Here is a 54,701-nt window from a genome sequence, read left to right as displayed (position 1 = left end):
GCAGGTTCGCGCGCACGTCGACCACGCGCAACGCAGCCAGCGAGTACGTGATCGCGCTGTCGTGCCAGTACGTGAGCGGATCCAGCTGCCAGTCGACCAGGAAGCCAGCGGTATCACGCACGGTGCTGGGCCCCAGCAGCGGCCACACGACGTACGGACCGGCCGGCACACCCCACACGCCAAGCGTCTGGCCAAAATCTTCCTTGTGCTTGGGCAGACCGGCGTCCGAGGCGATATCGATCAGCCCGCCCAGCCCCAGCACGGTGTTGATGGCCACACGCATGGTGTCTTCCAGCGCGGCGGTGCCCTTGAGCTGCAGCAGGTTGTTGATGGCCGAATAGACGTCGCCCGCATTGGAGAAGAAATTCGACACGGCCGTGCGCGCCGGCGACGGCACCACGTCCACATAGGTTTGCGCAACCGGCTTGAGCACGCCCTTGTCGAGGTCTTCATTAATGCGGAAAACTTCGCGGTTGAATGGCTCGATCGGGTCAGCCGTATTGGCGTTCGGCCCCGTGGCGCAGCCTGCCAGCAACGTAGCGCCTGCGGCCAACGCCAGCGCAAAGCCGCGCAGCGTACGGATGGATGTTGTTGTTTTCATGGTTTATTGACTCCCACTGCCCCCGGCCGGCTTGGCGCCGCCCGACCCGCCATTGCTGCTGCCAGCGCCGGCATCTGCCGCTTTGCTGTAGAGGAACTGGCTGATCAGGTTCTCCAGTACCACCGCAGACTGCGTCATGGTGATCTTGCTGCCGCTGGCCAGCATGGCCGAGTCGCCGCCCGGCTCAATACCAATGTACTGTTCGCCCAGCAGGCCCGAGGTCAGGATTTTGGCCGAGCTGTCCTTCGGAAACTGGTAGCGCTGGTCCATGTCGAGCACGGCGATCGCCTGGTAGCTCTTGTCATCGAACAGGATCTGCGACACGCGCCCGACCACCACGCCCGCGCTCTTGACTGGCGCGCGCACTTTCAGCCCGCCGATGTTGTCGAATGACGCCTTCACCTGATAGCTCTTGGCGAAAGAGAACGCGCTCATGTTGCCGGCCTTGAGCGCCAGGAACAGCAGCGCCACGATGCCCACCAGCACGAACAGTCCGACCCAGAAATCGAGGAGGCTCTTACGCATGATCTTTTCTCTTTGAACGGCAGCCAGACGGCTTCTGTTTAGCTGAACATCAACGCGGTCAGCACGAAGTCCAGCGCCAGCACGGCCAGGGACGCGATCACCACCGTCCGCGTGGTGGCTCGCGACACGCCTTCGGGCGTCGCCTTGGCCTCGTAGCCCTGATACAGCGCGATGAAGGTCACGGCCACGCCAAACACGACACTCTTGATGACGCCGTTGACAACGTCGTCCATCACATCCACGCCGGCCTGCATCTGTGACCAGAACGCGCCGGCATCCACGCCGATCAGGCCGACGCCCACAAAGTATCCACCCAGAATACCCACCGCGCTGAAGATCGCCGCCAGCAGCGGCATGGCGATCAGGCCCGCCCAGAACCGCGGTGCCAGCACACGGGCCAGCGGGTCGACGGCCATCATTTCCATGGCGATCAGTTGTTCGCCGGCTTTCATGAGACCGATCTCGGCCGTGAGCGACGTACCGGCGCGGCCGGCAAACAGCAGCGCCGTCACCACCGGGCCCAGCTCGCGCACCAGCGACAGCGCTACCAGCAGGCCCAGCGCCTGCTCGGAACCATAGCGATTGAGCGTGTAGTAGCCCTGCAGCCCCAGCACGAAGCCGACGAACAGGCCCGAGACCGCGATGATGATGAACGAGTCGTTGCCGATGAAGCGCAGTTGCTCGACCATCAGGCGCGGACGGCGCAGCACATCACCCAAGGCGGCGAACAGGGCCAACAGCATGCGCGTCGCATAACCGAGGCGACCGATAAGCGTGCGGACGAGGAAGCCGATGGTGGAGATCATCGCCCACCTCCATTCGTCCCGTCCTTGCCCAGACCGAAGTCGTCAGCCAGCGGCACGCCCGGATAGTGGAACGGCACGGGGCCGTCCGCCTCACCGTGCACGAACTGGCGCACGAACGGGTCCGTCGAGGCGGTCAGCTCGGCCGGCGTGCCCTCGGCGGCAATGCCACCGTTGGCAATGAAGTAGACGTAGTCGGCAATGTGGAACGTCTCCTGCACATCGTGCGAGACGATGATGCTGGTCGCGCCCAGTGCGTCGTTCAGCTTGCGGATCAGCGAGGCGGTCAGGCCCAGCGAGATGGGGTCCAGCCCGGCGAACGGCTCGTCGTAGAGGATGAGCGACGGGTCCAGCGCGATCGCACGCGCGAGTGCCACGCGTCGCGCCATGCCGCCGGAAATCTCCGAAGGCATGAGGTCACGCGCACCGCGCAGCCCGACGGCGTTGAGCTTCATCAGGACGAGGTCGCGGATGAGCGGCTCCGGGAGTTCGGTGTGTTCGCGCAACGGAAATGCCACGTTGTCGAACACGGACATGTCGGTAAACAGCGCGCCGAACTGGAACAGCATGCCCATCTGGCGGCGTGCGGCGTACAGCGCACGCTTGTCCATGGCGCCGATGTCCTGGCCGTGCACGCGTACGGTGCCGGCGGCTGCGCCCACCTGCCCGCCGATCAGTCGCAGGATCGTGGTCTTGCCGCAACCCGAGCCGCCCATGACCGCCACCACGCTGCCCTTGGGCACTCGCATGCACAGGCCGGACAGGATGCGCCGCGCACCTGGCTGGTAGGCGAAGTCGACATGATCGAGTTCGACAACGGCGTTGGATGGCTGGGTGGGGGTGGACACGGCGGGTGGAGTTCGGTGCTGAGGGCTCGGCGGTTTGGTGACCGGTTGGCGGCTTTGTGCTGCCGCATCTTGTTGTCCTGACTTGCCGCGCCGGGTAAGCGCGGCCCGCCATTATAGGTGGAAACCCGCGTAGCCCGTCAGTCACGCAACCTTTACCGACAAAGAGTGTGGCTTGGGCGCCGCGCCCCACTGCGAGGGTCTTGCGGCTTGCTGAAGGGGATGCACAGTGGGACAGAGAAACGACTTATTCGCCGCTATCGAGCCGCAAGTCGGCCTCGCGGATCATGGCCTGCCAGTGAGTGGCATCGCGGCGCACTGTCTGGGCAAAAGCATCCGGAGCATCCCATTCGGGCTCGAACCCCCCAGCACGCAATGTGGCACGTACGTCGCTCGAAGAAACGGCGCGGCGCAGTTCGGCCGCCGCGCGCATCGAGAGCGGCCGCGGCGTGCGCGTGGGCATGAACGTGCCGATCCAAGCGCTGCGATCGAATCCGGCGAGGCCGCCTTCGCGCAACGTCGGCACGGTGGGCGCAAACCGCGAGCGTGCGCCACCCGTCACACCAAGCAACCGCAACTGGCCGTTGGCCACTGCGGCCGCGACACTCGGATAACAGGCGAAACATGCCGCCATGCGCCCCGCCAGCACCTGCTGCACGAGACCGGCCTCTCCGCGAACAGTCACATGCGGCGCGTGGAACGCGTACTCCCGCACGAACTGCGCGGCGACAAGATGCGACCACGTGCCGACAATGTCCGACCCGCAGTTGACGGTGACAGACTCGCCGCGCGCCTGAGCGAGCAACTCGGTAATGGAACGGATCGGCAAACGCGCATCGACAGCGAGAAACACGGGCAGCGTGGCCACCATCGCCACCGGCTGGAAGTCGCGCAGCGGATCGTAGGATGCCGACTCCAACGCTGGCTGAGCGACGAACGTGGTTTGCTGGAGCAGCCACGTGTGGCCATCGGACGGCGCCCGCGCGACGGCTTCGCCGGCGGCCATGCCGTTGGCGGCAGGACGGTCCTCGACGCCTACCGGGAGGCTGACCTGCTGTTGCAGTTGCGCTGCGAGGGCCCGAGCCAGCGCATCAAATGCGCTGCCCTCGGGCGCCGGCACGACCAGCCGCAGCGGCTGCGAGGGATACCCCAGCAACAACGCATGCGCCGGCGCGGCGAGCACTGCAGGCAGCATCCCAAGCCAGGCCATGGCCCGACGCCGTTGCCGATCGGGCACGTCGGGCACAGCTGCGGGCACGGCACGGACACTGGGTCGCATGAGGCGAGTCGGGGATCACGGGGAAGTCTCATTCTAGAAATCCACCGACCCGCCCTGCACTCATGTAAACCATGTCGATGTAAACCATGAGGCATAACTGCGGCGGCGCCAGAGCAGGCGCCAAAGAAAAAGGCCCGCCGAAGCGGGCCCTGAGTCAAACGGTCAACCGCGTGGTCAGCGCGGCAGTTCCGTATGGCCCATGAGAAACGCGTCCACCGAGCGGGCAGCCTGACGGCCTTCGCGGATGGCCCACACGACCAGCGACTGGCCGCGGCGCACATCGCCCGCAGCAAACACCTTCGGCACGTTCGTGGCGTAGGCGTTGTCACCCTCGGTGGAGGCACGCGCGTTGTTGCGCGCATCCTTGGTCACGCCGAAGGCATCCAGCACGCCGCCGACCGGGTTGGTAAAGCCCATCGCCAGCAGCACGAGGTCGGCCTTGAGCGTGAACTCGCTGCCTTCGACTTCGCTCATCTTGCCGTCCTTCCATTCCAGGCGGACCGCCTTGAGACCCGTCACGCGGCCGTTCTCGCCGATGAGTTCCTTGGTGGCAACCGACCAGTCGCGCTCGCAGCCCTCGTCATGCGACGACGACGTGCGCAGCTTGATCGGCCAGTACGGCCACACCAGCGGCTTGTTCTCTTCTTCGGGCGGACGCGGCAGCAGTTCGAACTGCGTGACCGATGCGGCGCCATGGCGGTTGGACGTACCCACGCAGTCCGAACCCGTGTCGCCACCGCCGATCACGATGACGTGCTTACCGTCGGCGCGGATCGGGTTCGGGGCGTCGCCGGCCACTTCCTTGTTCTGCGGGATCAGGAATTCGAGCGCGTAGTGCACGCCGTCCAGATCGCGGCCCGGCACCGGCAGATCGCGCGGCACTTCCGAGCCGCCCGTCAGCACGACGGCGTCGAACTGCTTGAGGACGTCGTCGGCGGAGATGACTTCGCGTGCGTCGTTGACGATGCCGGCCGGCACGGTCTTATCCCCCACCATCACACCGGTGCGGAACGTCACGCCTTCGGCTTCCATCTGCTGCATGCGACGGTCGATCTGCGCCTTTTCCAGCTTGAAGTCGGGGATGCCGTAACGCAGCAGGCCGCCGATGCGGTCGTTCTTTTCGAACAGCGTCACGTCATGGCCGGCGCGTGCCAGTTGCTGCGCAGCGGCCATGCCGGCGGGGCCGGAGCCGACCACGGCGACGGTCTTGCCAGTCTTGTGCTTCGGCACTTGCGGCGCGACCCAGCCCTCTTCCCAGGCCTTGTCGATGATGGCGTGCTCGATCGACTTGATGCCGACCGGCAGTTCATTGATGCCCAGCGTGCAAGCCGCTTCGCACGGTGCCGGGCAGATGCGGCCCGTGAACTCGGGGAAGTTGTTGGTCGAGTGCAGCACCTCGATCGCGGTCTTCCAGTCCTGGCGATACACCAGGTCGTTGAAGTCCGGGATGATGTTGTTGACCGGGCAGCCGTTGTTGCAGAACGGAATGCCGCAGTCCATGCAGCGTGCGCCCTGGATCTTGGCTTCGTTGTCCGCCAGTGCGAACACGAACTCCTTGTAATGCTTCACGCGCGCTTCGGGCGCTTCGTATGCCTCGTTCTGGCGGGGAAATTCGAGAAAACCGGTCGCCTTGCCCATGGTGTCCTTCCTGACCCGATGCGCTCGCGCATCAAGCCGTCTTATCAGTTGCGTTGTATTCGGTGGCGGCGGTTGGTTAGCCTAACCAACCGCCAAGTCGCTTGGATTGCGCTCAGGCCGCAGGATTAAGCTGCAATCTGTTCGCGGCCAGCTTCCTGCTCGCGTTCGTACATCTCGGCCAGTGCGCGCTTGTACTCGGTCGGGAAGACCTTGACGAAGCGGCGGCGCGCGTTGTTCCAATCGGCCAGCAGTTCCTTGGCGCGCTCGGAGCCGGTGTAGCGGAAGTGCTTTTCCACCAGCGCCTTGAGCAGTTGCTCGTCGAGCACGCGCTCGCCGCCCACCTTGTGCCAGGTTGCCGGCGTGTGCGCCTTCTCCTGGTCGGCGGCCGACAGCACTGACTCCAGTGCGACCTGCGCCGTATTGCAACGCTTGTCGAACAGGCCGTCCTCGTCGTAGACGTAAGCCACGCCGCCCGACATGCCTGCCGCGAAGTTGCGGCCGGTGGCGCCCAGCACGACCACAGTACCGCCGGTCATGTACTCGCAGCCGTGATCGCCGGTGCCCTCCACCACGGTGGTGGCGCCGGAGTTACGCACCGCAAAGCGCTCGCCGGCCACGCCGTTGAAGAACGCCTCACCCGCCAGCGCACCGTACAGCACGGTGTTGCCGACGATGATGTTGGACGTCGGCTCGCCACGGAACTCGTGCGGCGGACGCACGATCACGCGGCCGCCGGACAGGCCCTTGCCCACGTAGTCGTTGCCATCGCCCACCAGGTCCAGCGTCACGCCGTGCGCCAGGAACGCCGCGAACGACTGACCGGCCGTGCCCTGCATCTGCACGTGGATGGAATCATCCGGCAGACCCTCGTGGCCGTAGCGCTTGGCGACTTCGCCCGAGAGCATCGCGCCCACGGTGCGGTTGACGTTGCGTACCGGCTGGATGAACGAGACGCGCTCGCCCTTCTCCAGCGCAGCCTTGGCCTTCTCGATGAGCTGGTGATCCAGCGCGCGGTCCAGACCATGGTCTTGCACGTCGACCTGGTAGCACGACTCGCCTTCCTTCTTGGCCGGCTGGTAGAAGATGCGCGCGAAGTCCAGGCCGCGTGCCTTCCAATGTTCGATGCCGGCCTTGGTGTCGAGCAGGTCTGCGCGACCGATCAGTTCGTTGAACGAGCGGATGCCCAGCTGCGCCATGATCTCGCGCACTTCTTCGGCCACGAAGAAGAAGTAGTTCACCACGTGCTCTGGCTTACCCGAGAACTTCTTGCGCAGCACCGGATCCTGCGTCGCCACGCCCACCGGGCAGGTGTTCAGGTGGCACTTGCGCATCATGATGCAGCCCTCGACCACCAGCGGTGCGGTGGCGAAGCCAAACTCATCGGCACCCAGCAGTGCGCCGATCACGACGTCGCGGCCGGTCTTCATCTGACCGTCAGCTTGCACGCGGATGCGGTTGCGCAGGCCGTTGAGCATCAGCGTCTGCTGCGTCTCGGCCAGACCCAGTTCCCACGGCGTACCGGCATGCTTGATCGACGACCACGGCGAAGCACCGGTACCGCCATCATGACCAGCGATCACCACGTGATCCGCCTTGGCCTTGGCGACACCCGCAGCCACCGTGCCCACGCCCACTTCCGACACCAGCTTGACCGACACGTCCGATGCCGGGTTCACGTTCTTCAGGTCGTGGATCAGCTGCGCCAGATCTTCAATCGAGTAGATGTCGTGGTGCGGCGGCGGCGAGATCAGGCCCACGCCCGGCACGGCGTAACGCAGCTTGCCGATGTAGTCCGTGACCTTGTGGCCGGGCAGCTGACCGCCTTCGCCAGGCTTGGCGCCCTGGGCCATCTTGATCTGGATCTGATCAGCGGAGGCCAGGTACTCGGCCGTCACGCCAAAACGGCCCGACGCCACCTGCTTGATCTTCGAGCGCAGCGAATCGCCTTCCTGCAGCTCCAGATCGCGCTCGACCACTTCGCGGCCGATCACGTCCGACAGCTTGGTGCCCTGCTTGATGGGGATGCCGCGCAGTTCATTGCGATAACGACGCTCATCTTCACCGCCCTCACCCGTGTTCGACTTGCCGCCGATGCGGTTCATCGCCACGGCCAGCGTGGTGTGGGCTTCGGTCGAAATCGAACCGAGCGACATCGCGCCCGTAGCAAAGCGCTTGACGATTTCCTTGGCCGATTCCACTTCTTCCAGCGGAATGGCGCGCGCCGGCTCCACCTTGAACTCGAACAGGCCGCGCAGCGTCATGTGGCGCTTGCTCTGGTCGTTGATCAGGTTGGCGTATTCCTTGTACGTCTGGTACGAATTCGCGCGCGTGGCGTGCTGCAGCTTGGCGATCGAATCCGGGGTCCACATGTGCTCTTCGCCGCGGACGCGGTAGGCGTATTCGCCGCCGGCATCGAGCATGTTGGCCAGCACCGGCGCATCGCCAAAGGCGTCGCGGTGCAGGCGCAGGGCTTCTTCCGCCACTTCGAAGATGCCGATGCCGCCCACGTTCGATGCGGTGCCGTGGAAGTACTTGTCCACCAGCTCGCGCGACAGGCCGATCGCTTCGAAGATCTGCGCGCCGGTGTACGACATGTACGTCGAGATGCCCATCTTGGACATCACCTTGTGCAGGCCCTTGCCGATCGCCTTGGTGAAGTTGTAGACCGCCTTCTCGGGCGTCACGCCCAGGCCCGGCGCCAGTTCGGCCAGCGTTTCCATCGCCAGGTACGGGTGCACGGCTTCGGCGCCGTAGCCGGCCAGCAGCGCGAAGTGGTGCACTTCGCGGGCCGAACCCGTTTCGACAACCAGACCGGTGCTCGTGCGCAGACCCGCATCCACCAGGTGATGGTGGATGGCCGACGTGGCCAGCAGCGCCGGAATGGCAGCCTGCTTCTCGTCGACCGCGCGGTCCGACACGATCAGGATGTTGTAGCCCGACTTGACGGCGTCCACCGCCTCGGCGCACAGCGAGGCCAGGCGCGCTTCGATGCCTTCCTTACCCCACGCCACCGGGTAGCAGATGTTCAGCTCGTAAGCCATGAACTTGCCGCCGGTGTAGTGCTCGATGTTGCGGATCTTCGCCATGTCCTTGAAGTCCAGCACGGGCTGGCTCACTTCAAGGCGCATCGGCGGGTTGATGTTGTTCAGCTCGAGCAGGTTCGGCTTCGGCCCGATGAACGAGACGAGCGACATCACCACGTTTTCGCGGATCGGGTCGATCGGCGGGTTCGTGACCTGCGCGAAGAGCTGCTTGAAGTAGTTGTACAGCGGCTTGTTCTTGCTCGACAGCACGGCCAGCGGGCTGTCGTTACCCATGGAGCCGGCGGCTTCTTCGCCGTTGGCGGCCATCGGCGTCATCAGAAACTTGACGTCTTCCTGCGTGTAGCCGAACGACTGCTGGCGGTCCAGCAGCTTGGCGGCCGGCTTGGTCTCGGCGGCCACGTCTTCCGGCTTGGCTTCGAGCTCGTCGAGCTTGATGCGCACGGCGTCGATCCAGCTCTTGTACGGCTTGGCGTTGGCCAGGTTGTCCTTGAGCTCCTTGTCGTCGATGATGCGGCCTTGCTCCATGTCGATCAGGAACATCTTGCCCGGCTGCAGGCGCCACTTCTTGACGATGCGCGATTCGGGAATCGGCAGCACACCCGCTTCGGACGCCATCACGACCATGTCGTCGTCGGTCACGTAGTAGCGTGCGGGACGCAGGCCGTTACGGTCGAGCGTTGCGCCGATCTGGCGGCCATCGGTAAAGCAGATGGCGGCGGGGCCGTCCCACGGCTCCATCATCGCGGCGTGGTACTCGTAGAAGGCGCGGCGGTTGTCGTCCATCAGCGTGTGCTGTTCCCACGCTTCCGGAATCATCATCATCATCGCCTGGGCCAGCGGGTAGCCGGCCATCGTCAGCAGTTCGAGGCAGTTGTCGAACGATGCCGTATCCGATTGGCCCGGGTAGATCAGCGGCCACAGCTTGTGCAGGTCGTCGCCCAGCACCGGCGACGAGATGCCGCCCGTGCGTGCGTTGATCCAGTTGACGTTGCCCTTGACCGTGTTGATTTCACCGTTGTGCGCGACCATGCGGTACGGGTGCGCCAGTTCCCAGGCCGGGAACGTGTTGGTCGAGAAACGCTGGTGCACCAGCGCCAGGGCCGACACCGTACGCGGGTCAGCCAAGTCTTGGTAGTAGCGACCGACCTGTTCGCACAGCAGCAGGCCCTTGTAGACGATCGTGCGCGCCGACATCGACGGCACGAAGTATTCCTTGCCATGCTTGAGCTTGAGTGCCTGGATGGCGTGGCTGGCGGTCTTGCGGATCACGTACAGCTTCCGCTCCAGCGCGTCGGTGGTCATGATGTCGCGGCCGCGACCGATGAAGATCTGGCGGATCACCGGCTCGGTCTTCTGCACCGTGGGCGACATCGGCATGGTCTTGTCGACCGGCACATCGCGCCAGCCCAGCACGACCTGGCCTTCCAGGCGCACGGTGCGCTCGAGCTCCTGCTCGCAAGCCAGGCGCGAGGCGTGTTCCTTCGGCAGGAAGATCATGCCGACGCCGTATTCACCGGCCGGAGGCAGGTTCACGCCCTGCTTGGCCATTTCTTCACGGAAGAACTGGTCGGGAATCTGCAGCAGGATGCCCGCGCCGTCGCCCATCAGCGGGTCGGCACCGACAGCGCCGCGATGATCGAGGTTGTGCAGGATGCGCAGACCCTGCTGGACGATCTCGTGGCTCTTCTTGCCCTTGATATGAGCGACGAAGCCAACGCCACAAGCGTCGTGTTCATTGGTCGGGTCGTACAGACCCTGGGCCGACGGGGTCGACGAGGTCGACGGCGCGATGGGGAAGGATTGTTGTTCCACGGCGATCTTCCGATGTTATCGGTACGACACGCCGTAGAAAGCCCTCGCGGTGGTGCGGATGCAGGCAAAAACAACCAATGGCGCGCCGCACCATGAATGCGGGGTGGAACGAATATAAAAGAGCGTTCCGTAACACGCAAAAGGTTTTAAATGGGGTCGGAGTAAATTAAGAAATGCACGCTTGCGGTGCGGGTATTTATTTGGGGACAGATTAAATTGACCCGCAGTGCACCGCCTTCGCGCGCCCGGCGCACCTATCTTGCTACTCGACGGGGAGTTGCCCCTCCGCCACCGTTTCTGCGGCTTGGCGAGGAGGCCGTCCTTTCGGCAGAGGCGCGACGCGGCGCCCGCCGGCGCGCGCCAGCGTGGTGAGGAAAGCGTCGTTCCCCAAGGGCCAACCGCTGTGCACATGCTGGCGGATCTGGGCGAGCTGGTCCGAACCCAACCCTTCGTGCCAAAGCGTTCGATAGCGCGATTGACGCTCGAATGGCGTGTTGCCCAGCCGCCAATAACAGTAGTGGTCACTCACCCACGGAATGGATTGAATACCGACGTGGTGACGGTATGTGCTCCAGCGGTCCTCTTCCGGCGTGGCCACAACCCCAGCCCGCACAGCGTTGGATTCCACATACAGCAGCATCGGAAGCACCCATTCAACCGGGTCCAGCACCGTCGAGCGAAAACGCCCTTCCCAGAGCGTGCCGCTACGGTCCGCTGCGGCGTTGAAGTACCGCGTATAGCGCCGCCCCACCGCCTGCAGCGTACGGGAGAGGCTATCGGCCACTTTGGGCGTCCCAACCAGGTGCACATGATTCGGCATCAACGCAAAGGCGTGGATGGCGAAATCGTGCTCGCGGGCGGCCATGCGCAGGGTATCTAGGTAGAACGCGTAGTCGTCGTCGCCGCGAAACACGGCTTGCCGGTTGTTGCCGCGCTGCAACACGTGCACGGGAACATCGACGGGACTAAGGCGAGGCAGGCGAGCCATGTGGAAAACCGGGTGCAAAGCACCTATCGTAGCCTGCGCAGGCGGAATCTGTCCCCAATTTTTGCCAAGCAAACGGTTGCTGGGCGGTTGCCCCGACGCAACGCAGAGTTTGCGCGGCGTCAAATCGGTGGCCACGTGCGTCATCGGCGACGGGGTGAACTTGATCCGGAGCAAATCGGCAGGATGGCTTCCCCGCGAGACTGGCTCCCATCACATCAAAAGACGACACAAGAGGGAGCAAATTCATGGCAATTCTCCGCCTAGCCGCCGTAGCGGCAGCCACCGGAATCCTTACCGCAGGTTTGAGCCAGACCGCCTTTGCGCAGAGTGCGGATCTGGCGCCGGCCACGGGCAATTGGATGGTGCGTCTGCGCGCCGTCAACCTGACCGCGGCCAACAAGTCCGACCCGGTGCCCGCGCTGGCCATTCCGGCCGATGCCATCCAGATCAACAACAAGGTCCTGCCCGAGCTGGACATCTCGTACTTCTTCACGCCGAACATCGCGGCCGAGCTGATCCTGACTTACCCGCAACAGCAGGACGTGACGGTCATGCAAAGCGCGCTGGGTGGCCCGACCAAGATCGGTAGTTTCCGCCACCTGCCGCCGATCCTGACGCTGCAGTACCACTTCACGCCCCCGTCGCAGCTACCGCGCTTCAAGCCGTACGTGGGCGCAGGTATCAACTACACGCACATCTCGAACGTGGACTTGCAGGTGCCGGGCGTCGGCCAGCTCGATCTGAGCAGGAACAGCTTCGGCCCCGCGCTGCAGGCCGGCTTCGATTACCGCCTGACCGAGCACCTCTATTTCAACGTCGACCTGAAGAAAACGTGGATCAGCGCCGACGTAAAGATGGGCGGCCAGACCATCAGCAAGGTCAAGGTCGACCCGTGGCTCCTGGGCGTGGGCCTGGGCTATCGCTTTTAAGGGAGGCGATCAGCGAACTGACACTGTCCTGATCGACTTTACCGACGTGCCGCAGGGGCCGTCGACGGCGGGGGCGCTCGTCGGCGGTGGTTGGCGCGTTCGGCCCGGCATGCGTTGGGGCGGCCGGGCATTTTTTTTTGGGCGCTTACTTTTTGAGCGCGACCGGATCGAACTGCGTGACGACGCGGCCATCGAGCGGCTGAGGCTGGCGGAAGTTGTCGGCGTAGAAACTGCGCAGCGCATCGAGCTGATCGGGCGACGCCGTGATCGGCTGCTTGAGCACGTACCACTCAACGTTTTCGGTGAGCGGCGGCGTGGTCAGCGAACCGAGGTAATGGTAGTAGACGTCGCTTCGGGGCAGCAGCTTGCCGGGGATGATCACGTCGGGCACCGCATGCGCCTCGCCCTTGCGTGCGACCTTGAGCACGGCATCCAGTACGGGATTAGCCTCACCCGGCACGAGCATCACGCCAATCACCGCCATGCGGCCGTCTTTTGCCGTGTGGACCAGATGCACTTCGGCCGGATACCAGCGCCCGTCGATGGTGTGTTCGCTGTGCGCGTGGAAATGGAACTGGCGCAGCATGAAGTGGCGGCCGCGGATCTTCACGTCGCCGCCGGGCACGTTCACCTGCAGTGCGTGGCCCGTGTCGACCACCGTGGCCTTGACCTCGCCGTAATGCGAGCGAATGACGTCGGGCTCGTCGTCGTCCGCCGCAACCGTATCGGCCGTGCGGATGTCGATGGGCGACTGGAAAGCATCATGCACCGCGTGCCATTCGGCCTGGTGCTGATAGTCAAAATGATCCGCCGGGCTGGCGGCATGTGCGTTGACCGCCGAGGCGATCAACAACGGCAGGAGAAGACGGCGCATGAGATGAGCGGAATGACAGATTGGCTGTCATCGTAGGGGCCGCCCCATGCCCGGTCACTCAGAACAGTCCGATATCCAGCTCAAACCGCATCGACGGCAAAGATGCGGCGATGCTCCTTGATGGCGTACCGGTCTGTCATGCCGGCGATGTAGTGCGCGATCCAGCGCGGCTGCTCATCAGGGTTGGCCGTGGCCTGGTACTGCGGCGGCAGCAGGCGTGGATCGTCCAGGAACGCGCCAAAGAGGTCGTCAATAATGCGGCGCGCCTTCGCGGCCATACGCATCACGAGGTAATGGCGGTAGAGATTGTCGAACAGGAAGCGCTTGAGCACGCGCGCCTCTTCGCGCATCGGCTCGGAGAACGCTACCAGCGGCGGCGCAGCACGCACGTCGTCGATGCTCTGCGGTGCAGCCTCGGCAATCCCGGCACGCGTGGTGCCGATCAGGTCGACGATCAGCGCGTTGATGATGCGGCGGATGGTTTCGTTGATCAGGCGTCGGCCGCCCGCATTCGGAAATGCCGATTCGGCTTCACGGCGCTGGATGGCCCACAGCGGCACGTCTTCCAGTTGCTCCAGCGTGATCAGGCCGGAGCGCAGGCCATCGTCGATATCGTGGTTGTTGTAGGCCACCTCATCGGCGAGATTGGCCAACTGCGCCTCCATGGACGGCTGCTGCCCTTCGAGAAAGCGCCGCCCCAGGTCGCCCAGCGTGGCCGCGTTGTTGCGCGAGCAATGCTTGAGGATGCCCTCGCGCGTCTCGAACGTCAGGTTCAGGCCGTCGAACCCGCCGTAGCGCTCTTCCAGCCGATCGACCACCAGCAGGCTCTGCAGGTTGTGCTCAAAGCCACCGTACGGCTTCATGCAGTCGTTGAGCGCATCCTGCCCCGCGTGCCCGAACGGCGTGTGGCCCAGATCGTGCGCCAGCGAGATCGCCTCGACCAAGTCTTCGTTCAGGCGCAGACTGCGCGCGATCGAGCGGGCGATCTGCGCGACTTCCAGGCTGTGCGTGAGGCGCGTGCGGAACAGGTCGCCCTCGTGGTTCACGAAGACCTGCGTCTTGTATTCGAGCCGGCGGAACGCGGTGCTGTGGACGATGCGGTCGCGGTCGCGCTGGAACTCGGTGCGGGAGGTGGATGGCGGCTCGGCATGCACGCGGCCGCGCGTCTGCGCCGCATGCGCGGCGTAGGGAGCGAGATGGCCCTCGAGGTCGAACGGCGCAGGGGTCACATCAAGGCGATCGTTCATCGGGCCATCTCTTCTGGCGTCAGGCGACGGGCGCCTCGGTGGGTGGTCGCAGCACGGCGTGCTGCAGGGTGGCACGCAGATCGGCGTCGGGCACGGTGGTCACAAACGCCTGGCCCAGCTTGCGCAGCAGCACAAACTTCATCTCGCCGGCCTCGGCCTTCTTGTCCACGCGCATCAACTCGATGAAGCGCTCGACACCCAGGTCGGGCGCCACGGTCGGCAGGTTGGCCGCGCGCGTGAGGGCGGTGATGCGGTTGCGCGTGTCGATGTCGATGAAGCCCAGGCGATGCGACAGATCGGCCGCCATCACCATGCCACAGCCGACGGCTTCACCATGCAGCCATTCGCCGTAGCCCAGGCCGGCCTCGATGGCATGGCCGAAGGTGTGTCCGAAGTTGAGGGTGGCGCGCAGGCCGGTTTCACGCTCATCCTGCGCCACCACTGCAGCTTTGATGCGCACCGAGCCCCGCACAGCTTCAGCCATCAGATCGGTATCGCAGTTGTTCAGGCCAGCGATGTTCTGCTCGATCCAGGCGAAGTAATCGGCATCCGCAATCGCACCGTGCTTGATGACCTCGGCCATGCCGGCGGCGAGCTCACGCGCAGGCAAGGTGCGCAGCGTGTCGATATCGGCCAGCACCGCCTGCGGCTGGTGAAACGCACCGATCATGTTCTTGCCCAGCGGGTGGTTGATGCCCGTCTTGCCGCCCACCGACGAATCGACCTGCGACAGCAGCGTCGTCGGCACCTGGATGAACGGCACGCCGCGCATGTAGCAGGCGGCGGCAAAGCCGGTCATGTCGCCGATCACGCCGCCGCCCAGGGCGACGAGCGTGGTCTTGCGGTCGGCGCCCGCGGTCAGCAGCGCGTCGAAGATGCGGTTGAGCGTTTCCCACTTCTTGAACGATTCGCCATCGGGCAGCACGACCGTGTCGACGGCCTTGCCGAGCGAACGGATGGCCCCCTCGACCTTGGCCGCATACAGCGGTGCAACGGTCTCGTTGGTGACGATGACGGCACGCGCGCCGCGAATATGGGGAGCAAACAACTCAGCCTTGGACAGCAGCCCCGACCCGATATGGATCGGATAGGCGCGGTCGCCAAGGTCGACATCAACGGTAATCATGACTGGCGGGAGACTTGCGAGGGGGTGGGAGAACCCGCGGGCGGCGCCACAATGCCGGCCACCTCGAGTTGCATCAGCACCATATTAACAAGCTGGGCGACGGTGGGCTTGCCGGTTTCGATGACAAAGTGCGCCACGTCGCGGTACAGCGGATCGCGGATCGCATGGAGCTCTTCAAGCCTGGCACGCGGGTTTTCGGTCTGCAGAAGCGGCCGGTTCTTATCGTGGCGTGTACGTAGATACAAATCATGCGGATTGGCGCGCAGGTAGATGACGGTGCCGCGCTCGCGCAGGAACGCCCGGTTCTCGGGGCGCAGCACCGCGCCGCCGCCGGTCGCCACGACCACGCCATTACGCGCGGTAAGCTCGTCGACCACGTGGGTTTCCCGATCACGGAAACCCTTTTCGCCCTCGTGCTCGAAGATGACGGGTATGCGAACGCCGCAGCGCGCTTCGATCTCGTGGTCGGAATCAAAGAACGGCAGGTCAAGCCGACGCGCCACCGCCCGGCCGACGGTGGTCTTGCCCGCGCCCATCAGGCCGACGAAAAAAACGTTGGAAACAGACAAAATCGCGTGAAATCAGGAAGTTGTGCCTGATTGTAGTGGCATTTGCCCATCATCCTGCACAAACCCGGCCGCAGGACACAAAAAAGCCCGGCACTCCACAAAGGAGCGCCGGGCTTTCGGATCGAGACTCCCGCTGCGAGTTACTTCAGCGACAGTTGATCGGACAGCACACGTGGAGTCAGGAAAATCAGCAACTCCGTGCGATTGTTGCTCTTCGACGTGGATTTGAACAAGTTGCCTACTACCGGGATATCGCCCAGCAGGGGCACCTTGCTCACGCTGGTGGACTCGTCTTGCGTATAGATACCGCCGATCACCACTGTACCGCCGTTATCAATCAGCACCTGTGTCTGCACGTGTTTGGTGTCGATGGGAATGCCGCCCGGTGTCTGTTGGCTGTAGTTCGGGCTGTCCTTGGTGACATCCACATCCATAAAGATGTTGCCGTCCGGCGTGATCTTGGGCGTGACCTCCAACTTCAGGTTGGCCTTCTTGAAGGTCACCGACGTTGCCCCCGATGAGGTCGCGGCCTGGTAGGGGATTTCCGTGCCTTGCTCGATGAGGGCCTTGATGTTGTCGGCCGTCACCACGCGAGGGCTGGAGATGATCTTGCCGAGCCCGTCCGCCTCTAGCGCCGACAGCTCCAGCGCAAGAAAGCGGCCAGCCGTCGCATTGAACAAACTCACGGCGACGCTGCCTGGGTTGATGCTATTGATGGGGTTCGCCGGGAAGCTGATGGCCGGGCTGTTGTCCCATTGGCCATTCTGTGTGATCGGCTGTACCACGTTGGTGTAGGTATTGCCATAGCCGGCGCCGTTGGTCTTCGCGGCAAATCCGAGCTTGGCGCCCAAATTGCGGCTGAACGTGTCCTTGGCCTCGACGATACGCGCCTCGATCATCACCTGCCGGACCGGAATGTCGATCTTCTGAAGGAACGCTTGCACCTCCTCCAGCTTGCCCGGGATATCCGACACAAAGAGCTGGTTGGTACGCACATCCGCCGTAAGCGAACCGCGCTTGGACAAAATGCGCGAGGGGGTTGCGGCCCCGGCCGCAGCACCACCCGCGGCAGCTCCTGCCGCGCCCCCTGCGGCCACTGGGGCGATACCCAGCAGCATATTGCGCACATCGTTCGCGTTCTGGTAATTCAGGCGAAACACCTGGCTACGCAACGGCTCCAGCTCCGTCACCTGCTGCTGGGACTCAAGCTCAGCCTTTTCCTTCGTGGCCAGCTCGCCGCGCGGCGCGACCCAGAGCACGTTGCCGTTGCGGCGCGAAGCCAAGCCCTTCGAGTCCAGCACGATCTGTAGCGCCTGATCCCAGGGCACGTCCTTCAGACGCAGCGACAGGGTGCCCGTCACACTGTCGCTCGTGACGATGTTCAGGTTGGTGAAGTCGGCAAAGACCTGCAGGAGCGAACGCACATCGATGTTCTGGAAGTTCAACGACAGGCGCTCACCGCGGTAGCCCGGCCCGGAAATCAGCTTGTTCGGGTCGTCCTTGGTCGGGCGCACCTCCACCACGAACTGCGTGTCGGTCTGATACGAGCTGTACTGCCAGTTGCCGCGCGGCTCGATGATCAGGCGGGCACCGCTACCGTTGTCGGTGGCGCGCATGGCTTGTACGGGCGTGCCGAAATCGCTCACGTCATAACGGCGGCGCAGCGACTGCGGCAATGTGGCGCCAACAAAATCGACCACCAGATTCTGCCCCTGCTGGGCAATGTTGATCGCCGAGTTGGCCGTCGATAGATCGACCACCACGCGACCGGCCTGGTCCTCGCCACGGCGGAAATCGACGTTACGCACAGCCGGACGCTCCGCGCCGGGCACGGGCGTCGGTGCGGAGAACGTCGGCGCAGGCGTGGCGGCTGCAACGGGCGCCGCTTCCAGCGTCAGCACGTACTGGTTGCCGCGCACCTCCGACTTGTATTGCGTCTGGCGCGTCAGATCGAGCACCAGGCGGGTGCGGTCACCGATCTGCACGACATTGGCCGAACGCAGCAACTTGCCACCGTATTGGTAGTTGGCACGACCTTGCGCAAAGCCCGCGCCGAAGAAGTCGATGGCAATCCGCGCGGGCTGCTGCGTACTGAACTCCACGGGCTTCTGTGCCGGCGCGCTCTTGAGCGTGACCGTCACCACGGTGGATTCGCCGGCCGTCGCCTGCTCCACCTTCTCGATCGTATTGCCGGAGACAGCCGCCGCAGGCACCGCCTGTTGGGCTGCGGCCTGACCGGCCACCAGAACCAGGCACAACGAAAGCCATGCCACCACGCCCCCCCGGGCGATTCGGACCAAGCGGTCTGCCTGCGACAGGCTGCCCTTCACAAGACGCATCGTCATTGCGCGCTCTCCTGAACTTTCAGGGTCGTCATTTTTTCTTTCCATTCGGTCGTGCCTTCGCGCACCAGCTCACGCAGGGTGAGTTCCTGGTCTCCGATGCGGACGATGCGACCATAGTTTTGTCCGATGTACTGCCCCACATGCACGTGCTGCGTCTTGCCCCCGACAGACAAGACGGCTTCCGTCTCGCCGTTGCGCTTCATCGTCCCGAGCAGCGAGAAATTCTCCAGTGGATAGTCTTCCAGCGGCTCGCGGCGGCGATTCGGTTCCGGCGATTCGTTCTGCGCGCGCGACAATTCGGCCACTTTCTGCACACTGAACGGGTCAATCTGCTTGGTGGTCGTGTATTCGCGCGGCGCGTAAGGCTTGGGCTCGGGCAGCGGCGGAACGGTCGTGCTGACATGCTGGCGCGTTTGCTGCATCCATTGCTGCAGCTCGTCATCTTCGCTGGCACCGCAGGCGGTCAGGACAAGCGCCAGACACAGCGGCGACAGGCGTACGAGACGCGGCATGCTGCGCCTGCCACGGCGGCTCACGGTACGGCCCCTCATTTGGCGCCTCCCTTGCTGGCTGCCGCAGCCTTGCGCTGTGCCGCCTGCTCATCCGCATCGAGCGCGCGGTAGGCTTCGGCGCGAGCTTCCATCACCATGCCGCCGTCCTTGGTGCCCGTCAGCGAAATGTTCTGCAGCGTGACGATCCGCGACAGCGCCGCCACGTCAGCGGCAAACAGCGCCATGTCGTGATAGCGGCCGTTGACCTTCACGGCGACGGGGATCTCGGCGTAATACGGCTTGAGCACGGCAGCGGCCGGCCGGAACAGATCGAACGTCAGGCCGCGCGCGATGCCGGCGTGGTTGACGTCGGCCAGCAGCGCATCCATCTCAGTCTTGTTGGGCAGTTGCAGTTCAAGCTTGGCGACGCGCTGCTCCACCTCGGCCTTCTGCTTGCGCAGCGCTTCCAGGTTCACCACCTGCGCAAGCTTGCTCTGATAGGCAGTCTTCAGGCTTTCCTGCTCGGCCCGCTTGGCATCGCGCTCGTCAAACTTGCCGCCCCAATACAGTTGCCACCCCAGCCCGATCACGAGCACGGCCGCGAGAATCATGAAGAGGATGCGCGGCGCGGCCGGCCACGTTTCCGGCTCGTTCAGGTTCAGGCCACGGAACTGGCCGACCAGGTCTTCCAGCGAAATATCGGTCGTAAGCGCCATGGTTATTTCCCCGCCCCCGGAGCGGTCCGCGCGGCAGCACCCGGCTTGGCCGGTGTTGCCGGCTCGGCCTTCCACTGGAAGCGGATCGTGAAGTTGAACAGGCGGCGCTGTTCCTTCAGGTTGTTCGTCATGGTGGTGGCCACCGACTCGCCAAGCTCGGCGTGGTCAAGCCACGGCACCGCGCCCAGGTTGCGCAGCAGATCAGACACGCGCTCGTTGGATTGCGCGATGCCCGACACCGTGTAGCGCTCGCCCTCCTGCTTGAGCGAGGTCAGGTAGATGCCGTCCGGCACCTGGCGCACCAACTCCTCCAGCAGCTGCACCGGCCGATTGCGCTCGTTCTGCAGGCTTTCCACAGCCTGCTGGCGTTGCAGCAGATCGTCGATGTCCTTCTTGAGCGAGTTGACCTCGGCGATCTGCCGGTCCATCTCTGCGTTCTTCTGCTTGAGGACGTCGTTGATACGCTGCGCCTCTTCGGTCTGGTGATCGATCACCATGCCGCCCAGGAACACCACCATCGCGCCCGCGGCAGCCGCAGCGCCCAGGCTCATGAAGACTTGCTTGCGCTTACCCGCACGCCGTTCTGCGTGATACGGCAGCAGGTTGACGCTCGGGAGCGCGTTCACGGCGCTCGCGCTTTCGTTGGCCATCGCCCCTCCTTATTGCAGCCCGCGCAGGGCCAGGCCCGCGCTGACGATATAGGCCGGCAGATCGCGCTGCAGGTAGCGCGCATTAACGTTCTTGGCCGCGCCCATGTTGGCGAACGGATTGGCCAGCGTCGTATTGATCTGCGTCTGCTGCTGGATGGCAGTCTGCACCCCGAGCAACGATGCGTGGCCGCCCGAGAGCACGATCTCGTCAACGCGGCCGACGCTCGAGGTCGACAGGAAATTCTGGATCGCCTGACCGACTTCCATTGCCAGCGTCTCGAGCGAGGGCTTGAGCAATTGGCCGCGATATTCGTCGGGCAGCGTGTTCTTGCGCTTCTTCACCTCGGCCTTGAGCAGGTCGAGCGAGAACAGCCGGGAGATGCTTTGCGTGAGCTGGTCGCCCGAGCCGGACATCGGCTGCTCGTACAGCTCCTTCCACCCCTGATAGAACAGGGCATGCGAGCGCGCGCCGCCGAGGTGGAACATCGCCACCACGGGCATGTCGCGCATCTCGGTTTCGGTCGCATCCGACCTGACGGCCAGCATGTGTGTCATGGCGCGCTGGATGGCGTTCTCTTCCACGTCCATGACGACGGCTTTGAGGCCAGCCATCTCGGCGGCGGTCACGCGCTCGGTCACGCGCTCGGAGACGGTGGCGGTCACGCGCACGCCGATCCCGCCTTCGGTTTCGGACGGGCCGATCACGACATAGTCAAAATTGACGTTCTGCGAGGGCGGAAACAGCCGATTGGCTTCGCTCTCGACCTGCACGAAGAGCTCGTCTTCGGTCAGGTTGTCGGGCAGGCTGACGGTTTGCGATTCCGTCAGGCTGGCAGGAATGGCGAGCACGGCTTCCTTACCGCGGATGCCGGCCTTGGCGATGGCGCGCTTGAGCGCGTTGCCCACCGCATCGATATTGACCAGGTTGCCGTCTGCGACGGCACTGCGCTCAATGAGCTCGCTGGCACATTTCTCGAGACGGAAATCTCCCTGTTTGCCATTGGCGGACAACTCCACCACCTTGACGCTGGAAGACCCGATATCGATCCCGACGATATTGCGGCGCAGCAGGCCGGACAACAAACCCCGTCGCACAGAGACACCCCACCGTTTATAGTTTTTTGAACCCTGGCGCGCGCCGCAAATCCAACGTGCGCCATAGCCTGCTTAGATTTGCTGCTGGATTCTCACAAAATCCTTTAGAACAGGCAAACGCTCCGGCAGACCGCGATGCATTTCACTGACGCCGATTCGTAAAGCGTTGTCAAAACCCCACGGTAGGGGGATACCCCTTTCGCCCGACTTGATTTCCGCTCCGTCTACTTCTAACGGCGGATTCCTTGCGGCCTTGAATTGCGGGGCGGCGGACGCACAATTCGCGCGCGCAAAGTGCATGGTGCGGCGCACAAGTGCGGCCCAGGGCGCTGGCGTGACAGCGGTTACGAGCTGTTACGTGCGGTGCAGCCGGACCCTGGAAGCCTCGACGATATAATCGCCGCCACGCTGACTGACACCCCCGGTGCCCCTGTAATGGCTACTGCCCAAACCTCCCCAGCTTCGCCCAAGCCGCCCAAAGCCCGCCGCCCGTTGTGGACGCGACTGCTTCTCTGGATGCTCGGCCTGTTCGTTGCCATGGGGGTCGTCGGGGCGCTGCTGCTGGGCTATGCCCTGCTGGTGGCCGCGCCCAACCTGCCGTCACTTGACGTCATTACCGATTACCGGCCGAAGATTCCGCTGCGCGTGTACACCGCCGACAACGTCCTGATCGGCGAATTCGGCGAAGAACGCCGCAGCTTCGTGCCGATCACGCAGATGCCCGACGTGATGAAACGCGCGGTGCTTGCCATCGAGGACGATCGCTTCTACGAGCACGGCGGCGTGGACTTCGTGGGCGTGCTGCGCGCAGGGCTGGCGAACCTGCACGGCGGCCTGTCGCAGGGCGCGTCGACCATCACCATGCAGGTGGCGCGCAACTTCTTCCTCTCGAGCGAGAAGACGTTCACGCGCAAGATCTATGAAATGCTGCTCGCGTACAAGATCGAGGCCAGCCTCACGAAGGACCAGATCCTCGAGTTGTACATGAACCAGATCTACCTGGGCCAGCGCGCGTACGGCTTTGCCAGCGCCGAGCAGATCTACTTCGGCAAGAACATCAAGGACATCACCCTGGCCGAGGCCGCCATGCTGGCCGGGCTGCCCAAGGCACCGTCGGCGTACAACCCGGTGGTGAACCCGAAGCGCGCCAAGATCCGCCAGGAGTACATCCTGCAACGCATGCGCGACCTGCACTACATCACGCCGGAGCAGTACACCCAGGCCATCAACGAACAACTCCCGGTGCGCGGCGAGGGCCATGAGTTCGACGTGCACGCCGAGTACGTGGCGGAAATGGTGCGCCAGCTCATGTACGCGCAGTACCGCGAAGAAACCTACACGCGCGGCCTGAACGTCTACACGACACTGCGCAAGGCCGACCAGGATGTCGCCTACCAATCTGTGCGCCACGGCATCCTCGACTACGAACGCCGTCACGGTTATCGCGGCCCCGAGGCGTTCATCGATCTGCCGTCCGATGCCGACGAACGCGAACAGGCCATCGACGACGCCCTGCTCGAACACCCAAACAGCGACGATCTGCAATCCGCCGTGGTGGTGAGCGTGGCACCCAAGCTGGTGCGCGCAACCATGCTGACCGGCGAGACGATCGACCTGGCCGGCGACGGCCTGCGGTTTGCCCAGGCGGCGCTGTCGAACAATGCGCAGCCGAAGATCAAGCTGCGCCCGGGCGCGGTGATCCGCGTGATCCAGGACACCAAGACCCAGAAGTGGTCGATCACGCAACTGCCGGAAGTGACCTCGGGTTTTGTCTCGCTGGACCCGCAGACGGGCGCGATCTACTCGATGGTCGGCGGTTTCGATTTCAACCGCAGCAAGTTCAACCACGTCACCCAGGCGTGGCGCCAGCCGGGGTCGAGCTTCAAGCCGTTCATCTACTCGGCGGCGGTGGACAAGGGCTTCTCGCCGTCCACGGTGATCAACGATGCGCCGCTCTCCATCCCGACCGGCGACACCGGCGGCCAGGTGTGGGAGCCCAAGAACTACGGCGGCGGTTACGACGGCCCGATGACGATGCGCCGCGCGCTGCAGAAGTCGAAGAACCTCGTGTCGGTGCGCATCCTGCGCGCGATCGGCACGCAGTACGCGCAGCAATACATCACCCGCTTCGGCTTTGACGCCGATCGGCACCCGGCCTATCTGCCGATGGCGCTGGGCGCGGGGTCGGTGACGATGCTGCAGATGGCCACCGGCTATTCGGTGTTCGCCAACGGCGGCTACCGCGTGAACCCGTACATCATCGATCGCGTGGTCGATGCGCGCGGCACGGTGGTCCAGCAAACGCACCCGATGACCGCCGGCCAGGACGCCGTGCGCGTGATCGACCCGCGCAACGACTTCATCATGGATTCGCTGCTGCGTAGCGTGGTCTCAGGCGGCACCGGCTACCTCGCCAAGCAGAAGCTGGGCCGCAACGACATGGCCGGCAAGACGGGCACCACCAACGATTCGTTCGATGCCTGGTTCTGCGGCTACACGCCCAAGGTGGTCGGCGTGGCCTGGATGGGCTACGACAACCCGCGCAGCCTGGGCGACCGCGAAACCGGTGGCGGCCTGGCCCTGCCGATCTGGATCAACTACATGAGCTACGCGCTCAAGGGCCAGCCCGAGATGGACCGCCAGCCGCCAGAAGGCGTCGTGCAGATGGCCGGCGACTGGGCCTACGAGGAATACGCCAACGGCCAGGGCGTCGCGTCGGTGGGCCTGGGCGATGCCATGCCGGGCGCATCGGCACCGGGCGGCGATCAGCCGCAACAGCCGGGCTTCAACCTGGCGCCGAGCCCGGAACAGGAGAAGCAGCGGATTCTCGACATGTTCCGCGGCAACTGAGCGCCCAGACCGGGTTGCACAGCCGACGAAAAAGCCGCCCTTCGGGCGGCTTTTTCATTGGGCGCGCAGAACGAAACGCTGCGCTCAGTTGGCGGCCAGCGTCACATCCACGTCGCATTGCTGGCTGACATAGCGTGAGAGCGCGACGTACAGCTCTTCCTTGCTACGGGTATCGACCCAGCGGCCGTCCTCACCGCGCCGGAAGTGGAAACCGCCGGCGCGTGCGGCCACCCACAGTTCCTGCATCGGCGCCTGGCTGTTGATGATGATCTTGGAGCCGTCGTCGAATTCGAGCGTCAGCACGTTGCCGGTGCGATTGACCTCGATGTCGGCGTCGGCCTCGTCGGCCGCGATTTCGACAATGCTTTCGATGCGGGTGAGTTCGGCTTCGGCCAGGGCCAGGAACTCCGATTCGCTCAGGGGGGGCATGCTACACTCCAAAATCTTGCGCGGACGTTGCGTGGCGGCCATTTCCGGCCTTTCCTGACCAGCAGGCGCCTCGTCCCATATGACTCCGATCGCCGCAAGGGACACGCCCTTGAGGCTCTTTCTGCACCATCATCCGATGATACGAACCGCCGCCATTGTAGCCACTGTCGGCCTGACCCTGACGGCCGCAGGCCTATCCGGCTGTGGGATTCGCGGGCCGCTGTACATGCCCAAGGTGCCGCCGGCGCCAACCGCGCCGCAAACCACGGACCCCGGCATCGCAGGCCCGAACGCCGTGCCGCAGCCGCCGGTGCCGGGCGCCAAACCCGCCGCGGATGCCGCCAGCGCAGTGCCCGCCAACCGCTGATCCGCCCTCTTTTTCGTTGCTCAACCGGCGCTGCACGCCCAGCCTGATGCGGCGCCCAGAATGTTCCCACTCATGTCTGAGTCCCTGATCCGCCAGGAAGGCGCGCTGATGATCGAAGGCGTCGCGCTCGACGCGATTGCCACGCAGTTCGGCACGCCCACCTATGTGTACTCGCGCGCCGCGCTCACCGCCAACTATCGCGCCTACGCCGCCGCGTGCGAGGGCCGCAACGCGCATGTGCAGTACGCCATGAAGGCCAACTCGAACCTGGCCGTGCTGCAGGTGTTTGCGCAGTTGGGCGCCGGCTTCGACATCGTCTCCGCCGGCGAGCTCAAGCGCGTGCTGGCTGCCGGCGCGCCGGCCTCGAAGGTCGTGTTCTCGGGCGTGGGCAAGAGCGCCGACGAGATGCGCTTCGCACTGGAAGTCGGCGTGGCGTGCTTCAACGTCGAGTCGATTCCCGAGCTGCATCGCCTGAACGACGTGGCCGCATCGATGGGCAAGACCGCGCCGGTATCGCTGCGCATCAACCCCGACGTGGACGCCAAGACGCACCCGTATATCTCGACGGGCCTGAAGGGCAACAAGTTCGGCGTCGCCTTCGACGAAGTGCTGCCGACCTACCGTGCCGCCGCCGCGATGCCCAACCTGCGCGTGGTCGGCATCGACTGCCATATCGGCTCGCAGATCACCGAGGTGTCGCCGTATCTTGATGCGCTGGACAAGGTGCTCGACGTGGTGACCCAGCTCGACGCCGAAGGCATCCACCTGTCGCACATCGACGTGGGTGGCGGCCTGGGCATCACCTACACCGACGAAACGCCGCCGGACATCACGGCCTTCGCACGCACGCTGCTGGACCGCGTCGAGCAACGCGGCTTTGGCGATCGCACCGTGCTGTTCGAGCCGGGCCGCTCGCTGGTCGGCAACGCCGGCCTGCTGCTCACGCGCGTCGAATACCTCAAGCCGGGCGCCAGCAAGAACTTCTGCATCGTCGATGCGGCCATGAACGACCTGGCCCGCCCGGCAATGTACGAGGCGTACCACCACATCGTGCCGGTGCGCGAGGGTCAAAGCGCACCGGTCGTCTATGACGTGGTCGGCCCGGTGTGCGAATCGGGCGACTGGCTTGGCCGCGACCGTTCGCTGGCCGTGCAGCCGGGCGACGTGCTGGCGATCCTGTCGGCCGGTGCGTACGGCTTCACGATGAGCTCGAACTACAACACGCGTAACCGTGCCGCTGAAGTCATCGTCGATGGCGACAAGATCCATCTGGCACGCCAGCGCGAGTGCTTTGAAGACTTGATCTGCGGCGAGCACCTGTTCCCCGCGTAATCCCGCGTCCGTGCAAAGAAAAAGCCGACGTTTGTACGTCGGCTTTTTTCATGGGCCCGATGCCCGTCAATCGCGTGCCGGCATGGCACCGCGGGCCATCGTGCCCTGTCGCGCGCCACGCCACACCCACCACACGCGCAGCCCCAGCAGCACCGCCATCACCGCCGCGTAAATCGACACCTCGGCAAAGTCGTTTTTGCCGGCCTTGTGCCACCAGTAGTGCAGGATGCCGAGCACGCCCGTCACATAGACAAGCCGGTGCAGCCACTGCCAGCGCTTGCCGCCCAGCCTGCGCACCATCGCGTTGGTGGACGTGGCGGCCAGCGGGATCATCAGCACGAACGCGGTAAAGCCCACAGTGATGAACGGTCGCTTGCCGATGTCTTTGAGCATCGATGCCGGATCGAGCCCACGGTCGACCACCAACCAGATCAGGAAGTGCAGCGTGCCATAGAAGAACGTGTATAGCCCCAGCATGCGGCGCAGGCGAATGAGCCAGTTCATGCCCGTAAGCCGGCGCAGCGGCGTGATGGCCAGCGTGCAGCACAACAGCACCAGCGTCCATGTGCCGGTCGAGCGCGTGACGAACTCCAGCGGATTGGGTCCGAACTGGTCGGTCGCGCCCAGAAAGACGATGCGCAGAAATGGCACGAGCGCCACAAGCCACACCGCAATCTTCATCACGCGCAGCTGTTTGGGCGACAGCATGGGCTGCAGCACTTTCATGTTGTCGCCCTCAGAAGTTCTTGCGCAGGTCCATGCCCGCATACAACGGAGCGACCTGATCGTAGCCGTTGAACATCAGCGTCTTGCGCTTGGGCGCGAACAGGCCGCCAAAGCCGCCCTTGTCTTCGCCGATGCGGCGCTCGGTGGCCTGGCTCCAGCGCGGGTGGTCAACGGTCGGGTTCACGTTCGAGTAGAAACCGTATTCGTTGGCCGCGGCGATGTTCCAGCTGGTGGGCGGCTGCTTGTCGACAAAGCGGATCTTGACGATCGACTTGGCGCTCTTGAAACCGTACTTCCACGGCACCACCACGCGCACCGGCGCCCCGTTCTGGTTCGGCAGCACCTGGCCATAGAGGCCGAACGTGAGCAGCGCCAGCGGGTGCATCGCCTCGTCCAGGCGCAGGCCTTCGCTGTACGGCCACTCCAGCACCGGGCTGCTGATGCCGGGCATCTGGCGCTTGTCGGCCAGCGAAATGAACTGGATGTACTTGGCGCTGCCCTGGGGCTCCACCCGCTTGATCAGCTCGGCCAGCGGAAAGCCGACCCACGGAATCACCATCGACCAGCCCTCGACGCAGCGCAGGCGGTAGACGCGCTCTTCCATCGGCGCGAGCTTCATCAGGTCGTCCAGATCGTAGGTCTTGGGCGTCTTCACCAGACCTTCCACGCTGACCTGCCAGGGGTGCGGGCGCAGCGTGCCGGCGTAGCGCGCCGGGTCGGACTTGTCGGTGCCGAATTCGTAGAAATTGTTGTACGTCGTGACCTGGTCGTAGGGTGTGGCCTTCTCGACGGTCGTATAGGCCGGATTGGACTTGCCGGGCAACTTGGCGAGCGGTGCGTTGGCCGCGAAGGCCTCGCGCGATGCCCACGGTGTGAGTGCCGCGCCGGCTGCACCCATGGCGGCGGCCGCCAGGAAACGGCGGCGCTGCTCGAAGATGTGCTGCGGTGTGATCTCGCTGGCTGGGATGTCGTCGCCACGCAGCCAGCGGTCGGTCTTGATCAACATGATTCGTGGTCCTCGTTGTGCGGGAACGCTGTCCCATGTGAGTTGGTCGTGCCGACGCTGCCAACCTGACAGCGCGCGGCAAAAAAAATGTGCGGCGTTATTCCTGCCTGGACGCCGGTCCCGTGAATTCGCTGTACTGCCGGTAGACCGCCTGCGCCACTTCCAGCAACTGCGTGCGCGCAAGCGGTCCGGCCACCGCAAACCCCAGGCCGTGATCTGCCCAGTAGAACGCCATCGGCGGCGGATGACCGACCGCCGGATGGATCGCCTGCAGCACGCGGTTCTCAGGTGCTAGCGTCTCCAGCCGGAAGCCGGTGTCGCGGTTGTTCGGCATGCGCCGCAACTGCACCGAGATCCGCACACCGCCCGGCCCTTCGTACATCAGCATGGCCGTGGGCGCATCGGCCACCACGGTCTGGCGCCCGCCGATGAGCCGGTACCCGAGCGGCGTCAGGTCAGGAATGTGCAACTGCGCATCCAGCCGCCGCGACAGCCATGTGACGAGATGCGCCTCCTCGTCGGCGGGCACCTCCACCACGTGTTTCGACTCGGGGGAGAACACAACGTGCGACACGAGCGCGTCATTGGCAAAACGTTGCATTGGCAACGTGCGCTCCACGGCACTCCGGCCGAACCAGCCGGCGCCCGTGCCGATGGCTAGGCAAGCCACACCCAGCGCCAAGACGCCCCAGCCGCGCATCGCACCAAACCCCGCTGGTGCGGGGCGCTGCGCGGCCGCGAGGATGGCCGCCGGAATGCGGCGCCGCGGCACCGGCTCATTGAGCAGCGGGTCCAGCGCGCGATGCAACTGCGCATCCGCTTCGCGCCAGGCGGCCACCTCGGCCGCAGCACCGGGATGCGCGGCAAGGTACGCCTCCACGGCCGCCCGGCGCGCTGCAGGCAGGCGGCCGTCGGCGTAGGCGTGGAGTTCGTCGATGTGGATCTCGGCAGACATGGTCGGCCTCACTTCACGCGGTGTAGCGTGGTGTTGCTGTCCCCAGAACGGGGTGCCGCGGGCTCGCCGTCGAGTGCCGCGCGCATCCGCTCGCGGGCCCGTGACAGGCGCGACATCACGGTGCCGACGGGTACGCCCAGTACCTCGGCGGCGTCCTTGTAGGCGAACTGCTCCAGGCCCACGAGCAACAGCGCGGCGCGCTGATCCTCCGGCAACGCGGCCAGCGCGCGCAGCAGATCGCGGCGCAGCCCCGGGTCATCGTTGACGGGGATGTCGGGCGGCGATTCGGTCAGGTCAATCCGATCGGGCCGCCGCAGGGCATTCAGGTGCAGGCGGTGCATGATGGTCAGCAGCCACGCGAACAGGCCGTCGCCCTCGCCCGCCGCGCCCAATCTGGGACGCAACTGGAAGCGCCAGCGGTAACGCCAGGCACGTTCCAGCGTGTCCTGGACGAGATCATCGGCACGGCTGGCGTCATGCACCAGGCCACGCGCGTGCCGGCGCAAGCGTGGCGTGAGCGCAATCAGCCGGCTGGCCAGATCCGACATGCGGGCGCGAGCGAGGATGGCGCGCTTACGGTTTGGCGACGTGCCAAACGTTCATGAAGCCATCGCCGGTCTGGTCGCCGGGCATCTTGTCCTTGGTCCAGAGATAGAGCGGCTTGCCGTGGTAGGCCCACTGCTTCTTGCCGTCCTCGCGAGTGATGATGGTGTAGTCGCCGGAGGGCTTGTCGGCGTCGTTGGCGGCCAGCGGCGGCCAGTTGTCGGCGCATTTGCCGTTACAGGCGCTCTTGCCGGCCATGGCATCACGATCGAAGGTGTAGAGCGTCATGCCGTGCTCGTCGGTGAGCGTGCCGTTGCTCACCTTGACGGCCGTCGGCGTGGACGAACCTCCCATGCCCATGCTGCTGCAGCCGGCCAGGCCAAACGCGGCCAGCATCACCGCGCCAGCGATGGCCATGCGCGGATTGAACGACACAGAGGAAGCTGCGGACTGGCTCATCTTGTTCTCCTTGGATGGAGGGACGCGGGAAGGGGAAAAACTGAGGCGCCCTCACAGAGCAGTAAACACGCTAGGCGCGTCTTTATTCCAGTCCGCCGATGAATTTGTGTGACTTACAGCTCGCCGTAGCTGTGCAAGCCTGAGAGGAACATGTTCACCCCCAGGAAGGCGAAGGTCGTGACCAGCAGGCCGATCAGCGCCCACCAGGCCGCCATGCGCCCACGCAGCCCCTTCATCAGGCGCATGTGCAGCCACGCGGCGTAATTCAGCCAGACGATCAGCGCCCAGGTTTCCTTCGGGTCCCAGCTCCAGTAGCCGCCCCAGGCGTCCGCCGCCCACAGCGCGCCCAGGATCGTGGCGATGGTGAAGAACGCAAAGCCGACGGTAATGGCCTTGTACATCACGTCGTCGAGCACCTCGAGCGAGGGAAGGCGGTCGACCAGGATGCCGTGCTCCTTGAGCAGATAGGCTGCGCCCACCATGGCCGACAGAGCAAACGTGCCGTAGCCGATGAAGTTGGCAGGCACGTGGATCTTCATCCACCAGCTCTGCAGCGCCGGCACCAGCGGCTGAATCTCCTGCGCGCCGCGCGACACCGTGTACCACAGCAGAAAGCCCACCGCCGCCGATACCACCAGCATCACGAACGGACCCAGCGCGCGCGTCTTGTAGCGCTGCTCGTAGTACAGATAAAACAGCGAGGTGATCAGCGTGAAGAGGATGAACACCTCATACAGGTTCGAGATAGGGATATGGCCGATGTCCGCTCCGACCAAGTACGACTCGTACCAGCGCACTAGCATGCCGGTCAGGCCCAGCACCACGGCCGCCCAGCACAGCTTGCTGCCGATCGAGCCGCCCGCCTCCCAGCGCAACGCGAGGCCCACCCAGAAGAACAGCGTGGAGAGGAAGATCAGCGCGCTCATCCACAGGATGGCCGACTGGCTGGCGAGGAAGTATTTGAGGAAGAAGGCGTGCTCGGCACGGGCCAGGTCCGGACCATTGGCACCGGCATACTGCGAGATGCCGAGCAGCGACAGCACCGCAATGCCGATCATCAGCGTGCGCACCGGCTTCCACGTCCAGCCCAGCCATGCGAAGGCAGGGACAGCCGCAGCGAGGATGCCGCGCTCGTAGCCGTCCATGTAGGCCCCGTATCGCGAGAACGCATAGCCGGCGCCGGCCGCCAGCATCGCGGCAAACAGCCAGTCGAACCAGCCCAGGCGCCTGAAATACGACGGCCGCTGCAGCGCACCCAGATCAGCGCTCGCCACGGAGGTTTGGGGAGGATTGGTCGCTTCCATCACCTGCTCACTTCGTTGGTTTGGGGTCGGTGCTCGCTGCACTGGCGGCGCCGCTTGGGTCGGCCATCCCGGTGATGGCGCGGACATCGTGCTTGAGGCGCTCGAACTCGCGGTCGAAGTCGAGCGTGCGGCGCGTGGTCGACATGGCGGTCAGCACATGTGCGCCTGAGGTGCTTTCGTCGGCCCGCCCGGATTGCGGTCGGATCCACAGCCACCAGCGGCGCTCTCGCACGTAGAACATCGAGAATACGCCCAGCACCAGCAGCAACGACCCAAGATACACGATGTTTTTGCCGGGCGCACGCGTGAGCTGGAACACGCTGGCCTGCACCTGCCGGAAGTCGGTCAACTGCAGATAGACGGGTGCGCCGTAGAAGACGTTGTCCGACAGCGCATTGATGGCGTTCTGCAGCCACTGGCTGCTGGCGGCGTCGACCGTAGGTGCGGGCAGACCGTCCTGCGCCCGGGCCAATTGCCACAGCTCCCACATCGAGCTGTTGATGATCTTCATCAGCACATCGGCGGCCTTCTCGCGTTCGCCTTCGGGTACCGACTTCTGCAGGAACGTGGCAACCGCGGCAAAGCCGCCTTGCGCATCGGGGGCCCCATCTTTCATGTCGGCGGCGCCGGCAAAGAGATCCAGCGCGCGGCGGGCGCTTTCCGTCAACTGCTTGCGCAGCTCGGCACGGTGCTCGCCGGGCATCGAGATCAGCGCAAAGCGGCGCGCCGCCTCGCCACGCATGGCCGGGTTCTGCAGCGCGGCGCGCAGGCGCATCCAGTCGTTCACGGTGCCCTGGGCGTCGGCGGGAATGCGCAGATAGCGGAAAGGCTCATCCGGCTGCGAGCGCATGCCGGCGAGAAACACCGATTGCCCATCCAGCGTGACGGGCAGCATGTAGTTGCTGAACTCGTGCGCCTGGCCATTGGCGTCGCGCAGCTTGTACTGCACCGACGGGCCGACGTTGCGCAGGTCGCGGTCGCGCGTCATCTTGGTGACGTTGCCCAGCTCCGAGCGCAGGCCGCCGTCCGCCCCGCCCTTCTTGCCGACGCCACGCGCGTCCTGCTTGCCCGACGCGTCCGTGATGGTCTCGACGTTCATCAGGCGGAAGTCGGAGAACTCCACCGTGTAATCGCCACCGCTGCCGGAGAGCTTCGAGCTTTCGCCCACGGTGCCCGACATGGCAAATGTCCTGGCGTTGTCGCCGTGCATCGGAAAGCCGGTCAGCTTGAGCTTGGAGCCCCCGTCTTCAAAGCTCGACTGGTAGATCGCCACGCCGTCATACACGAACGGCTTGTTCACCTCGACGCGCGCATCGGTCTGCTTGCCGGTGCGGCGGTCAGTTACGACGATGTCGCTGGCGAACAGCTTGGGCATGCCGGTCGAATAATGCTCGACCGTGAACTTCTTGAGCGTGATGTTGAAGGGCAAGTCCTGGATGATCGCCCCGTCCGCAATGTTCAGGATCGCCGTGCCAACAGTTGCGCCTTCCGGCACGAAGGCATTGCCCCGAAAGCCTGGGTTGGCGGTGGACAGCCGATGCTCCGGCCCGATCTCGCTGATGACCGCATTGCCCTTGATGGGCGACTTGCCGCCGAACCACATCTGCAGGCGGATCATCATGTCGCCATCGAGCAGCCCGCCAATGCAGATCACGACGATGGCCGTGTGCGCCAGGATGTAGCCGATCTTGTTGCCGGCCCCCGCCTTGGCCGTGATGAGCGTGGCCCCACCGTCGCGCTGGAATGTCTTGATGCGGAAGCCGCGGTTCTGCGCGAGCGCGGCCAGGCGCGCGGTGACGGTCGCAGCATCGGCCGGCGCGTCGAATTCGTCCTTGTGATGGAACGCGCGCAGGCTGCCTTCGCGCACGTTCTCGCGCCAGGCGCGCATGTCGGCCAGCATCTTCGGCGCATTGCGCACGATGCACAGCGAGGTCGACACCACGAGGAACGCCAGGATCAGCAGGAACCACCACGCGCTGTAGACCGTCGGCAGCGTCAGCGAGCGGAACACATCCGCCCAGAACGGCCCGAACTGGTTGACGTAGTTCGGGTACGGCTCGTTCTGCTTGAGCACCGTGCCGATCACGCTGGCAATGGCGATCACCGTCAACAGGCTGATCGCAAAGCGCATCGACGACAGCAGCTCGACCGTTTCGCGCAGCGCGCGGCGTCGGGAGCGAATCTGGACGCCGGAAGTGGAGACCGAAGACATGCTGGGAAAAAGCCTATTCAGAAACGAAAACAGGGCGGCGATGCCAGGCGCATTGCCACCCTGTTCTTCTTGTTGATTGTGCGACCGTCACATGACGGCCGGGTGCGGCAGATTAGCGCAGACCGGCGACGTAGTCGGCCACTGCCTTGATCTGCTGGGCCGTCATGCGACCGGCCAGGTCATGCATTTGTACGCTGTTCTTGCGGGTGCCATTCTGGAAGGCGACCAGTTGGGCCTCGGTGTACTCGGCAAACTGGCCGGCGATGCGCGGGTATTGCACCGGGATGCCGGCACCGCTCGGGCCGTGGCAGCCCGCACAGGCCGCGATACCGCGCTTGGCATCGCCGCCGCGATACAGCTTCTGGCCCAGTTCGATGGTGTCCTTGCTCTTGGCCGAGCCCGGCTTCCACGCGGCCTGCTTGCCCAGATAGGCACCGATGTCCTTCATGTCCTGGTCGGACAGCGCACTGGCGTAGAGCGACATCACGGGCTGGTTACGCTCGGTCTTGGCCTTGAAATCCTTGAGCTGTTTTTCGATGTATTCGGCGTGCTGGCCCGCGAGCTTCGGGTTGACGTTCATGGCGCTGTTACCGCCCGCGCCGTGGCAACTGGTACAAGCGGGCACGCCATTGGCGGGGACACCGGCGTTGAAGATGGTCTCGCCGCGTGCCGCATCGGCCTTGGCGACTTTTTGTTCTTCAGCATGGGCCACGGAGAAAGCCGAAGCCAGGGACAGCGCTGCGACAGCCAAAACGTTCGCGATGCGGTTCATTCGCACACCTTGTTAGATTGTTTTCGAATGCTGCGTGCGCCGCCGACTGCCGAAACTTGCGGCGCCGGGCATCCCCCTCTCCTTGTGCCAGCTCCGCGCATGAAAACGGACCGGCCCGGGCCTCGGGGCGGTCCTGCGACGGGTCTGTTGGGGACGTCCGTAAACCGGCGTATTGTACAATAAGCCTTCTGCAATGCGACCTCGCGGCGCAGCAATCCCCGCAGTCTACAAGCATCGCCGCGTATGTCCCTCCTTCATCAAGCCCGTTTCTTTACCACCGTCAATCATCTGCGTGATTTACCGGCGACCGCCGTGCCGGAAGTCGCGTTTGCCGGTCGATCCAACGCGGGCAAGTCCACCGCGATCAACATCCTGTGCAACCAGAAGCGATTGGCGTTCTCCAGCAAGACGCCCGGACGCACGCAGCACATCAACTATTTCTCGGTGATGCCGGCCAAGGCGGAAGACCCGCTCGGCTTCCTGGTCGACCTGCCCGGCTATGGCTATGCCGAAGCGCCGGGCGAGACCAAGTCGCACTGGGTCCACCTGCTGGGCGACTACGTGCAGGCGCGCCAGCAACTGGCTGGCCTGGTCATCATGATGGATGCCCGCCGCCCCTTCACCGACCTTGATTGCCAGATGGTCGAGTGGTTCCTGCCGACGGGCAAGCCGATCCATGTGCTGCTCACCAAGGCCGACAAGCTGACCAACAACGACGCGTCGCGCGCGCTGATGGCAGCACGCAAGGTGCTGAAGGACTACCAGGCGCAGATCGATGGCGACGTGTCGCTGACGGTGCAGCTGTTCTCGAGCCTGAAGCGTCGCGGTATCGAAGAGGCGCAGCGAATTGTCGCAGGCTGGCTGTGCTTGCCCGAAGCGCTGGAGCCGGCACCGCAGTCCGCACAATCCACCGAACAGGCAAAAAAAACCCCGTCGCCAAACGCGCAACGGGGATAACGACCCCATCGAGCCATCGATGGGAACCCGCGTCAGGGAGGAGCCGCGGGGGACGCTGCACCAGCGTTGCGGGCGCATCGTCCGTGCATAAGAGGGATAATCGCCAAGAAAGTTTTCAAAGTTCACAGTGTGTTCTTAGGGTCTGCTGACATGATTTCGAGCTTCCCCGACCATCGCCCGCGCCGCATGCGCCGCGATGATTTCTCCCGCCGCATGATGCGCGAATCGCGCCTCACTCCTGACGACCTGATCTACCCCGTTTTCATCCTCGAAGGCACCAACGTGCGCCAGGCCGTGCCGTCGATGCCCGGCGTCGAACGCGTGTCGGTCGATGTGCTGCTGGGTGTGGCCGAGCAGTGCGTGCAACTGGGCATTCCGGTGCTCGCGCTGTTCCCCGTCATTGAGCCGTCGCTCAAGACACCAGACGGCATTGAGGCCGCCAACCCCGATGGCCTGATCCCGCGTGCGGTGAAGGCACTCAAGGCGCGCTTCCCGGAACTGGGCATCCTGACCGACGTGGCGCTCGATCCGTACACGAGCCACGGCCAGGACGGCGTGCTGGATGACAACGGCTACGTGCTCAACGAGGAAACGGTCGAGATCCTGACGCAGCAGGCGTTGGTGCAGGCCACTGCTGGCGTCGACATCGTCGCGCCGTCGGACATGATGGACGGCCGCATCGGCGCGATCCGCCTGGCGCTGGAAAACGACGACCACATCTACACGCGCATCATGGCCTACGCGGCCAAGTACGCGTCGGCGTTCTACGGCCCGTTCCGCGATGCGGTGGGCTCGGCAGCCAATCTGGGCAAGGGCAACAAGATGACCTACCAGATGGACCCGGCCAACTCGGACGAGGCGCTGCGCGAAGTGGCGCTCGACATCGCCGAAGGTGCCGACATGGTGATGGTCAAGCCCGGCATGCCGTACCTCGACATCGTGCGCCGCGTGAAAGATGAGTTCCGCTTCCCGACCTACGTCTACCAGGTCAGTGGTGAATACGCGATGCTGAAGGCTGCCGCGCAGAACGGCTGGCTGGATCACGACAAGGTCGTGCTGGAATCGCTTCTGGCGTTCAAGCGCGCCGGCGCGAACGGCATCCTGACGTACTTCGCACTGGACGCCGCACGCCTGCTGCGCGGTTGATCAGGTGGAAGCCTTCGCCGGCTGAGCTGCGCCGCTTGCACCGAGCGCACGGCGCAGGCTGGCGAGGAAGGTGTCGGCGCGCTCGAAGCCGACCACGCGGGCCTGCACCTCGCGGCCCCGCGTATCAAAGAAGATCGTGCCGGGCGGGCCAAACAGGCCGAAGCGCTTGAGCAGCGCCTGGTCGTCCGCGTTGTTGGCCGTCACATCAGCCTGCAGCAGCACCACATCAGCAAGCGCCGCGCGCACGCGCGCATCCGTAAAAGTGAGGCGCTCCATTTCCTTGCAGCTCACGCACCAGTCGGCATAGAAATCGAGCATGACCGGACGCCCGGCCGCGCTGGCGCGACGCACTTCGGCGTCGAACTCAGCCTCGCTCTTCACGCGCTTGAACGTCACGCCGCGCGCTTCGGTCGGCGACATCGCGCCGGTCGATGCGCGTATCAGGCCACCCAATGGCTGCAGCGGATCCCGGCCGCCCGCTGCCACTCCAACCAACTGCGCAGCGCCAGCCAGCGCGAACACCACGCCGATCACCTTGCCCAGCCGCTGCAGGTTGCCCGCGCCATCCGGCAGCGAATCAAACGTCCGCAGAAACACGGCCGCGCCGATCAACAACGCGCCCCAAGCCACCATGACCGCCCATGCCGGCAGCACCGGCTGCACGATCCACAAGGCCACGGCCAGCAGAATGAAGCCAAACACCGCCTTGGTGACGCTCAGCCAATGGCCTGCACGCGGCAGCAGATTGCCCGCGCCAACGCCCACCAGCACCAGCGGCACGCCCATGCCGATCGACATGGCAAACAGCGCCATGCCGCCGATCGCGGCGTTGCCGGTCTGCGCGATATAGGCCAGCGCCCCCGCCAGCGCCGGCGTCACACACGGCGAGACGATCAACGCGGAGAGCGCCCCCATCACGGCCGCCCCAATGATCTGGCCGCTGCTCTGCTGGTTCGACACCTGGGTCAATCGGTGATGCCACGCCGCCGGCAACTGCAGCTCGTACAGCCCAAACATCGACAGCGACAGCACCACCATCAGCGCAGCAAAGGTGCCCAGCACCCAGGCGTTCTGCAGTGCCGCCTGCAGCCCTTGCCCCGCCAGCCCCGCCGCCACCCCCACGAACGTATAAACGATGGCCATGCCGAGCACATAGGCAATCGACACGAAGGCCGCGCGAGAGCGCGTCGCGTGCTCCCCGACCACGATGGCCGACAGGATCGGCAGCATCGGCAGCACGCACGGCGTAAAGGTCAGCAGCAGCCCGAGCCCGAAGAACAGCGCTGCGATCGCACCAAGGTTGCCGCTGCTGAGCGTGCTGGCGATGCGCCCAAGCGCGTCGCCCGAATTGGCCTCAGCACTGGCGGGCGCCGGCGAGCCAACCGATGCAGCCGCGGGCTCGACCTGGAAACGGCTCTTCATCGGCGGATAGCACAGCCCTTGGTCCGCGCACCCCTGCGACGTCACGATGAGCGTGAATGGCGCGGCGGCACTCTGTGCCTTCACGCGGAAAACAACTTCATGTCGATAGGTCTCGACGTCCTTGTTAAAGGTCTCGTCAAACTTGACCTTGCCCACCGGCATGTCGAGCGTCGTCAGCGTGACAGTTGCCGGATCCGCAGCCACAGCGAAGCGCTCTCGGTACATGTAGTAGCCGTCGGCGATGCCGAACTTGACCTCGACGGTCTGCCCATCGATCTGCTTGGCGGAGAAACGGAAAGCCTGCTCCGGCGGCAAAAAATCGTCAGCGGCATGTGCCGGCACACGCAACATCGCCACGGCAACAACCAACATCAGCAACTGCAGCACACGCCGCATGGACCAGAACGAGGGGACAGTCATATCAACGGAAATCGAGCATCAAACGGAAGGCTGCCGTGTTTCGTCGGCCACCCACGCAAGATACGCCGGCAAGCCAGTCGCCACCGGCGTGGCGATGATCTCGGGCACCTCGTATGGATGCGCCTTGCGCAGCGCCGCCTCCAGCGCGGGGTATGCCGCGCGCGTTGTCTTGATCAGCAGCGGAATCTCGGTAGCGTGCTCGATCTCGCCGCTCCACCAATACGTGGATGCGCACGCCGGCAAGCGATTGACACACGCGGCCGCTCGAGATTCCAGCACAGCTTTGGTCACCTGGTCGGCGCTGTCGGCATCGGGCAGGTTGGTCAGCACCAGCAGCACGTCGGTTCCGGTAGACATAGAAACTCCACAAGCGCACACAGAGACGGCCGTGAGGCCCGATTCAGGCAACAAAAAAGCCAGGATGCGAATCCTGGCTTCATTGTAATGCGCGCCGACGCACGCATTTTGCGGCCCGCCCAGCGCGACGCCATGTCGCACCAGCAGACTTCAGCTGACCTTACTCGGCAGCGGCTTCGGCGTCGACAGCCTCGGCAACTTCCGGACGGTCCAGCAGCTCGACGAGTGCCATCGGCGCATTGTCGCCCTGGCGGAAGCCGAACTTCAGGATACGGGTGTAGCCACCCGGACGGGTCGCGAAGCGCGGGCCCAGTTCCGTGAACAGCTTGGTGACCATGTCGCGGTCGCGCAGGCGGGCAAATGCCAGACGGCGGTTGGCAACGGTGTCCTTCTTGGCCAGCGTGATCAGCGGCTCGACAACCTTGCGCAGCTCCTTGGCCTTCGGCAGGGTGGTCTTGATCAGCTCGTGCTGCAGCAGCGAGTTGGACATGTTGCGCAGCATCGCGAGACGGTGCGACGAGGTGCGGTTCAGTTTCCGCAAACCATGACGGTGACGCATGATGATTCCTTCTTAAGAGTGTTTGACCAGCTCTTCTATCACCCCTTGCGAGGCGCGGGCCGGTAGCTTCAACAAAAGGCCGCTCGGACAGCAACGGCGGGAAAACCGGCCGATGCACACGCACCGGCCGACAACTTGCAATTACTTCTCGAGACCTGCGGGCGGCCAGTTCTCGAGCTTCATGCCGAGCGTCAGGCCACGCGAAGCGAGGACTTCCTTGATCTCATTGAGCGACTTGCGACCCAGGTTCGGGGTCTTGAGCAGCTCGTTCTCGGTACGCTGGATCAGGTCGCCGATGTAGTAGATGTTCTCGGCCTTCAAGCAGTTGGCCGAACGCACCGTCAGCTCCAGATCGTCGACCGGGCGCAGCAGGATCGGATCGATCTGCGGTGCGCGGGCGGCGGCGGCTTCAGCAGCGCTTTCCGTGCCTTCCAGGGCAGCGAACACCGACAGTTGATCCACCAGAATACGAGCCGACTGGCGGATCGCTTCTTCCGGCGAGATCACACCGTTGGTTTCGATGTTCATCACCAGCTTGTCGAGGTCGGTACGCTGTTCCACACGAGCGGACTCGACGGCGTACGACACGCGACGCACCGGCGCGAACGAGGCGTCCAACACGATGCGGCCGATAACCTTGCTCGACTCGTCGCCGAACTTGCGCACGTTGCCCGGCACATAGCCGCGGCCTTGCTCGACCTTCAGTTGCAGGTCCAGCTTGCCGCCGGCCGACAGGTTGGCGATCACGTGACCCGGGTTGATGATCTCGACATCGTGCGGCAGCTCTATGTCGGCAGCAGTCACCACACCTTCGCCTTCTTTGCGCAGCGACACCGTGACTTCATCACGGTTGTGCAGCTTGAACACCACGCCCTTCAGGTTCAGCAGCAGGTTGACGACGTCTTCTTGCACGCCATCAATGGTGGAATACTCGTGGACGACCCCAGCGATCGTGACTTCGGTCGGTGCATAGCCGACCATCGACGACAGCAGCACGCGGCGCAGCGCGTTGCCGAGCGTGTGGCCATAGCCACGCTCGAACGGTTCCATGACGACCTTCGCGTGATGATCGCCAAGCGGCTCAACCGCAATAATTTTGGGCTTCAGGAGTGCTGTTTGCATTAGGTTGTCCTATTTCAATACCCTCGGCTCGTTACACCGATAAGGCTGACGGGGACTAAAAAGAATCCGCCACGAAACGCATGACGGAAGACGCGCGTGCCGCAAACGCGTTGCGGCACGTAACGATTCGGATTGGATCGACGCCCCGACGATGCCCAGCGAGCGAACACAATGTCGTAGACGATGAGCGTCCCCAAAAGGCGCACGAGCCCGCACCTTGCGGTACGGGCGTCGTCATTAACGCGAATACAATTCGACGATCAGGCTTTCGTTGATGTCGCCGGCGATATCTGCACGATCCGGGACTTGCTTGAAGGTGCCTTCCATCTTCTTGGCATCCACAGCCACCCAGGTCGGGAAGCCGCTCTGCTCAGCCAGCGTCAGCGATTCAGCGATACGCACTTGCTTCTTCGACTTTTCGCGGATGGCGATCACATCGCCCGACTTGATCTGAGCCGACGGCACGTTCAGGGCTTGACCGTTCACCAGGATCGCCTTGTGCGACACCAGCTGACGCGCTTCGGCGCGGGTCGAGCCGAAGCCCATGCGGTAGACGACGTTGTCCAGACGCGATTCCAGCAGTTGCAGCAGGGTTTCACCCGTGTTGCCCTTGCGGCGATCGGCTTCAGCGAAGTAGCGGCGGAATTGACGCTCCAGCACGCCGTAGATGCGCTTGACCTTCTGCTTTTCACGCAGTTGGTTGCCGTAGTCGGAGGTGCGAGCGCCGGAAGTGCGGCCGTGCTGACCAGGCTTGCTGTCCAGCTTGCACTTGTCGGCGAGCGAGCGACGTGCGCTCTTCAGAAAAAGGTCAGTACCTTCGCGGCGAGACAGTTTCGCCTTGGGGCCGGTATAGCGTGCCACGTTGCGTTCCTTTGTTTTCAGTCATCCGCAGCACAAACTCTGCGGATGGTCCGTCATCGGGTTCCCAATGGAATCGTGACGAACAGTGGGCTTATGAAAAGACGAAACCCGCCTTCCGGGAAACCCGGAAGACAGGCAAGCGGGCAAGTATAGCACCCGCAGACCAACCTCGCCAGCAACCGGCGCGGCTGGTCGAATCGCTTAGATGCGACGACGCTTCGGCGGGCGGCAGCCGTTGTGCGGCACCGGCGTCACGTCTTCGATCACCTGAATCTTGATACCCAGGTTGTTCAGTGCACGCACGGCCGACTCACGACCCGGGCCCGGGCCCTTGATGCGCACTTCCAGGTTCTTGATCCCTTGGTCCTGCGCCACGCGGCCAGCACTCTCAGCAGCAACCTGAGCAGCGAACGGCGTCGACTTGCGCGAGCCCTTGAAGCCTTGGCCGCCCGACGTCGCCCACGACAGGGCGTTGCCCTGACGGTCGGTGATGGTGATGATCGTGTTGTTGAACGACGCGTGAACGTGCGCGATGCCGTCGGCGACGTTCTTGCGAACCTTCTTGCGCGCGCGCTGGGCGGCGGTATTCGCTGCTTTTGCCATAGTTCCTATCCTTTACCCGACGGATTACTTCTTGAGCGCGACGCCGGCCTTGCGCGGACCCTTGCGGGTGCGGGCATTGGTGCGGGTACGCTGACCACGCATCGGCAGGCCCTTGCGATGGCGCACGCCGCGGTAGCAGCCCAGATCCATCAGGCGCTTGATGTTCATCGTCGTTTCACGGCGCAGATCGCCTTCGACGGTGAACTTGTTGACTTCGTCACGCAGCTTTTCCAGGTCAGCGTCCGTCAGGTCCTTGACCTTCTTGTTGGTCGGGACACCGGTCACCTCGCAAATCTTCTGAGCGCGCGAGCGGCCAATACCATAGACAGCCGTCAGGCCGATCACGGTATGTTGGTGGTTGGGGATGTTGACCCCTGCGATACGTGCCATTCGTCAATCCTCTTTGCGAAATTAGCCTTGGCGCTGCTTATGACGCGGGTCCGACGAGCAGATCACACGCACCACGCCCTTGCGCTTGATGATTTTGCAGTTGCGGCAAATGCGCTTAACAGAAGCCAGCACTTTCATGATTTTCCTCTTCCTTCAATTCCAGTCCGCTCACTTCGCCCGGAATACGATGCGCGCGCGGGACAGATCATACGGGGTCAATTCGACCGTCACCTTGTCCCCGGGCAAGATGCGGATGTAATGCATGCGCATCTTGCCGGAAATATGGCCTAACACTACGTGGCCGTTCTCTAGCTTGACGCGAAACGTTGCGTTGGGAAGGTTTTCCAGCACCTCACCCTGCATCTGGATCACGTCGTCTTTAGCCATGTCTTTTAGCTTCGTGCGACCGCTCTTTTTTAACGGAGCGTCAGGTTTCCCTTGAAATTCGCCTTCTTCATCAAAGACTCGTACTGCTGAGACATCACGTAGGACTGCACTTGCGCCATGAAGTCCATCGTGACAACCACGATGATCAACAGCGACGTCCCACCGAAGTAGAACGGCACATTCCAGCGCAGCACCAAGAACTCCGGCAACAGACACACCAGCGTAATGTAGATCGCACCCGCCAGGGTCAGACGCACCAGAATCTTGTCGATATACCGCGTGGTTTGCTCGCCCGGACGGATGCCCGGAATGAACGCCCCACTCTTCTTCAGGTTATCCGCCACTTCGCGGCTGTTATAGACCAGCGCCGTGTAGAAAAAACAGAAGAAGATGATCGCCGCTGCATACAGCAGGATGTACACCGGCTGACCCGGCGACAGCGTTGCTGCCAGATCCTTGACGAATCGCGTGACCGGATTCGTCGAGTTGCCGGCCGTAAACCAGCCTGCGATCGTGGCCGGGAACAGAATGATCGACGATGCGAAGATCGGCGGAATCACCCCAGCCATGTTCAACTTCAGCGGCAGATGCGACGACTGACCGCCATAAATCTTGTTACCAACCTGCCGCTTGGCGTAGTTGACGAGGATCTTGCGCTGGCCGCGTTCAATGAACACCACCAGATACGTCACCGCGCCAATGATCGCCACCACCAGGATCGCGGAAAAAATCCCCATCGAACCCGTACGCACCAGCTCGAACAGCCCGCCAATGGCATTGGGCAGACCCGCCGCGATCCCACCGAAGATGATGATCGAGATCCCGTTGCCCAGACCACGCTCGGTGATCTGCTCACCCAGCCACATCAGGAACATCGTACCCGTCACCAGCGTGATCACCGCGGTGGCTCGGAACATCAGGCCTGGGTCCAGCACCAGACCCGGCTGCGCCTCGAGCGCCACTGCAATCCCCAGCGCCTGAAACGTCGCCAGGACAACCGTGCCGTAGCGCGTGTACTGCGTAATCTTGCGCTGGCCGGCCTGGCCTTCCTTCTTCAACGATTCCAGCTGCGGCAGCACGATCGTCAGCAGTTGCATGATGATCGACGCCGAGATGTACGGCATGATCCCCAGCGCAAACACCGTGAATCGCGACAGCGCGCCACCGGAGAACAGGTTGAACATCCCGAGGATGCCACCCGACTGCCGTTGGAAAAGCTGCGCCAGTTGATCCGGATCGATACCCGGCACAGGAATGTGCGCACCGATCCGGTACACCAGCAGTGCCAGCACCAGGAACACCAGCCGACGGCGAAGATCACCGTACTTGGCCGTGTTCTTGGCCTGGGCCATCACATTAGGTTTCGCCGTGGCCAAACGGATGCTCCGTCAGTGTGAAACAGCAGGCTATTAGGCCAGCGAGCCACCAGCAGCTTCGATTGCGGCTTTCGCCCCAGCCGTTGCGCCGATACCCTTCAGGGTCACCTTCTTGTCGATTTCGCCCGACAGGATCACCTTGGCGCTCTTGACCATCTCGCCCACGAGGCCGGCTTGCTTGAGGGACAGCAGATCGATTTCTTCGATCGGCAGGCCCGCCAGGTCGCCCAGACGCACTTCAGCGGTGAATTCCTTGGTCAGCGAGGTGAAACCGCGCTTGGGCAGACGACGATACAGGGGCATCTGGCCGCCTTCAAAGCCGACCTTGTGGAAACCACCCGAACGCGACTTCTGACCCTTGTGACCACGACCAGCCGTCTTGCCCAGGCCCGAACCAATACCGCGACCAACGCGGCGTTTGGCGTGCTTGGAGCCGGCTGCCGGCTTCAGGTTATTCAGTTGCATGTTCTTCTCCGTCTTGCCTTAGCCGATGACCTTGACCAGGTAGGACACCTTGTTGATCATGCCGCGCACTGCGGGCGTGTCCTGCAATTCGGACACCGAGTTCATGCGGCGCAGGCCCAGGCCGCGCACCGTGGCGCGGTGGTCTTCGCGCGTACCGATCAGGCTGCGCACGAGTTGGACTTTCACGGTTTTCTGCGACATATCGTTCACCTATCCCTTCGGCTTAGCCGAGGATCTCTTCGACCGACTTGCCGCGCTTGGCTGCAACTTCGGCCGGGGTGCTCATCTTGCGCAGGCCATCCAGCGTTGCGCGCACCATGTTGTAAGGATTGGTCGAACCGTGCGACTTGGTCACGATGTTCGTCACGCCCATCACTTCGAAGATGGCGCGCATCGGACCGCCGGCGATCACACCGGTACCGTCCTTTGCGGGCATCATCTGCACCTTAGCGGCGCCATGCTTGCCAACCACTTCGTGCTGCAGCGTACCGTTCTTCAGCGGAACCTTGACCATCTTGCGACGGGCTTCGTCCATTGCCTTCTGCACGGCCACGGGCACTTCCTTAGCCTTGCCCTTGCCCATGCCGATACGGCCGTCGCCGTCACCCACCACGGTCAGTGCGGCGAAACCGAGAATACGGCCGCCTTTGACCACCTTGGTCACACGGTTGACCGCGATCATCTTCTCGCGAAGACCGTCGTCGCGTTCGTCCCCTTGGACCTTCGGTTGAATTTTTGCCATGACGATATCCTCTATGCCGGCTTAGAACTTCAGGCCAGCTTCGCGTGCCGCGTCAGCCAGTGCCTTCACGCGACCGTGATAACGGAAACCCGAGCGATCGAACGCCACGGCTTCGATGCCGGCAGCCTTCGCCTTCTCGGCGATACGCTTACCCACCAGGGTAGCGGCGGCGGTGTTGCCACCGTTGCCGTTCAGTTCCTTGCGGACTTCGGCTTCCGCGGTCGATGCCGAAGCCACGACCTTGGTGCCGTCTTCCGAGAAGACCTGCGCATAGATGTGCAGATTGGTACGGTGCACAGCCAGACGGGCAACGTTCAGTTCCGCGATCTTCAGGCGGGTCTGACGTGCACGGCGCAAACGAGAGTCATTCTTGTTCATATGTGCACCTTACTTCTTCTTGGTTTCCTTCAGGATCACGCGCTCGTCGGCGTAGCGCACACCCTTGCCCTTGTAGGGCTCAGGCGGACGATAGCCACGCACTTCAGCGGCGACCTGACCAACTTTCTGCTTGTCCGAACCCTTGATGATGATTTCGGTCTGCGTCGGCGTTTCCGCCTTCACGCCTTCCGGCATCTCATGGATCACGTCGTGCGAGAAACCGAGTTGCAGCTTCAGGGCGGTACCTTGAAGCGAAGCACGGTAACCCACGCCGACCAGGTTCAGCTTGCGCTCGAAGCCCGTCGTCACACCCTTGACCATGTTGGCCGTGAGGGCGCGCATCGTGCCTTGCAGCGCATTAGCTTCACGCGACTCATCTGCCGGCTCGAACGTAATCGTGCCGTTGTCGGTGTTGACCTTAACCAGCTGGTGAATCGGCTGCGTCAGCGTGCCCAGCGGGCCCTTGACGGTCAGCAGACCACCTGCGAAATTGACTTCGGCGCCCTTGGGCAGCGCGATGGGAGCCTTACCTACGCGAGACATGGTTCCCCTCCCTTAGGCGACGTAGCAAATGACTTCGCCACCGACACCGGTTGCGCGGGCGCGGCGGTCCGTCATCAGACCCTGCGGGGTCGAGATGATGGCGACACCCAGGCCGTTCATCACTTGCGGGATTTCGTTACGGCCCTTGTACACGCGCAGACCAGGCTTCGAGACGCGCTCCAGGCGCTCGATGACCGGACGGCCGGCGTAGTACTTCAGACCAATCGTCAGGGTAGACTTGCCACCCTGCTCGGTCACGGCGAATTCGTCGATGTAGCCTTCGTCCTTCAGGACTTTGGCGATTGCCACCTTCAGCTTCGACGACGGCATGACCACCGACGCTTTTTCCACCGCTTGCGCGTTGCGGATACGCGTCAGCATATCGGCGATCGGATCGCTCATGCTCATACTGTTTCTCCTGTAGCCTGTGCGTGATTACCAGCTGGCTTTCGTCAGACCCGGGATTTCGCCCTTGAAGGCGATTTCACGGAGCTTGTTACGCGCCAGGCCGAACTTACGGAACGTACCGCGGGGACGACCGGTGATCGAGCAGCGGTTGCGCTGACGAGTCGGGTTCGCGTTGCGCGGCAGCGCTTGCAGCTTCAGACGCGCTTCGTAACGCTCTTCTTCCGACTTGCTTTGGTCTGCCACGATGGCTTCGAGAGCGGCGCGCTTCTCAGCGTACTTGGCCACGAGCTTGGCACGCTTCTTCTCGCGTTCGATCAGAGACAATTTAGCCACGGTAACCCCTTAATTACGGAACGGGAACTTGAACGCATTGAGGAGCGCCTTCGCTTCCTCGTCGTTCTTCGCAGTCGTCGTGATGCTGATGTTCAGACCACGGAGTGCGTCGATCTTGTCGTACTCGATTTCGGGGAAAATGATCTGCTCTTTCACACCGATGTTGTAGTTGCCACGACCGTCGAACGCCTTGCCCGACACACCGCGGAAGTCACGCACGCGCGGCAGCGACACGGTGATGAAGCGGTCCAGGAATTCGTACATGCGTTGGCCACGCAGCGTGACCATCGTGCCGATCGGGTAACCCTGGCGAATCTTGAAGCCGGCGATAGCCTTGCGGGCCTTCGTCACAATGGGCTTCTGGCCAGCGATTTTGATCAGGTCACCGGTGGCGTGCTCGATGACCTTCTTGTCATTGATCGCTTCGCCAAGACCCATGTTCAGGGTGATCTTGGTGATGCGCGGCACTTCCATCACGGACTTGTAACCGAACTGCTTGATCAGCTCGGGCACAACCTTCTCTTTGTAAAACTCTTGCAGACGCGCAGTCATGCTCAACTCCTCTTTATCGCCCAGAATCAAGCGCCGACGGCAGCACCGGTGGTCTTCAGCACGCGCGTCTTCACGCCGCCTTCAACCTTGATGCCGACGCGCGACGGCTTGCCATTGGCATCCACGAGCGCAACGTTCGAAATATGGATGGGCATGACCTTGTCGACCACACCACCCGAGGTACCCAGCATCGGGTTCGGGCGCACGTGCTTCTTGGCAACGTTCACGCCTTCCACCGTCACGTGCTCAGCAAGCACGGACAGCACAGTACCCTGCTTACCCTTGTCTTTACCGGTGCGGACGATGACGCGATCGCCCTTGCGAATCTTGTTCATGCGGCCTCCGATTACAGCACTTCCGGCGCGAGCGACACGATCTTCATGAAGCGCTCGGTACGGAGTTCGCGAGTGACCGGCCCGAAGATACGGGTGCCGATCGGCTCAAGCTTGGTGTTCAGCAGCACGGCGGCATTGCCGTCGAACTTGATGAGCGAGCCGTCGGGACGGCGCACGCCCTTGGCGGTACGCACCACCACGGCGTTGTAGATATCGCCCTTCTTCACGCGACCACGCGGGGCAGCATCCTTGACGCTGACCTTGATGATGTCGCCGACGCTGGCGTAGCGGCGCTTCGAACCGCCCAGCACCTTGATGCACATGACTTCACGCGCACCCGTGTTATCGGCCACTTCGAGCCGGCTTTCTGTCTGAATCATGGTGTTCTCGTCCCAACTTAATTCGCCAAACGCACAATGCGCAGAGGCGATCAGTCTTGGTCCCGCCGGCCGCTGGCATTGCGCCAACCGCGATTGGGTTGATCAACTTGAAGTCGGTAGCTGCCCGACGGCGATTGCCGCCTGGCCCATTCGCTTTTCCCCTCACCTGAGCCGCCGACCAAGTAGCCAACAACCCTCTCAAAGGGAAAGACCGAGACTATATCACATAATCTCGGTCTTGCAACAGCAAACTGCTCAGCTGTTGTTTTAGATCACGCGCGCAGCTTCAAGCAGACGCGACACCACCCACGACTTGGTGCGGGAGATCGGACGCGATTCCGTGATCTCAACCTTGTCGCCTTCGTTGTACTGGTTGGCTTCGTCGTGCGCATGGTACTTCTTCGAGCGCACCACGTACTTGCCGTACAGCGGATGCTTGACGCGGTTTTCAACCAGGACCGTTACGGTCTTGTCCATCTTGTTGCTGACAACGCGACCGACGAGCGTGCGCTTCAGGGACGTTGCGGCTTCAGTCATTTCTGGCTCCCCTTCTGGCCCAGCACGGTACGGACGCGCGCGATGTCACGACGCACCTTCTTCAGCTGGCTGGTGTTCTGCAGCTGTTGCGTCGCCTTTTGCATGCGCAGGCCAAATTGAGCCTTCAGCAGCTCGGAGAGCTCCTGATTCAGGCCAGCGACATCTTTGTCGCGCAGTTCGGATGCTTTCATGGTGTGTGCTCCTTACGTTCCGACCTGACGCACCACGAAGCTGGTCGCGATCGGCAGCTTGGCAGCAGCCAGGCGGAAAGCCTCGCGTGCCAGTTCTTCGCCGACGCCGTCCATTTCGTACAGCATCTTGCCCGGCTGAATTTCAGCCACGTAGTATTCCGGGTTGCCCTTACCGTTACCCATACGGACTTCGGCAGGCTTCTTCGAGATCGGCTTGTCCGGGAAAATCCGGATCCAAATGCGGCCGCCACGCTTGATGTGACGGGTCATCGCACGACGGGCGGACTCGATCTGACGTGCAGTCAGACGGCCACGACCCATCGCCTTGAGGCCGAACTCACCGAAGGAGACCGCATTACCGCGCGTTGCGATACCCGTGTTGCGGCCCTTCTGCTCCTTGCGGTACTTCCTACGCTTCGGTTGCAGCATGTTTATTCTCCAGTCTTGGCGTCGGCGCCACGACGGGCACCTGCACCAGCACCGCGGCGCTGACCGGCCGGGCGATCGCCTTCACGGCGACGGCCTTCCGGGCGACCCGGACGGCGGCGGCGCTCGTCTTCCTTCGGCTCTTCCACCACGGGTGCGTCGTTGCGGCCCAGATGGTCGCCCTTGTACACCCACACCTTGACACCGATGATGCCGTAGGTAGTTTCTGCTTCGGAGAAGCCGTAGTCGATGTCGGCGCGCAGCGTGTGCAGGGGCACACGGCCTTCGCGATACCACTCGGTACGGGCGATTTCGATGCCGTTCAGACGGCCCGAACTCATGATCTTGATGCCTTGAGCACCCAGACGCATTGCGTTCTGCATCGCGCGCTTCATGGCGCGGCGGAACATGATGCGGCGCTCGAGCTGCTGCGTGATCGAGTCGGCGATCAGCTGTGCATCGACTTCCGGCTTGCGGATTTCTTCGATGTTCACGTGCACGGGCACACCCATGCGACGTTGCAGCTCAGCCTTCAGCAGCTCGATGTCCTCGCCCTTCTTGCCGATCACCACGCCCGGACGCGAGCTGTAAATGGTGATACGTGCATTCTTGGCCGGACGCTCGATGACCACGCGGCCCACCGAAGCGTTCTTCAGCTTCTTCTTCAGAAACTCGCGAACTTCGATGTCTTCCTTGAGCATGTCCGCAAACTGGGTGTTGTTCGCGTACCAACGCGAAGCCCAGTTACGGCTGACAGCCAGACGGAAGCCAGTCGGATGAATCTTCTGTCCCATCGTGACCCCTTAGTTGCCCAGCGTCACAGTGATGTGACAGGTTTGTTTCTCGATGCGGTTGCCACGGCCCTTCGCACGCGCGGTGAAGCGCTTGAGCGACGTTGCCTTGTCGATGTAGATCGACTTGACCTTCAGCTCATCGATGTCGGCGCCTTCGTTGTGCTCGGCGTTCGCGATGGCGGACTCAACCACCTTCTTCACGATGCCAGCCGCCTTCTTCGGGCTGAACGTCAGCACGTTGAGCGCACGCTCGATCGACAGGCCGCGGATCTGGTCAGCAACCAGGCGCGTCTTCTGTGCGGAGATACGGGCGCCGCGATGAATCGCTTTAACTTCCATGATTGCCCCTTATCGCTTCGCTTTCTTGTCGGCAGCGTGGCCCTTGAACGTGCGCGTGAGCGCAAATTCGCCGAGCTTGTGGCCAACCATGTTTTCCGTGACGTACACGGGGACGTGCTGACGGCCGTTGTGAACGGCGATCGTCAGGCCGATGAAGTCCGGCAGAATGGTCGAACGACGCGACCACGTCTTGATGGGCTTCTTGTCCTTGGTGCTCACCGCCGCTTCCACCTTCTTCAGCAGGTGGGCGTCGATGAACGGACCTTTCTTTACGGAACGAGTCATTTCTTAGCTCCTACCTACCGATTAACGCTTGTGACGGCGCTGAACGATCATGCTGTCCGTGCGCTTGTTACGACGGGTGCGATAACCCTTCGTCGGGGTACCCCACGGCGACACCGGATCGCGACCAGCAGCGGTCTTACCTTCACCACCACCGTGCGGGTGATCCACCGGGTTCATCACCACACCGCGAACGGTCGGGCGAATACCGCGCCAACGGGTTGCACCGGCCTTGCCGATCTGGCGCAGGCTGTGCTCTTCGTTGCCCACTTCACCGATGGTTGCACGGCACTCGATGTGCACGCGACGCACTTCACCCGAGCGCAGACGCACCTGAGCGTAGATGCCTTCGCGAGCCAGCAGCACGGCAGACGTACCAGCCGAACGGGCAACTTGAGCGCCCTTGCCCGGCAGGATTTCCACACAGTGGATCGTCGTACCGACCGGAATGTTGCGGATCGGCAGGTTGTTACCGGCCTTGATCGGCGCTTCCGAGCCGTTGGCGATGGCTTGGCCAACCACAGCGCCCTTCGGGGCGATGATGTAGCGGCGCTCGCCGTCAGCGAACAGCACGAGCGCGATGTTGGCGCTACGGTTCGGGTCGTATTCCAGACGCTCGATCTTGGCCGGGATACCGTCCTTATCGTTACGCTTGAAATCGACGACGCGATAGTGATGCTTGTGACCACCACCCTTATGACGGGTGGTGATGTGGCCGTTGTTGTTACGACCCGACTTCTGGATTTGCTTTTCCAGCAGCGGAGCGTGCGGCGCACCCTTGTGAAGGTCGGGGTTGACGACCTTCACCATCGAGCGGCGGCCCGGCGATGTCGGCTTGGTCTTAACGAGTGCCATGATTACTTGGCCTCCGCTTCAAAATTGATTTCCTGGCCCGGCTTCAGCGAGACATAGGCCATCTTCACGTGGTTACGACGACCCATGAAGCGACCGAAGCGCTTTTGCTTGCCCTTGCGGTTCAGGATCTGGACGGAAGCGACTTCGACCTTGAACAGCAGTTCGACGGCAGCCTTCACCTCGATCTTGTTGGCGTCGGGAGCCACTTCGAACACGACCTGTTCGTTTTTCTCGGCCACCAGGGTTGCCTTTTCAGACACCACAGGCGCCAGCAGCACCTGCATCAGGCGATGGTCGTTCTTGGCAACTTGCGTCATTTCAGCAACTCCTCGATCTGCGCGACGGCACCCTTCGTCACGAGCACCTTCTTGTAGTGCACGAGCGACAGGGGGTCAGCGTGACGCGGCTCAACCACGAGCACGTGCGCCAGGTTGCGCGATGCCAGGAAGAGGTTTTCGTCCAGGTTATCGGTAATCACGAGCACCGAGTCCAGGCCCATGGCGCCGAGCTTGTCGGCCAGCAGCTTGGTCTTCGGGGCTTCGACGGACAGGCTGTCAACGACGTTGATGCGACCTTCACGGGCAAGCTGCGAGTAAATCGAGCGCATGCCGGCGCGGTACATCTTCTTGTTGACCTTCTGCGAGAAGTTTTCTTCCGGGCTGTTCGGGAAGATACGACCACCCCCGCGCCACAGCGGGGAGGAGCTCATACCTGCACGGGCGCGGCCCGTACCCTTTTGGCGCCACGGCTTCTTGGTCGTGTGCTTGACCTCTTCACGATCCTTCTGCTTACGGTTACCGCTGCGAGCGTTGGCCTGGTAAGCGACGACGATCTGGTGAACGAGGGCTTCGTTGTAGTCACGGCCGAACACTTCCGGCGAGGCAGCAACGCCAGCGCCGAGTTGACCGTTGTCCTGGAGCAGCTTCAGTTCCATGCGTTTGCTCCTTATGCCTTCTTGGCGCGGGCCTTCACGGCCGGCGTGACGATGACTTGACCGCCCTTGGCGCCCGGGATTGCGCCCTTGACCAGCAGCAGCTTGCGCTCTGCGTCGATCTTGGCGATTTCCAGGTTCTGAACGGTACGGGTGACGTCACCCATGTGACCGGTCATGCGCTTACCCGGGAACACGCGGCCCGGATCCTGCGCCATACCGATCGAGCCCGGCACGTTGTGCGAGCGCGAATTACCGTGCGAGGCGCGGCCCGACGAGAAGTTGTAACGCTTGATGGTACCGGCGTAGCCCTTACCAATCGTCACACCCTGGACGTCGATCTTTTGACCGACTTCGAACAGGTCGACGCTGATGTTCGCGCCAGGCTGGAATTCAGCGGCACGAGCGGCATCCACTCGGAATTCTTTGATGACTTCGCCCGCTTCCACGCCGGCTTTGGCGAGATGACCCGCCAGCGGCTTGGTGACGCGGCTGGCGCGTCGGGTGCCGAAGGTGACTTGAACGGCGGTGTAACCGTCGGTCTCGTCCGTCTTGATTTGCGTCACGCGGTTGTCGCCGACCTCGAGCACGGTGACGGGAATCGAATCGCCGTCGTCCGTGAAAATACGGGTCATGCCAACCTTGCGACCTACAAGGCCAAGGCTCATGGTTTGCTCCATTCCCAGCTGCGATTGGCCGGGGCTGATTGATACTACGAATCTTGAACTGGACTGCGCCTAAAGAGACGGCGCGAGGCCAAAATGGCCAGCCCACTCCCCTTGACTAAAGGGGTAGCCCTACACTATATCCCGGTTACGAACAATCTGCAAGCACGACTGCGGAATGTGCGACCGGGCGTGGCGTGCAGCGCAACATCCGTCGCCGAAAAAGCAAAACGGCGAGCACCTGGCTCGCCGTTTGCCCGTTGCCGGTACGACCCGGCAGCGCGTCTTGCTTACTGCAGCTTGATCTCGACGTCCACGCCAGCCGGCAGGTCCAGCTTCATCAGCGCGTCGACGGTCTTGTCCGTCGGATCGACGATGTCCATCAGGCGCTGGTGCGTGCGGATTTCGAACTGGTCGCGGCTGGTCTTGTTGACGTGCGGCGAACGCAGAACGTCGAAACGCTGGATGCGGGTCGGCAGGGGCACCGGGCCCTTGACGATTGCGCCAGTGCGCTTGGCGGTTTCGACGATTTCAGCGGCCGACTGGTCGATCAGGCGATAGTCGAAGGCCTTCAGGCGGATACGGATCTTCTGGTTCTGCATGATGTTTCCTTAAAGAGCATGGCGGCCGGGCCGCCGGGAGATTGAAAGAGCGATGCAACAAGCGATGCGCCGCGCCCCTTGCGAGGAACAGCGCATCGATCCGCCTTTTACTTCAGGATCTTGGCAACGACGCCAGCACCCACGGTACGGCCGCCTTCGCGGATAGCGAAGCGCAGGCCTTCTTCCATGGCGATCGGGGCGATCAGCTTGACGGTGATCGACACGTTGTCACCCGGCATGACCATTTCCTTGCCTTCCGGCAGGGCGATCGAGCCAGTCACGTCCGTCGTACGGAAGTAGAACTGCGGGCGATAGTTGTTGAAGAACGGGGTGTGACGACCGCCTTCGTCCTTCGACAGGATGTAGACCTCGCCCGTGAATTCCGTGTGCGGCTTGATCGAGCCCGGCTTGGCCAGCACTTGACCACGCTGAACGTCTTCGCGCTTCGTGCCACGCAGCAGAATACCGACGTTGTCGCCTGCTTGACCTTGGTCCAGCAGCTTGCGGAACATTTCCACGCCCGTGCAGGTGGTCTTGTCGATCTTCGGCTTGTCGCCGTCCATGGCGATACCGACGATTTCGATTTCTTCGCCGACCTTGATCACGCCGCGCTCGATACGGCCGGTCACCACGGTGCCGCGACCCGAGATCGAGAACACGTCTTCCACCGGCATCAGGAACGTACCGTCAACAGCGCGCTCCGGCGTCGGGATGTAGGTGTCCAGTGCGTCGGCCAGGTTCATGATGGCCACTTCGCCCAGCTCGCCCTTGTCGCCTTCCAGCGCCAGCTTGGCCGAACCCTTGATGATCG

64 protein-coding genes (1 of these 64 running past the window's edge) are annotated in these 54,701 nt (G+C 63.4%); 6 read left to right on the top strand and 58 right to left on the bottom strand.

Annotated elements, in window-relative coordinates:
• The 8 genes from NG900_RS24720 to NG900_RS24685 all read right to left on the bottom strand — a co-directional run.
• Window positions 1-601, bottom strand: partial view of an MlaA family lipoprotein gene (locus NG900_RS24720; RefSeq protein WP_252684723.1) — the 5' portion only. 203 nt of this gene lie to the left of the window's left edge; only the first 601 of its 804 coding nucleotides appear in the window; the start codon lies at window positions 599-601; its stop codon lies beyond the left edge, outside the window.
• Window positions 602-604: 3 nt separating this feature from the next.
• Window positions 605-1,126: an outer membrane lipid asymmetry maintenance protein MlaD gene (gene mlaD, locus NG900_RS24715; RefSeq protein WP_252684721.1), complete on the bottom strand. Its 522-nt coding sequence runs from the start codon at window positions 1,124-1,126 to the stop codon at window positions 605-607.
• Between the two features lie 38 nt (window positions 1,127-1,164).
• Entirely contained in the window at window positions 1,165-1,932 is a 768-nt protein-coding gene (gene mlaE / locus NG900_RS24710; RefSeq protein ID WP_252684719.1) for a lipid asymmetry maintenance ABC transporter permease subunit MlaE, read from the bottom strand.
• Window positions 1,929-2,777, bottom strand: coding sequence for an ABC transporter ATP-binding protein (locus NG900_RS24705; protein ID WP_252684717.1), 849 nt, complete (start codon window positions 2,775-2,777; stop codon window positions 1,929-1,931). The genes mlaE and NG900_RS24705 overlap by 4 nt, the downstream gene beginning before the upstream one ends.
• Before the next feature lie 244 nt (window positions 2,778-3,021).
• The gene (locus tag NG900_RS24700) at window positions 3,022-4,053 is read right to left on the bottom strand and encodes a tripartite tricarboxylate transporter substrate binding protein (protein ID WP_252684715.1); all 1,032 of its coding nucleotides are present in this window, start codon (window positions 4,051-4,053) and stop codon (window positions 3,022-3,024) included.
• A gap of 174 nt (window positions 4,054-4,227) precedes the next feature.
• Window positions 4,228-5,691, bottom strand: a complete 1,464-nt coding sequence (locus tag NG900_RS24695) for a glutamate synthase subunit beta (RefSeq protein ID WP_252684713.1) — start codon at window positions 5,689-5,691, stop codon at window positions 4,228-4,230.
• 125 nt (window positions 5,692-5,816) lie between these two features.
• On the bottom strand, window positions 5,817-10,547 hold the full coding sequence (locus NG900_RS24690) for a glutamate synthase-related protein (RefSeq protein WP_252684711.1): 4,731 nt from the start codon (window positions 10,545-10,547) through the stop codon (window positions 5,817-5,819).
• A gap of 262 nt (window positions 10,548-10,809) precedes the next feature.
• Window positions 10,810-11,535 (bottom strand): transposase, encoded by a 726-nt coding sequence (locus NG900_RS24685; RefSeq protein ID WP_252684709.1) that lies wholly within the window; start codon window positions 11,533-11,535, stop codon window positions 10,810-10,812.
• Between the two features lie 245 nt (window positions 11,536-11,780).
• Between NG900_RS24685 and NG900_RS24680 the strand changes: the two genes are divergently transcribed.
• Window positions 11,781-12,464 (top strand): OmpW/AlkL family protein, encoded by a 684-nt coding sequence (locus tag NG900_RS24680; protein ID WP_252684707.1) that lies wholly within the window; start codon window positions 11,781-11,783, stop codon window positions 12,462-12,464.
• A gap of 145 nt (window positions 12,465-12,609) precedes the next feature.
• On the opposite strand, the gene NG900_RS24675 is transcribed toward NG900_RS24680, so the two are convergent.
• From NG900_RS24675 to pilM, 9 genes are all read right to left on the bottom strand, one after another.
• Complete coding sequence (locus tag NG900_RS24675; protein WP_252684705.1) at window positions 12,610-13,338, bottom strand: carbonic anhydrase; 729 nt, start codon at window positions 13,336-13,338, stop codon at window positions 12,610-12,612.
• An 80-nt stretch (window positions 13,339-13,418) separates the two neighbouring features.
• On the bottom strand, window positions 13,419-14,585 hold the full coding sequence (locus tag NG900_RS24670; protein WP_252684703.1) for a deoxyguanosinetriphosphate triphosphohydrolase: 1,167 nt from the start codon (window positions 14,583-14,585) through the stop codon (window positions 13,419-13,421).
• Window positions 14,586-14,604: 19 nt separating this feature from the next.
• Window positions 14,605-15,711: a 3-dehydroquinate synthase gene (gene aroB, locus NG900_RS24665; RefSeq protein WP_252684701.1), complete on the bottom strand. Its 1,107-nt coding sequence runs from the start codon at window positions 15,709-15,711 to the stop codon at window positions 14,605-14,607.
• Window positions 15,708-16,280: a shikimate kinase gene (locus NG900_RS24660; protein WP_252684699.1), complete on the bottom strand. Its 573-nt coding sequence runs from the start codon at window positions 16,278-16,280 to the stop codon at window positions 15,708-15,710. The genes aroB and NG900_RS24660 overlap by 4 nt, the downstream gene beginning before the upstream one ends.
• 140 nt (window positions 16,281-16,420) lie before the next feature.
• A complete protein-coding gene (locus tag NG900_RS24655) occupies window positions 16,421-18,619 on the bottom strand; it encodes a type IV pilus secretin PilQ (RefSeq protein WP_289813974.1) in 2,199 nt (732 codons plus the stop codon).
• A 2-nt stretch (window positions 18,620-18,621) separates the two neighbouring features.
• Window positions 18,622-19,176 carry a pilus assembly protein PilP gene (locus tag NG900_RS24650; RefSeq protein ID WP_252684695.1) on the bottom strand — a complete coding sequence of 185 codons (555 nt, stop codon included), beginning with the start codon at window positions 19,174-19,176 and terminating at the stop codon, window positions 18,622-18,624.
• A complete protein-coding gene (locus tag NG900_RS24645) occupies window positions 19,173-19,832 on the bottom strand; it encodes a type IV pilus inner membrane component PilO (RefSeq protein WP_252684693.1) in 660 nt (219 codons plus the stop codon). Before NG900_RS24645 ends, NG900_RS24650 begins: the two co-directional genes overlap by 4 nt.
• 2 nt (window positions 19,833-19,834) lie before the next feature.
• A complete protein-coding gene (locus NG900_RS24640) occupies window positions 19,835-20,482 on the bottom strand; it encodes a PilN domain-containing protein (RefSeq protein WP_252684691.1) in 648 nt (215 codons plus the stop codon).
• A gap of 9 nt (window positions 20,483-20,491) precedes the next feature.
• Window positions 20,492-21,562 (bottom strand): type IV pilus biogenesis protein PilM, encoded by a 1,071-nt coding sequence (pilM, locus tag NG900_RS24635; protein ID WP_252684878.1) that lies wholly within the window; start codon window positions 21,560-21,562, stop codon window positions 20,492-20,494.
• A gap of 450 nt (window positions 21,563-22,012) precedes the next feature.
• On the opposite strand from pilM, the gene NG900_RS24630 reads away from it, so the two are divergent.
• Window positions 22,013-24,427, top strand: a complete 2,415-nt coding sequence (locus NG900_RS24630) for a penicillin-binding protein 1A (RefSeq protein WP_252684689.1) — start codon at window positions 22,013-22,015, stop codon at window positions 24,425-24,427.
• Between the two features lie 84 nt (window positions 24,428-24,511).
• On the opposite strand, the gene cyaY is transcribed toward NG900_RS24630, so the two are convergent.
• On the bottom strand, window positions 24,512-24,856 hold the full coding sequence (gene cyaY, locus NG900_RS24625; protein ID WP_252684687.1) for an iron donor protein CyaY: 345 nt from the start codon (window positions 24,854-24,856) through the stop codon (window positions 24,512-24,514).
• A gap of 136 nt (window positions 24,857-24,992) precedes the next feature.
• Here cyaY and lptM point away from each other — a divergent pair, with 136 nt between their 5' ends.
• Both lptM and lysA read left to right on the top strand, forming a co-directional pair.
• Window positions 24,993-25,223, top strand: coding sequence for an LPS translocon maturation chaperone LptM (lptM, locus tag NG900_RS24620; RefSeq protein ID WP_252684685.1), 231 nt, complete (start codon window positions 24,993-24,995; stop codon window positions 25,221-25,223).
• Between the two features lie 72 nt (window positions 25,224-25,295).
• Window positions 25,296-26,555 (top strand): diaminopimelate decarboxylase, encoded by a 1,260-nt coding sequence (gene lysA, locus NG900_RS24615; protein ID WP_252684683.1) that lies wholly within the window; start codon window positions 25,296-25,298, stop codon window positions 26,553-26,555.
• Between the two features lie 66 nt (window positions 26,556-26,621).
• Here the strand turns inward: lysA and msrQ are convergent, their stop codons facing one another.
• The 8 genes from msrQ to NG900_RS24575 all read right to left on the bottom strand — a co-directional run bounded on the left by msrQ (window position 26,622) and on the right by NG900_RS24575 (window position 34,532).
• Window positions 26,622-27,281, bottom strand: coding sequence for a protein-methionine-sulfoxide reductase heme-binding subunit MsrQ (gene msrQ / locus NG900_RS24610; RefSeq protein WP_252684682.1), 660 nt, complete (start codon window positions 27,279-27,281; stop codon window positions 26,622-26,624).
• Window positions 27,282-27,291: 10 nt separating this feature from the next.
• Entirely contained in the window at window positions 27,292-28,287 is a 996-nt protein-coding gene (gene msrP, locus NG900_RS24605; protein ID WP_252684680.1) for a protein-methionine-sulfoxide reductase catalytic subunit MsrP, read from the bottom strand.
• A 97-nt stretch (window positions 28,288-28,384) separates the two neighbouring features.
• A complete protein-coding gene (locus tag NG900_RS24600) occupies window positions 28,385-29,242 on the bottom strand; it encodes an anti-sigma factor family protein (protein WP_252684678.1) in 858 nt (285 codons plus the stop codon).
• A gap of 8 nt (window positions 29,243-29,250) precedes the next feature.
• A complete protein-coding gene (locus NG900_RS24595; RefSeq protein ID WP_252684676.1) occupies window positions 29,251-29,790 on the bottom strand; it encodes an RNA polymerase sigma factor in 540 nt (179 codons plus the stop codon).
• 25 nt (window positions 29,791-29,815) lie between these two features.
• The gene (locus NG900_RS24590) at window positions 29,816-30,244 is read right to left on the bottom strand and encodes a COG4315 family predicted lipoprotein (protein WP_252684674.1); all 429 of its coding nucleotides are present in this window, start codon (window positions 30,242-30,244) and stop codon (window positions 29,816-29,818) included.
• Window positions 30,245-30,357: 113 nt separating this feature from the next.
• Window positions 30,358-31,548 carry a c-type cytochrome biogenesis protein CcsB gene (ccsB, locus tag NG900_RS24585; RefSeq protein ID WP_252684672.1) on the bottom strand — a complete coding sequence of 397 codons (1,191 nt, stop codon included), beginning with the start codon at window positions 31,546-31,548 and terminating at the stop codon, window positions 30,358-30,360.
• A gap of 7 nt (window positions 31,549-31,555) precedes the next feature.
• Window positions 31,556-33,760 (bottom strand): cytochrome c biogenesis protein ResB, encoded by a 2,205-nt coding sequence (locus tag NG900_RS24580; RefSeq protein ID WP_252684670.1) that lies wholly within the window; start codon window positions 33,758-33,760, stop codon window positions 31,556-31,558.
• A 112-nt stretch (window positions 33,761-33,872) separates the two neighbouring features.
• Complete coding sequence (locus NG900_RS24575; protein WP_252684668.1) at window positions 33,873-34,532, bottom strand: c-type cytochrome; 660 nt, start codon at window positions 34,530-34,532, stop codon at window positions 33,873-33,875.
• 243 nt (window positions 34,533-34,775) lie between these two features.
• Here NG900_RS24575 and yihA point away from each other — a divergent pair, with 243 nt between their 5' ends.
• Window positions 34,776-35,489, top strand: a complete 714-nt coding sequence (gene yihA, locus NG900_RS24570) for a ribosome biogenesis GTP-binding protein YihA/YsxC (RefSeq protein WP_252684666.1) — start codon at window positions 34,776-34,778, stop codon at window positions 35,487-35,489.
• Between the two features lie 150 nt (window positions 35,490-35,639).
• Window positions 35,640-36,635, top strand: a complete 996-nt coding sequence (gene hemB, locus NG900_RS24565; RefSeq protein ID WP_252684663.1) for a porphobilinogen synthase — start codon at window positions 35,640-35,642, stop codon at window positions 36,633-36,635.
• Here hemB and dsbD read toward each other — a convergent pair whose 3' ends face one another.
• From dsbD to NG900_RS24405, 32 genes are all read right to left on the bottom strand, one after another.
• On the bottom strand, window positions 36,636-38,477 hold the full coding sequence (dsbD, locus tag NG900_RS24560) for a protein-disulfide reductase DsbD (protein ID WP_252684661.1): 1,842 nt from the start codon (window positions 38,475-38,477) through the stop codon (window positions 36,636-36,638).
• An 18-nt stretch (window positions 38,478-38,495) separates the two neighbouring features.
• A complete protein-coding gene (gene cutA, locus NG900_RS24555; RefSeq protein WP_252684659.1) occupies window positions 38,496-38,834 on the bottom strand; it encodes a divalent-cation tolerance protein CutA in 339 nt (112 codons plus the stop codon).
• 160 nt (window positions 38,835-38,994) lie between these two features.
• The gene (gene rplQ, locus NG900_RS24550; protein WP_252684657.1) at window positions 38,995-39,393 is read right to left on the bottom strand and encodes a 50S ribosomal protein L17; all 399 of its coding nucleotides are present in this window, start codon (window positions 39,391-39,393) and stop codon (window positions 38,995-38,997) included.
• A 141-nt stretch (window positions 39,394-39,534) separates the two neighbouring features.
• A complete protein-coding gene (locus NG900_RS24545) occupies window positions 39,535-40,515 on the bottom strand; it encodes a DNA-directed RNA polymerase subunit alpha (RefSeq protein WP_004634508.1) in 981 nt (326 codons plus the stop codon).
• A gap of 237 nt (window positions 40,516-40,752) precedes the next feature.
• Entirely contained in the window at window positions 40,753-41,376 is a 624-nt protein-coding gene (gene rpsD / locus NG900_RS24540; protein ID WP_252684655.1) for a 30S ribosomal protein S4, read from the bottom strand.
• A gap of 201 nt (window positions 41,377-41,577) precedes the next feature.
• The gene (gene rpsK, locus NG900_RS24535; protein ID WP_011002900.1) at window positions 41,578-41,979 is read right to left on the bottom strand and encodes a 30S ribosomal protein S11; all 402 of its coding nucleotides are present in this window, start codon (window positions 41,977-41,979) and stop codon (window positions 41,578-41,580) included.
• A 24-nt stretch (window positions 41,980-42,003) separates the two neighbouring features.
• Window positions 42,004-42,369 (bottom strand): 30S ribosomal protein S13, encoded by a 366-nt coding sequence (gene rpsM / locus NG900_RS24530; RefSeq protein WP_252684653.1) that lies wholly within the window; start codon window positions 42,367-42,369, stop codon window positions 42,004-42,006.
• 21 nt (window positions 42,370-42,390) lie between these two features.
• Entirely contained in the window at window positions 42,391-42,507 is a 117-nt protein-coding gene (gene rpmJ / locus NG900_RS24525) for a 50S ribosomal protein L36 (protein ID WP_003264141.1), read from the bottom strand.
• Window positions 42,508-42,537: 30 nt separating this feature from the next.
• On the bottom strand, window positions 42,538-42,756 hold the full coding sequence (infA, locus tag NG900_RS24520; protein WP_003264140.1) for a translation initiation factor IF-1: 219 nt from the start codon (window positions 42,754-42,756) through the stop codon (window positions 42,538-42,540).
• A gap of 29 nt (window positions 42,757-42,785) precedes the next feature.
• Window positions 42,786-44,108, bottom strand: coding sequence for a preprotein translocase subunit SecY (secY, locus tag NG900_RS24515; RefSeq protein WP_252684651.1), 1,323 nt, complete (start codon window positions 44,106-44,108; stop codon window positions 42,786-42,788).
• A 57-nt stretch (window positions 44,109-44,165) separates the two neighbouring features.
• On the bottom strand, window positions 44,166-44,597 hold the full coding sequence (gene rplO, locus NG900_RS24510) for a 50S ribosomal protein L15 (protein WP_252684649.1): 432 nt from the start codon (window positions 44,595-44,597) through the stop codon (window positions 44,166-44,168).
• A gap of 18 nt (window positions 44,598-44,615) precedes the next feature.
• The gene (gene rpmD, locus NG900_RS24505; protein ID WP_003264137.1) at window positions 44,616-44,798 is read right to left on the bottom strand and encodes a 50S ribosomal protein L30; all 183 of its coding nucleotides are present in this window, start codon (window positions 44,796-44,798) and stop codon (window positions 44,616-44,618) included.
• 22 nt (window positions 44,799-44,820) lie between these two features.
• Window positions 44,821-45,339: a 30S ribosomal protein S5 gene (gene rpsE / locus NG900_RS24500; RefSeq protein ID WP_004634493.1), complete on the bottom strand. Its 519-nt coding sequence runs from the start codon at window positions 45,337-45,339 to the stop codon at window positions 44,821-44,823.
• A gap of 21 nt (window positions 45,340-45,360) precedes the next feature.
• Window positions 45,361-45,717, bottom strand: a complete 357-nt coding sequence (gene rplR / locus NG900_RS24495) for a 50S ribosomal protein L18 (protein WP_252684647.1) — start codon at window positions 45,715-45,717, stop codon at window positions 45,361-45,363.
• A 9-nt stretch (window positions 45,718-45,726) separates the two neighbouring features.
• Window positions 45,727-46,260: a 50S ribosomal protein L6 gene (rplF, locus tag NG900_RS24490; RefSeq protein ID WP_252684645.1), complete on the bottom strand. Its 534-nt coding sequence runs from the start codon at window positions 46,258-46,260 to the stop codon at window positions 45,727-45,729.
• Window positions 46,261-46,272: 12 nt separating this feature from the next.
• A complete protein-coding gene (gene rpsH, locus NG900_RS24485) occupies window positions 46,273-46,668 on the bottom strand; it encodes a 30S ribosomal protein S8 (protein WP_004634489.1) in 396 nt (131 codons plus the stop codon).
• 27 nt (window positions 46,669-46,695) lie between these two features.
• Window positions 46,696-47,001 (bottom strand): 30S ribosomal protein S14, encoded by a 306-nt coding sequence (gene rpsN, locus NG900_RS24480; RefSeq protein WP_004634486.1) that lies wholly within the window; start codon window positions 46,999-47,001, stop codon window positions 46,696-46,698.
• 9 nt (window positions 47,002-47,010) lie between these two features.
• A complete protein-coding gene (rplE, locus tag NG900_RS24475) occupies window positions 47,011-47,553 on the bottom strand; it encodes a 50S ribosomal protein L5 (protein ID WP_009241894.1) in 543 nt (180 codons plus the stop codon).
• A 26-nt stretch (window positions 47,554-47,579) separates the two neighbouring features.
• Window positions 47,580-47,888, bottom strand: a complete 309-nt coding sequence (gene rplX / locus NG900_RS24470) for a 50S ribosomal protein L24 (RefSeq protein WP_252684643.1) — start codon at window positions 47,886-47,888, stop codon at window positions 47,580-47,582.
• Between the two features lie 11 nt (window positions 47,889-47,899).
• Window positions 47,900-48,268 (bottom strand): 50S ribosomal protein L14, encoded by a 369-nt coding sequence (gene rplN, locus NG900_RS24465; protein ID WP_003264129.1) that lies wholly within the window; start codon window positions 48,266-48,268, stop codon window positions 47,900-47,902.
• Between the two features lie 267 nt (window positions 48,269-48,535).
• Entirely contained in the window at window positions 48,536-48,805 is a 270-nt protein-coding gene (gene rpsQ / locus NG900_RS24460; protein WP_021197579.1) for a 30S ribosomal protein S17, read from the bottom strand.
• Window positions 48,802-48,996, bottom strand: coding sequence for a 50S ribosomal protein L29 (gene rpmC, locus NG900_RS24455; RefSeq protein WP_003264124.1), 195 nt, complete (start codon window positions 48,994-48,996; stop codon window positions 48,802-48,804). The genes rpsQ and rpmC overlap by 4 nt, the downstream gene beginning before the upstream one ends.
• Before the next feature lie 12 nt (window positions 48,997-49,008).
• Window positions 49,009-49,425, bottom strand: coding sequence for a 50S ribosomal protein L16 (gene rplP / locus NG900_RS24450; protein WP_003264123.1), 417 nt, complete (start codon window positions 49,423-49,425; stop codon window positions 49,009-49,011).
• Window positions 49,426-49,427: 2 nt separating this feature from the next.
• A complete protein-coding gene (gene rpsC / locus NG900_RS24445) occupies window positions 49,428-50,216 on the bottom strand; it encodes a 30S ribosomal protein S3 (protein WP_252684641.1) in 789 nt (262 codons plus the stop codon).
• Between the two features lie 9 nt (window positions 50,217-50,225).
• Window positions 50,226-50,555, bottom strand: a complete 330-nt coding sequence (gene rplV / locus NG900_RS24440) for a 50S ribosomal protein L22 (protein ID WP_004634479.1) — start codon at window positions 50,553-50,555, stop codon at window positions 50,226-50,228.
• A 9-nt stretch (window positions 50,556-50,564) separates the two neighbouring features.
• Window positions 50,565-50,840, bottom strand: a complete 276-nt coding sequence (gene rpsS, locus NG900_RS24435) for a 30S ribosomal protein S19 (RefSeq protein ID WP_252684639.1) — start codon at window positions 50,838-50,840, stop codon at window positions 50,565-50,567.
• Window positions 50,841-50,861: 21 nt separating this feature from the next.
• Window positions 50,862-51,692, bottom strand: a complete 831-nt coding sequence (rplB, locus tag NG900_RS24430; RefSeq protein ID WP_004634477.1) for a 50S ribosomal protein L2 — start codon at window positions 51,690-51,692, stop codon at window positions 50,862-50,864.
• A gap of 2 nt (window positions 51,693-51,694) precedes the next feature.
• Window positions 51,695-52,009 (bottom strand): 50S ribosomal protein L23, encoded by a 315-nt coding sequence (rplW, locus tag NG900_RS24425; RefSeq protein WP_039598701.1) that lies wholly within the window; start codon window positions 52,007-52,009, stop codon window positions 51,695-51,697.
• Window positions 52,006-52,626, bottom strand: coding sequence for a 50S ribosomal protein L4 (gene rplD / locus NG900_RS24420; protein WP_021197584.1), 621 nt, complete (start codon window positions 52,624-52,626; stop codon window positions 52,006-52,008). Before rplD ends, rplW begins: the two co-directional genes overlap by 4 nt.
• Before the next feature lie 11 nt (window positions 52,627-52,637).
• A complete protein-coding gene (gene rplC, locus NG900_RS24415; protein ID WP_004634474.1) occupies window positions 52,638-53,291 on the bottom strand; it encodes a 50S ribosomal protein L3 in 654 nt (217 codons plus the stop codon).
• A 287-nt stretch (window positions 53,292-53,578) separates the two neighbouring features.
• Window positions 53,579-53,890, bottom strand: coding sequence for a 30S ribosomal protein S10 (gene rpsJ, locus NG900_RS24410; RefSeq protein ID WP_004634473.1), 312 nt, complete (start codon window positions 53,888-53,890; stop codon window positions 53,579-53,581).
• A 107-nt stretch (window positions 53,891-53,997) separates the two neighbouring features.
• The coding region (locus NG900_RS24405; protein ID WP_252684637.1) for an EF-Tu C-terminal domain-related protein at window positions 53,998-54,701 on the bottom strand (704 nt) is incomplete at its 5' end.

The sequence above is a fragment of the Ralstonia soli genome, from assembly GCF_023955655.1.
Lineage (GTDB): Bacteria > Pseudomonadota > Gammaproteobacteria > Burkholderiales > Burkholderiaceae > Ralstonia > Ralstonia soli.
The sequence above is the reverse complement of the archived record's forward strand: the minus strand, read 5'-3'. Positions and strand labels throughout refer to the sequence as shown.

What these genes read in the sequence shown, in the direction of transcription:
- NG900_RS24655 (WP_289813974.1), bottom strand. Translation starts at nt 18,619, where the DNA reads ATGCGTCTTGTGAAGGGCAGCCTGTCGCAGGCAGACCGCTTGGTCCGA.
- rplQ (WP_252684657.1), bottom strand. Translation starts at nt 39,393, where the DNA reads ATGCGTCACCGTCATGGTTTGCGGAAACTGAACCGCACCTCGTCGCAC.
- NG900_RS24680 (WP_252684707.1), top strand. Translation starts at nt 11,781, where the DNA reads ATGGCAATTCTCCGCCTAGCCGCCGTAGCGGCAGCCACCGGAATCCTT.
- aroB (WP_252684701.1), bottom strand. Translation starts at nt 15,711, where the DNA reads ATGATTACCGTTGATGTCGACCTTGGCGACCGCGCCTATCCGATCCAT.
- rplB (WP_004634477.1), bottom strand. Translation starts at nt 51,692, where the DNA reads ATGGCACTCGTTAAGACCAAGCCGACATCGCCGGGCCGCCGCTCGATG.
- NG900_RS24640 (WP_252684691.1), bottom strand. Translation starts at nt 20,482, where the DNA reads ATGGCCAACGAAAGCGCGAGCGCCGTGAACGCGCTCCCGAGCGTCAAC.
- rplO (WP_252684649.1), bottom strand. Translation starts at nt 44,597, where the DNA reads ATGCAACTGAATAACCTGAAGCCGGCAGCCGGCTCCAAGCACGCCAAA.
- rplV (WP_004634479.1), bottom strand. Translation starts at nt 50,555, where the DNA reads ATGGAAGTTAAAGCGATTCATCGCGGCGCCCGTATCTCCGCACAGAAG.
- rpsQ (WP_021197579.1), bottom strand. Translation starts at nt 48,805, where the DNA reads ATGACTGAAGCCGCAACGTCCCTGAAGCGCACGCTCGTCGGTCGCGTT.
- lptM (WP_252684685.1), top strand. Translation starts at nt 24,993, where the DNA reads ATGATACGAACCGCCGCCATTGTAGCCACTGTCGGCCTGACCCTGACG.
- rplR (WP_252684647.1), bottom strand. Translation starts at nt 45,717, where the DNA reads ATGAACAAGAATGACTCTCGTTTGCGCCGTGCACGTCAGACCCGCCTG.
- rpsH (WP_004634489.1), bottom strand. Translation starts at nt 46,668, where the DNA reads ATGAGCATGAGCGATCCGATCGCCGATATGCTGACGCGTATCCGCAAC.
- ccsB (WP_252684672.1), bottom strand. Translation starts at nt 31,548, where the DNA reads ATGGAAGCGACCAATCCTCCCCAAACCTCCGTGGCGAGCGCTGATCTG.
- infA (WP_003264140.1), bottom strand. Translation starts at nt 42,756, where the DNA reads ATGGCTAAAGACGACGTGATCCAGATGCAGGGTGAGGTGCTGGAAAAC.
- rplD (WP_021197584.1), bottom strand. Translation starts at nt 52,626, where the DNA reads ATGGAACTGAAGCTGCTCCAGGACAACGGTCAACTCGGCGCTGGCGTT.
- rplN (WP_003264129.1), bottom strand. Translation starts at nt 48,268, where the DNA reads ATGATTCAGACAGAAAGCCGGCTCGAAGTGGCCGATAACACGGGTGCG.
- NG900_RS24630 (WP_252684689.1), top strand. Translation starts at nt 22,013, where the DNA reads ATGGCTACTGCCCAAACCTCCCCAGCTTCGCCCAAGCCGCCCAAAGCC.
- secY (WP_252684651.1), bottom strand. Translation starts at nt 44,108, where the DNA reads ATGGCCCAGGCCAAGAACACGGCCAAGTACGGTGATCTTCGCCGTCGG.
- mlaD (WP_252684721.1), bottom strand. Translation starts at nt 1,126, where the DNA reads ATGCGTAAGAGCCTCCTCGATTTCTGGGTCGGACTGTTCGTGCTGGTG.
- NG900_RS24580 (WP_252684670.1), bottom strand. Translation starts at nt 33,760, where the DNA reads ATGTCTTCGGTCTCCACTTCCGGCGTCCAGATTCGCTCCCGACGCCGC.
- rpmC (WP_003264124.1), bottom strand. Translation starts at nt 48,996, where the DNA reads ATGAAAGCATCCGAACTGCGCGACAAAGATGTCGCTGGCCTGAATCAG.
- rpsE (WP_004634493.1), bottom strand. Translation starts at nt 45,339, where the DNA reads ATGGCAAAAATTCAACCGAAGGTCCAAGGGGACGAACGCGACGACGGT.
- NG900_RS24650 (WP_252684695.1), bottom strand. Translation starts at nt 19,176, where the DNA reads ATGAGGGGCCGTACCGTGAGCCGCCGTGGCAGGCGCAGCATGCCGCGT.
- mlaE (WP_252684719.1), bottom strand. Translation starts at nt 1,932, where the DNA reads ATGATCTCCACCATCGGCTTCCTCGTCCGCACGCTTATCGGTCGCCTC.
- dsbD (WP_252684661.1), bottom strand. Translation starts at nt 38,477, where the DNA reads ATGACTGTCCCCTCGTTCTGGTCCATGCGGCGTGTGCTGCAGTTGCTG.
- NG900_RS24670 (WP_252684703.1), bottom strand. Translation starts at nt 14,585, where the DNA reads ATGAACGATCGCCTTGATGTGACCCCTGCGCCGTTCGACCTCGAGGGC.
- rplE (WP_009241894.1), bottom strand. Translation starts at nt 47,553, where the DNA reads ATGACTGCGCGTCTGCAAGAGTTTTACAAAGAGAAGGTTGTGCCCGAG.
- cutA (WP_252684659.1), bottom strand. Translation starts at nt 38,834, where the DNA reads ATGTCTACCGGAACCGACGTGCTGCTGGTGCTGACCAACCTGCCCGAT.
- lysA (WP_252684683.1), top strand. Translation starts at nt 25,296, where the DNA reads ATGTCTGAGTCCCTGATCCGCCAGGAAGGCGCGCTGATGATCGAAGGC.
- rplC (WP_004634474.1), bottom strand. Translation starts at nt 53,291, where the DNA reads ATGAGCCTTGGCCTTGTAGGTCGCAAGGTTGGCATGACCCGTATTTTC.
- rpsK (WP_011002900.1), bottom strand. Translation starts at nt 41,979, where the DNA reads ATGGCAAAAGCAGCGAATACCGCCGCCCAGCGCGCGCGCAAGAAGGTT.
- rplF (WP_252684645.1), bottom strand. Translation starts at nt 46,260, where the DNA reads ATGTCTCGCGTAGGTAAGGCTCCCATCGCGCTGCCCAAGGGCGCCGAA.
- rpmD (WP_003264137.1), bottom strand. Translation starts at nt 44,798, where the DNA reads ATGTCGCAGAAAACCGTGAAAGTCCAACTCGTGCGCAGCCTGATCGGT.
- cyaY (WP_252684687.1), bottom strand. Translation starts at nt 24,856, where the DNA reads ATGCCCCCCCTGAGCGAATCGGAGTTCCTGGCCCTGGCCGAAGCCGAA.
- NG900_RS24675 (WP_252684705.1), bottom strand. Translation starts at nt 13,338, where the DNA reads ATGCGCCGTCTTCTCCTGCCGTTGTTGATCGCCTCGGCGGTCAACGCA.
- msrQ (WP_252684682.1), bottom strand. Translation starts at nt 27,281, where the DNA reads ATGAAAGTGCTGCAGCCCATGCTGTCGCCCAAACAGCTGCGCGTGATG.
- rpsC (WP_252684641.1), bottom strand. Translation starts at nt 50,216, where the DNA reads ATGGGACAGAAGATTCATCCGACTGGCTTCCGTCTGGCTGTCAGCCGT.
- NG900_RS24700 (WP_252684715.1), bottom strand. Translation starts at nt 4,053, where the DNA reads ATGCGACCCAGTGTCCGTGCCGTGCCCGCAGCTGTGCCCGACGTGCCC.
- rplP (WP_003264123.1), bottom strand. Translation starts at nt 49,425, where the DNA reads ATGCTGCAACCGAAGCGTAGGAAGTACCGCAAGGAGCAGAAGGGCCGC.
- rplX (WP_252684643.1), bottom strand. Translation starts at nt 47,888, where the DNA reads ATGAACAAGATTCGCAAGGGCGATCGCGTCATCGTCCGCACCGGTAAA.
- rpsS (WP_252684639.1), bottom strand. Translation starts at nt 50,840, where the DNA reads ATGACTCGTTCCGTAAAGAAAGGTCCGTTCATCGACGCCCACCTGCTG.
- rplW (WP_039598701.1), bottom strand. Translation starts at nt 52,009, where the DNA reads ATGACGCAAGTTGCCAAGAACGACCATCGCCTGATGCAGGTGCTGCTG.
- NG900_RS24590 (WP_252684674.1), bottom strand. Translation starts at nt 30,244, where the DNA reads ATGAGCCAGTCCGCAGCTTCCTCTGTGTCGTTCAATCCGCGCATGGCC.
- hemB (WP_252684663.1), top strand. Translation starts at nt 35,640, where the DNA reads ATGATTTCGAGCTTCCCCGACCATCGCCCGCGCCGCATGCGCCGCGAT.
- NG900_RS24575 (WP_252684668.1), bottom strand. Translation starts at nt 34,532, where the DNA reads ATGAACCGCATCGCGAACGTTTTGGCTGTCGCAGCGCTGTCCCTGGCT.
- NG900_RS24595 (WP_252684676.1), bottom strand. Translation starts at nt 29,790, where the DNA reads ATGTCGGATCTGGCCAGCCGGCTGATTGCGCTCACGCCACGCTTGCGC.
- NG900_RS24685 (WP_252684709.1), bottom strand. Translation starts at nt 11,535, where the DNA reads ATGGCTCGCCTGCCTCGCCTTAGTCCCGTCGATGTTCCCGTGCACGTG.
- NG900_RS24645 (WP_252684693.1), bottom strand. Translation starts at nt 19,832, where the DNA reads ATGGCGCTTACGACCGATATTTCGCTGGAAGACCTGGTCGGCCAGTTC.
- rpsJ (WP_004634473.1), bottom strand. Translation starts at nt 53,890, where the DNA reads ATGCAGAACCAGAAGATCCGTATCCGCCTGAAGGCCTTCGACTATCGC.
- rpmJ (WP_003264141.1), bottom strand. Translation starts at nt 42,507, where the DNA reads ATGAAAGTGCTGGCTTCTGTTAAGCGCATTTGCCGCAACTGCAAAATC.
- yihA (WP_252684666.1), top strand. Translation starts at nt 34,776, where the DNA reads ATGTCCCTCCTTCATCAAGCCCGTTTCTTTACCACCGTCAATCATCTG.
- NG900_RS24695 (WP_252684713.1), bottom strand. Translation starts at nt 5,691, where the DNA reads ATGGGCAAGGCGACCGGTTTTCTCGAATTTCCCCGCCAGAACGAGGCA.
- NG900_RS24545 (WP_004634508.1), bottom strand. Translation starts at nt 40,515, where the DNA reads ATGCAAACAGCACTCCTGAAGCCCAAAATTATTGCGGTTGAGCCGCTT.
- NG900_RS24600 (WP_252684678.1), bottom strand. Translation starts at nt 29,242, where the DNA reads ATGTCTGCCGAGATCCACATCGACGAACTCCACGCCTACGCCGACGGC.
- msrP (WP_252684680.1), bottom strand. Translation starts at nt 28,287, where the DNA reads ATGTTGATCAAGACCGACCGCTGGCTGCGTGGCGACGACATCCCAGCC.
- rpsM (WP_252684653.1), bottom strand. Translation starts at nt 42,369, where the DNA reads ATGGCACGTATCGCAGGGGTCAACATCCCCAACCACCAACATACCGTG.